The sequence below is a fragment of the Thermococcus celer Vu 13 = JCM 8558 genome (assembly GCF_002214365.1).
In the GTDB taxonomy this organism is placed as follows: domain Archaea; phylum Methanobacteriota_B; class Thermococci; order Thermococcales; family Thermococcaceae; genus Thermococcus; species Thermococcus celer.
Window position 1 is genome coordinate 163,828 of sequence record NZ_CP014854.1, and the last position, 54,355, is coordinate 218,182.

The window sequence follows — 54,355 nt, forward strand, 5'->3', positions numbered from 1 at the left end:
TAAGCCTCCTGAGGGAGCTGGGGTTGATAGGGGAGTTCCTCGAGAGTCACTCACTCCACCTGTACCTACTCGTCGCACCCGACCTGTTCGGCTATCCCGACGCCATAAGGATGGCGAGCAGGCACGGCGAACTCGTGAGGGAGGGGCTGGCCATCAAGGCCTTCGGTAACAGACTGAGGGTCCTCGTGGGAGGAAGGGAGATACACGGCATAAACGTAAAACCCGGTGGCTTTGGGAGGTACCCGACCGTCGAAGAGCTCGAGAGGATTGAGAGGGAGAGCGAAGCCCTCCTCCGGCTGGCAAAGCGCTCCGTGAGACTCTTTGCCCGGCTCCAACCCTACGGCGCCCGGGCGGGCCACTTCGTTGCCACCGACGGCTACCTATGGGGTGAAAGGCTGATATCGGACGAAGGAGGGAAGTTCCACTACACAGAGAGGATAGAGGAGCGCTCCCCCGTCTACAGCTTTGCCAAGCAGAGCCACTACATGGGGGAAACCTTCCTTGTCGGGGCCCTGCCGAGGCTCCTACTCAAGTCGAGCATGCTGACACCCACCGCCAGGAGGCTCTTCGAGGAACACGGGGAGAAACTGGAGACCGGATACGTGAGTTACAACAACCTCGCCCAGGCTATAGAGCTCGTGTATTCCATTGAGAGGGCAAAAGAGATAGCGAGGAGGCTCCTCGATAGGGGCATCGAAGGGGAGAACGTCCCCGTTGAGCCGAGGGAGGGGGAAGGAATCGGCTACGTCGAGGCACCGAGGGGGGTTCTAATACACCACTACAGAATGGACGCCAGCGGCAACGTAACTTACTCGAACATAATAACCCCAACCGCGCTGAACCACGCAATGATCGAAGCGAGCCTGTTGACGGAGGCCCGGGGGCTTTACGGCGAGACGGACGAGGGGGAGATGGTAAAGAGGCTCGAGGAGACGGTGAGGGCCTTCGACCCGTGCATATCCTGCTCGGTGCACCTCGTGAACCTGTAGTCCACCTTTCTCAATTTTTGGCGCAAAAACGTTTATATCTTTTTAAGAATTAACTTTTAAAAGGTGAGGCCGATGGACTTGGATAACGTCGCCGAGATCATAGACTCAATTCTTCCCGGGGAGAGCGTTCTGCTGAAGTATCATACATCGTACATCCCGGAGTTCATCCTGAGGTTCTTCATTGACTACTCCAAAGAACGGGGGGTCTCCCTGCTCGTGGATGACAATTTCGATTCCCTCAACACCATAGCGATTCACGCCAAAACCCTGGGCCTTCCCCTCGACCTCGATGGGGTGTACGTCGTTAAAACAGGCGGAAAGTACGAGGTCGGAAACGTGGTGACCAGGGTGCCCTTCCATCCGGACCCAAGGGTCTACCTTGAGAACTACGAGGAAGCGAGTAGAAAGGCCTTCAACGACCTACAACCCCCTATGTTAAACCTCGTTCTTGGAATCGAGAACCTCTTCCTGCTGGTACAACGGCCATCGGACGTTTATCGCCTCCTCCTGGCGATCCAGCGGTTCGTGGGGAGAAAAGAGAGGAAGGCATTTTACCTCATCAACGAAGACGTTGTTCGTGGTCTCCCGTTCAACGTGATGCCCGAACTCGAGAGGATAGCGACGACGGTAATGGAGGTGTTCCCCTACCCGAGCGGTGCCACCGTGAGGGTCCTGAAGAGCATCAACCCCGAGATGATCGGAAGAGAGCTTAGAATCACCGTCGGGAGGTGGTCACGATGGAGACAGTAAAGGCGGTGATGAGTTCAGGGCGGGACTTGAACGCCCTGATGGATAAACTTCTGCCGGGTGGATTGACGGTGATTGAAAACAGGGCTTTCCTCGGCGGGGAGTTCGTACTGCATGCCCTGGTCAGTTACTCGAAAACGCGGAACATTCCCCTCATCGTGGAGGACATCTTCGACACCCTTCCGGTTTACATGAAACACCTTGAGATAATGGGAGTTTCCATCGACGAACGCGACGTTAACGTCATCAAGGTGGGAGGGACTCAGGAATTCGGGAACGTCCTGGGTCGGATAAATTTTGAGAACGACCCCGGCGTCTATCAGAGAAAACTCGAAAGAAAGCTTGAGGAGGTAAAACCCAACGGCAGATACATCCATCTGGTTCTCGGCCTGGAAAGGTTCCTAACGCTCCAAAACGACGTTTACAGCACGTACATTCTCATGAGCCTTATAAGACAAAAACTCGGGGATACGAACCTTTTAAGCCAGAAGCTCGGGAATTCGGAGGATATAAACGTGTACCTCATGGAACCGGCCGTCCTGGAGAACACGAATCCCAACCCCCTCCCTATGCTGGAGGACATAGCGACCTCAGTAATCGAACTGGAAAACGATGGGGAACTCATCAGGTTAACGCTCTACAAGTCGGTACTGGCCCTGCTGAGCAATAAACAACACATCATCGTCTCCCCACGGGAGGCACTGGGGTGGTGGAGCTGAGCATTCTACGCCGTCTCCTCGGAAAAAGGGATGACAACGAAATAGGGGTGGCCTCCAGAAACCCGGTGGGAAGGTTCAGGGTTGAAAGGTCACTTAAGGTTTCCTCGAGGCAGGTCCTGATCGGCGAGGTCATCGAAGGAATAATTTACACCGGCTACAAGGTGAAGGGAAGGGCAGTTAGTCCGATAATGAAAATTGAGAGGGACCACATGGAGATAGACTTCGCGATCGCGGGTGATAGGGTCGCCCTGATGCTGGAACACGAAATCCCGTGCGAAGAGGGGGAGGGGCTCGAGGTCTATCAATCCTGAGACGCTTATCGATGTTTACAGACCCGAGGAGGCTCATTAAAGAGGTGAGGGCGATGATAATCCTTGACGACCACTTCCACGTTGATCCCTTCCACGGGCTCTTCCTCGAGGCGGTTAAGCAGTTCCACAGAGCTGGGGGAACGCACCTCATGGTCGTGTACAAGAGCGCCCACGACTACGGCTTTCCCGGGCTCAAGGTGGAGGACTTCATGAAAGCCATGGACTTCCACATCGGGCTCGTCGAGAGGATAAACAAGGAAACTCCCGTGAAGGCCTACGCCGTCGTCGGCGTCCACCCGGCCGAGTTCGCCTACCTCGCGGAGAAGAGGGGGCTCAAGTACGCGAAGGACGAGGTGAGGAAAGCCCTCGAGTACGCCCAGAGGCTCTGCCTCGAGGGGAAGGCGGTAGCCATTGGCGAGATAGGCAGGCCGCATTACGAGGTTTCCCCGGATATCTGGGAGGCGAGCATCGAGCTGATGAAGTACGGGATGGCCTTAGCTAAGGAAGCCGACTGCGCGGTTCAGCTCCACACCGAAAGCTTCGACGAGGCCAGGTTCAGGGAGCTCGGGGAGTACGTTAGGGAGGTCGGGATAAAGCCGTATAAGGTCGTCAAGCACTTCTCACCGCCCCTCGTTAAGGTCGCGGAGGAGGTCGGGGTGTTCCCGAGCGTCATAGCGAGCAGGAAGAACATCAGGGAGGCGATATCGCAGGGCAACCGCTTCATGATGGAGACGGACTACATCGACGACAAGAGCAGGCCAGGTGCGGTTCTCGGCCCGAAAACGGTTCCGCGGAGGACGAAGGCCTTCCTCCAGAACGGGCTCTTCACGGAGGAGGACGTTTACAAAATCCACGTGGGGAACCCGCGGAAGGTCTACGGGATAGACCCCGAGGAATGATGGGAATTTCTCGAGTTTGATTTAACGCCTTCGCCGCGAAGCAAAAAACCTAAACCCCAGCCCTCCTCACCACCCTCACGACCCCCGGCTCTCCGACGTCACCCTCCACCTCGAAGGTTCTCCCCAGAAAGCGCTCCACGACCCAGACGTTGGTGGCGAGGTGGCTCGTTATCTCCGAAACCCCGATTTCCCCGCCCGCGAAGGCCAGGAACGGTATCAGCTGGTCGCCGAGGAACCTATCGACGGCTTTTCCGGGCGTCAGTGCCTCCACAAGCTCGTCCGCCGCTTCCCTCCCGACGACTTCAGCGGGTTTTCCCCGTTTTCCGAGGGCGTCGCCTCCGAGCCTCAGACCATCCGTCTCGGCCCACACGACTACGCCGCTCCCCGGCCCGAGCGAGCGCGAGACCTCCCTCTCGATCTCCACGGGAACGTTGTAGAGCTCCCCGAGCCTCTCCTCGGCCGCTTTTGCCTGCCTCTCGGCAACGTGGGAAGGTAGGTTTGTCGCGTGGCTTATACCGGAGAAGCGCTCTATCCTCCTCCACTCAAGGGCTATGAGCGGTCTCCTCTCCTCCCACGGCTCGACCCTACCAACTACAAGCCCGCCGCCCTTCGGGTAGTGACCGCGCCGCCTTACCTCGAGCTCAACCCTAAGGCCCATCCGTTCAAGGGCGTGGAGGGTTACGTTCTTCAGGTAGTCCACGGGTGGACTCCAGGGAACGTCGGTGCCGCCGGTTACCTCGAAGCTCCCGCCGGTGAATGCCATCGCCGGAAGCAGAGCCTGAAGGACGAGCGTTACACTGCCGGCGGTCTTTATCGGGACCCTGACGTGCTTCGGTCGGGCATCCCCGGGGACGAACTCCAGATAGGTGGAACCGACCTGAGCTCCTTTAACCCTCGCGTTGCTCAGCTCCTTCAGGGCCACGATTCCGTGGAGGTGCTGGGGCCTCAGACCCGGGTTGGAGCGGTTGGCCCGTATTCGGGTTATCCGAACCGGCCTTCCCGTGATGACCGAAAGGGCGACCGCCGTTCTCAGTATCTGCCCACCGCCCTCGCCGTAGGAACCGTCTATCTCAACCCACTCCATTCTCCCACCGATGATCAAATAGCGATCCAGCCTAAAAACCTGACGAAAGCCTTTTAGCGTGGTTGAACAACCCCCGCCGGTGGGAGAATGGACGAGCTCGAGTTCTGCGTGAAAAGCTTAAGCTATCCCCTCGGGATGATCCTGGAGAGGCTCGAGAGGAAGAACGGCGAGAAGGTTCGGGTTGGTCCGGGCTCCATAGAGCTTCCGGACGTTCCGTTCCCGGCGCTCTGCTACCTCACCGCCGTGGCCCTCTTCGATTCGCTCGACCTCGTGGACAGGAAACGCCTTCAGGACGACTACGATGCCATCGAACGGTTCCGTGAGAAGCTCCTAACTTCCAAACTCGGGGAGGGGCTCGGGAATTACCTCAAAAACCCCGGCCTCTACGTATCACCCGGTGGGAGGATTTCAATCGACTGGCTGGGGTTCGAGAAGCGGGCCGGGGAGGTAAGGAACTACCTGAAGAGGGTCCTGGAAGTCTGGAAAACCTGCGCCACCCGGGAGGGGTTCCTGGAGAAGACCGGCTTCATGTCGGAGTTAATTCCGGATGAGGGACTGCTCCTCGTCTACCTTGCGGAGGACGAAAAGCTGAGGGAGCTGATAAACGCCGCCCTCGGCAAGCACAACGGGGAATTCAAGGCAGCGGTGGTTCGCTACTTCAAAGCCCTCCGAGGTTGAGCCTCACGGCTATGGAGAGGGCCCCCTCCCCCGAAAAGCCCTTCTTCTCGATCAACGCCCTAACCAGTTTCGCCAGCGCCTTAACGTTCCTCAGGTTGAGCTTCTCGGGAGGATATTCCTTAAAATATTTCGGGTCAACTCTGAAGCCCAGCCTCCCCGACAGCTCGGCCGCGAACTCCTCAACGGTCAGGGGCGGGAGACGAACCGTGGCCGGAAAATCCAGGACCGAGTACCTCGCCGCGTTCCTGGTTTCCACAACTATGGGAAAATCGCGTTCCTCACCCATCAGCTCTATCAACTCCCTCAACTCCGGCTCCCGCAGGAGACGGGCTTTGGGCGGGAGCAGTTTTTCCAGGTCGACACCGCGGAGGTTCTCCACGAGGACGTCGACGCCGAGGGAGAGGACATCGAGGGGTTCAAACTCGAGTGTTTTTTCCGTTTTTTCAGCCCTCTCCGGTTCTTCCTCTCCACGGCGAGTCTCTTGAACTATCCTCCTGTAAAGGGACTCGCTGACGAGGGTGAACTGATAGAGGCTCTCGAGGCCGTCCAGATGGAGGATCCCGTTGGAGAGCAACTTAAGCCCCAGACGGGCGAGGGAGGAGCTCAGCTCCACCTCGCTCTTCGTGGTTATTGCCCTTCTGTCCCCAACGTCCTCGCTTCCCCTGCTGACGAGGCGGTAATCGGCCGGAAAGAGGCCCCTGGCGTTGAAGAACTCCTCAAGGGCTCTCTTTGCCGTTCCCTCGTCGACCGCGTAGACCTTGATGAACTCCACCCGCTCGGCCCCGTCAACCCCTATCAGCACCACCGCGTCCGTCCTTTCCCTCGGAATCAGTATATCGTCCATACCCATCGCCGGTTCGTTCGTTGATTTGAGAAAAATCGAAAGCACGAGGGCCGTTAAGGTCTCGATAAGCCCCCAGAGACGCTCGTTAGAGACGCTCGTTAGAGACTCATGGCCCCCAGGAGCTCCCCGGTGTCGAGGTTGATTATCCTCACCTCTCTCTTCCTCGTGTCGAGGAAGGCGACGCTCCTAACGCCGCTGACGTAGCCGCAGACCTCACCGGGGTTGACGAGTATCGTCCTTCCAGCTTCCCGTATCTCGTAGCGGTGCGTGTGCCCGACTATCACGACATCGTAGAGCCTGCTCTGGGCCAGCGCGCGGACGATGCGCTCGTCGGTGCCGTGGGTCACCGCTATCTTCATGCCGTCGGCCTCGAGCTCCAGTATCTCGTCGTAGATGCCGAGCGCCTCGTAGAGTCCCTTCCGCTCGCCGTCGTTGTTTCCGAAGACGCCCTTGAGCGGTGCCTTGAGTTTCTTAAGCTCCCTCGCGACGAAGGGCGCCACGAAGTCCCCCGCGTGGATGACCAGCTCTACGTTACTCCCGTTGAACAGCTCGACCGCCTTCCTAATGGCCGGAAGGTTGTCGTGGGTATCGCTCATTATTCCTATCAGCATGCTCCCACCCGGGCTATTTACGGCGTTGGGCTTATAGGGTTAACGTCGCTGATATCAAGATCGATCGGTGAACAGGTTTCACTTTTGTTCTGGTGCCCTTTGGGCGCCTTGTGAGAGTGAAACCTTCTAAAACATCCAATTTAAACCTAATCCCCACCAAAATAGCCCGTTCAAAACCGCACGCCAGTTTTCCGCCATCCGCCAGGATGTTCGAACGATAGTGAGAACAGAGCTTTGCGTTAGCAAAGGGCTGTAGAAAGGCGCTTTTTAAAAGCGCTGCAGGTAAAGTTAAAAGCACCTTGGCGTTGGTACATCGGAGAGGGTGGTGTTATGTTCACGGGTAGGGCGGTCATAGCTGTCAAGATCCTCCGGCCCCTGGGGGACTGGAACACCGGTGACGTGGTTCTAATCGAGGACTGGAAGGCTAAGGAGCTCTGGGAGGCCGGGGTGGTCGAGGTCGTGGACGAGGCGGACAAGGTTATAGGTGAGATAGACCGCGCGATAGCCGAAGAGAGGGAGAACGAGCCCCTGATGCCCATCCCGGCCGGGCTGTACGAGAGGGCCGAGTTCTACATGTATTACCTTGAGAACTACGTGAGGATGAACGCCGGCGAGGGAATAGAGACGATAAACGTCAAGCTTACCAAGCTCGCCAACCTGAAGAAGAAGCTGGAGCACCTGAAGACGATACGCTTCAACAAGATCCTGAAGGCGGTAATGCTGAGGCCCAACAGCCTGGAGCTCCTCTCGAGGCTCTCGCCCGAGGAGAGGAGGGTTTACCTCCAGCTCTCCAAGATCAGAAACGAGTGGCTCGGTGAGGGATGATGGACAGGGAAGAGATGATAGAGCGCTTCGCCCGCTTCCTGAGGGAGTACGTTGACGACGACGGGAACGAGGTCTACCTGAACAGGCTCAAGGACCTCCTCACGGTAATCCCCAAACGCTCGCTGGCGGTGGACTGGACGCACCTCAACTCCTTCGACCCTGAGCTGGCGGAGGAGCTCCTTGAAAACCCGGAGGAGAGCATAGCCGCGGCCGAGGACGCCATCCAGATCGTCCTCCGAGAGCCGCCCCTCCTCAAGGAGGAGGAGTTCCGGGTTCACGCGAGGTTCCACAACCTCCCCAGGACCCTCCTCGTCAAGGAACTCGGGAGCGAGCACATAAACAGGCTCATCCAGGTGGAGGGTATAATCACCCGCGTGAGCGAGGTCAAACCCTTCGTCCAGAAGGCGGTCTACGTCTGCAAGGACTGCGGCAACGAGATGGTTCGGCTCCAGAAACCCTACGGGAACCTCGTAAAGCCGGCCAAGTGCGACGCCTGCGGCTCGAGGAACATAGACCTGGACGTCGAGAAGAGCCGGTTCATAAACTTCCAGAGCTTCCGCCTTCAGGACAGGCCGGAGAGCTTAAAGGGCGGCCAGATGCCTCGCTTCGTCGATGCGATACTCCTCGATGACCTCGTCGACACGGCCCTGCCCGGCGACAGGGTTCTGGTCACGGGGATCCTGCGCGTCATACTCGAGGGGAAGGACAAGAGGCCGATATTCAAGAAGGTCCTCGAGGTGAACCACATAGAGCAACTCAGCAAGGAGATTGAAGAGCTTGAGATCTCGCCGGAGGACGAGCAGAGGATCAGGGAGCTGGCGAGGAGGAAGGACATCGTCGACGCGATAGTCGATTCGATAGCCCCCGCCATCTGGGGCCACAAAACGGTCAAGAAGGGCATCGCCTTGGCCCTCTTCGGGGGCGTCCAGAGAACCCTGCCCGATGGAACGAAGCTGAGGGGGGAAAGCCACGTCCTGCTCGTGGGAGATCCGGGCGTTGCCAAGAGCCAGCTCCTCCGCTACGTCTCCAACCTGGCACCGAGGGCCATCTACACGAGCGGAAAGAGCTCGAGCGCCGCGGGTTTAACAGCGGCGGCAGTTAGGGACGAGTTCACGGGCTCGTGGGTCCTCGAGGCGGGGGTTCTGGTCTTGGCCGACGGCGGATTCGCATGCATAGACGAGTTCGACAAGATGAGCGAGCGCGACAGGAGCGCGATACACGAGGCGCTCGAGCAGCAGACGATAAGCATATCCAAGGCCGGAATCACCGCAACCCTGAACGCGAGGACGACGGTGATAGCGGCCGCGAATCCGAAGTTCGGGCGCTTCAACCGCCACAAGTCCCTCCCGGAGCAGCTCGACCTCCCGCCGACGTTGCTCAGCCGTTTCGACCTCATCTTCCTGCTCCTCGACGAACCGGACGAGAAGGTGGACTCGAGCATAGCGGAGCACATCCTGAAGGTTAGGAGGGGGGAGGCCGAGGCCGTAACCCCCAAGATACCCTACGACCTCCTGAAGAAGTACATCGCCTACGCCAGGAAGAACGTTCACCCCGTTCTAAGCCGGGAGGCCATGGAGGAGATAAAGCGATACTACGTGAGGATGAGGAAGGGCTTCAAGAGACCCGGCGAGGACGAGGGCGTGCAGGCCATCCCGATAACGGCGAGACAGCTCGAGGCGCTGATAAGGCTCAGCGAGGCCCACGCGAGGATGCGGTTGAGCGAGACGGTGACGCGGGAGGACGCGAAGGCGGCGATGGCCATAATCGAGGACATGATAAGGAAGATCGCCGTCGACGAGGAGGGAACGCTGGACGTCTCGATACTCGAGGTGGGCAAGAGCTCCAGGAAGATAAACAAGATAGATAAGATGATCGACATCATAAAGAACCTTGAGAGCGAGGGCGAGTTCGGGGCACCGGAGGACGAGATAATCGAGGCGGCGAAGGGGGCCGGTCTTGGTTCGGAGGGCGAGATAAAGAAGCTCCTCAACGACCTCAAGCGCGACGCCAGGATATACGAGCCGCGCGCCGGTTTCTACCGCGTGCTCTGATACCTCCAATTTCCGGCATCACGCCAAAAGGTTATAAACGCCTCCCCGGAGATAGGATGGAGGTGAGGAAAGTGAGCGAGAAGAAGGTTGACTTTTACGATTTCGAGGGCCTGCTCGACAAGGCTTACGAGGAACTCCCCGAGAACGTCAAGCATCACGATTCCCGTTTCGAGGTTCCCGCCGCGAGGGTCACCATAGCGGGCAACAGGACCATAATCGAGAACTTCGTGGACATGGCCGAGGCCATGAACCGAGACCCGAACCACCTGCTCAAGTTCATCCTGCGCGAGGTCGGAACCGCGGGAACCATAGAGGGCAGACGCGTCATCCTCCAGGGACGCTTCACCCCCTACCTCATAGGCAACAAGATGAAGAAGTACATCAAGGACTACGTCATCTGTCCGGTCTGTGGAAGCCCCGATACAAAGATCATCAAGAAGGGACGCTTCCACTTCCTCAAATGCGAGGCCTGCGGTGCCGAAACGCCCATCCAGCATCTTTAAAGCCTCTTTTCTTTTCCGGATTTTCGAACTAATAAAAACTCTTTTAAACTTTACAAACTACAAGCAGGCGATGCTCTCAGGTATCAGGGGGAGTTCTCATGGGCATGGAAGAGAAGGTTAGCGAACTGTATGAGAGAAAGAGGAAGGTTCTCGAAATGGGCGGCGAAAAGGCCGTCGAGAAACAGCACGCAAAGGGCAAGCTCACCGCCCGCGAGAGGATCGAGAAGCTCCTCGACCCGGGAAGCTTCGTAGAGATAGGAGCCTTCGTCAGGCACCGCGCGACGGAGTTCGGCATGGATAAGAGGGAGCTACCCGCGGACGGCGTCATCACGGGCTACGGTACCATCGATGGGAGGCTCGTCTTTGTGTTCGCCCAGGATTTCACCGTCATGGGCGGCTCCCTCGGCGAGATGCACGCGGCTAAGATCAAGCGCATCATGGAGCTGGCGCTGGAAGCGGGGGCCCCCGTTATAGGCCTCAACGATTCCGGCGGGGCGAGGATACAGGAGGGCGTCGATTCCCTGAAGGGCTACGGCGAGATCTTCAAGATGAACACCCTCCTGAGCGGCGTCGTTCCCCAGATTACGGCCATCATGGGCCCCTGTGCCGGTGGGGCCGTTTACAGCCCGGCCATAGGCGACTTCATCCTGATGGTGGACAACCCCGCGAGCTTCATGTTCATCACCGGCCCGCAGGTCGTCAAGGCCGTAACGGGCGTCGAGGTTACTCCCATACAGCTCGGTGGAGCCATGGTTCACGCCCAGCGCTCGGGACAGGCCCACCTCATCGGGAAGAGCGACGAGGAGGTTCTTGCCCTCATAAGGAGGCTCGTTGGTTACCTACCGTCCAACAACATGGAGAAGCCGCCGAGGGTCAAGACGAACGATCCCCCCTTCAGGAAGACCGAGAACCTCTACTCAATCGTCCCGGACGACCCGAACAAGGGCTACGACGTGAGGGGGGTGATATACGAGATAGTCGACAGGGACGCGAACGGGAACCCCGACTTCCTCGAGATACTGCCCTACTTCGCCCCGAACGCGGTTGTCGGCTTCGGGAGGATGAACGGGCAGACGGTCGGTATAGTGGCCAACAACCCGATACACCTTGCGGGAGTCCTCGACATAGACAGCTCCGATAAGATAGCCCGCTTCGTGAGGACCTGCGACGCCTACAACATCCCGATAGTCACGCTCGTCGACGTTCCTGGCTACCTCCCCGGGACCCAGCAGGAGTACGGGGGAATCATAAGGCACGGCGCCAAGGTCCTCTACGCCTACTCCGAGGCGACGGTTCCGATGGTCACCGTCATCCTGAGGAAGGCCTACGGTGGGGCATACCTGGCGATGGGGAGCAAGCACCTCGGCGCGGACTTCGTCTTCGCCTGGCCAACCGCGGAGATAGCCGTCATGGGGCCGGAGGGAGCGGCGAACATCATATTCAGAAAGGAGATTGCCGCGGCCGAGAACCCCGAGGAGGTCCGCCAGCAGAAGATAGCAGAGTACCGCGAGCGCTTCGCCAACCCCTACGTCGCCGCCTCGCGCGGTTACATCGACGACGTCATCGACCCGGCCGAGACGAGGGGCAGGGTGATAATGGCCCTCGAGGCGATGGAGAGCAAGCGCGTCAAGCTCCCGCCGAAGAAGCACGGCAACATACCGCTGTGAGGTGTGGGACATGGTATCCATGCAGGCGTTCATAGAGGGGCTGGACATCACCGTCCTCGGAGTCACCGTGGTCTTCGCGGTCCTCGCCATTTTAGCACTCGTCCTTTACTTCGTTGGGTGGCTGGAGAGACGGCTCATCGAGAGGGAAACGGTGGCACCTGTTCCCGCTCCGGAGGAGAAGGCCAGGGAAGAGAAGGCAGAGGAGGAGAAACCGGTCGTACCCCCGAGGGACCTCGCGGTCATAACCGCCGCTATCTTGGCCTACACGGCCGAGAAGGCCGCACAGCTCAGGCCCTTACCATTCAGGAGGAAGGTTTCAGATGCATGGCGCCTCTACGGCGTCCAGTCGAGCATGGAGGAAGTGGAGAACTTTAACTACGAACTCGGGGAGTGGTGAATATGGCGAAGGTCAAGGTCATCGTCGATGGTGTTGAGTACGAGGTCGAGGTTGAGGAACTCGGGGCCGGAGGTTTCAAGGTCGCATTTGACGGGAAGGAGTACACGGTCGAGGCCAAGGGACTGGGGATAGACGTGGGCGCCCTGAGCTCGGTTCAGGCCCCCGCTTCCTCGGTTCCAGCGCAGGTTCCAGCCGCGGCTCCCGTTGCCCCTGTTTCAACCCCCGCCCCTGCGGCTCCAGCAACTCCTTCGGCGGCTCCGGGTGGTGAGGGTGTTGTTACGGCTCCGATGCCGGGGAAGATCCTCAGGATCCTCGTGAAGGAAGGAGATTCAGTGAAAACCGGACAGGGGTTGCTCGTGTTAGAGGCAATGAAGATGGAGAACGAGATTCCATCCCCAAAAGACGGCGTAATCAAAAAAATCCTCGTAAAAGAAGGCGACACCGTGGACACGGGACAGGCACTCATAGAACTCGGGTGATGGGAGATGGCAGGACTGGAACAGGCGATAATAGACTTCTTCAGAGGCATGGGACTGCTCAACCTGACCATCGGAAACGTAATCATGATAGTGGTCGGCCTGACGCTGGTGTACCTCGCCATAAGGTACGAGATGGAGCCCCTCCTGTTGCTCCCGATAGGCATCAGCGCGGTTCTCGTTAACCTGCCCCTGAGTCACCTCGTCAACTGGCCGGTTGCACCACAGCTCCCGGAAGGGATGGAGGACAACCTGTTCGCAACCCTGAGCTATCTGAACCAGCACTACGGCCCGCCCGGGCTCTTCGATATAATCTACTACACGCTGGTGAAGACGGAGATAGTGCCCCTGCTCATATTCTTCGGCCTCGGGGCGATGACGGACTTCGGGCCGATGATAGCCGACCCCAAGACTGCCCTCCTCGGCGCGGCGGCCCAGATAGGCGTCTTCATAGCCATGCTGACCGCGGTCCTCCTGGGCTTCACCCTGCCGCAGTCGGCCTCGATAGGCATCATAGGCGGCGCCGACGGACCGACGACCATCTACCTGACCACGAAGCTGGCACCCGAGATACTCGGGGCGACGGCGGTGGCGGCTTACTCCTACATGAGCCTCGTCCCGCTCATCCAGCCGCCCGTCATAAGGGCCCTGACCAGCAGGGAGGAGAGAAGGATACGCATGGAGCAGCTCAGGCCTGTTTCCAAGAGGGAGAAGATACTCTTCCCCATAGTCAGCATGATAGTCATAGCGCTCCTCGTCCCTACCGCGGCACCGCTCGTCGGAATGCTCATGATAGGAAACCTCTTCAGGGAGAGCGGCGTCGTCGAGCGCCTGAGCCAGGCCGCACAGAACGAGCTCATGAACATCGTCACCATCTTCCTCGGACTCGGCGTCGGCTCGACCATGAGGGCGGACAGCTTCCTCACCACCCAGACCCTCGAGATACTCGGGCTCGGGATAGTCGCCTTCGCCAGCGCCACCGCCGGTGGAGTGCTCCTCGGAAAGCTCATGATGAAGCTCTCCGGAGGAAAGATAAACCCGATGATAGGCGCCGCTGGAGTCTCGGCTGTTCCAATGTCCGCCAGGGTCGTCCAGAGGATGGCCAGCGAGGAGGATCCCGGGAACTTCATCCTGATGCACGCGATGGGCCCCAACGTCGCCGGCGTCATAGGAACGGCCGTGGCGGCTGGGGTACTCCTCTCGGTTCTGGGATAGACCTTCTTCACCTTTTTGTCCATTTTTGAATGAAAAGCTTAAAATAGGGGGAGAACGCTTTAGGTTAAAGCGGTGGTGAAGGAGATGCGCGTGAAGACTCTGATGACACCGGATCCAGTCGTGATAGAACTTCCGGCGACGAGGGAATACGCCCTCGAGCTGTTCAAGAGGTATAAGGTAAGGTCATTCCCTGTCATCCACAAAAAAACAAAGACCTTCGCCGGGATCATAAGTGTAAAACGCCTTCTGCTCCACCCGGACGAGGACCAGCTCGCCATGCTGATAAGGCGGGAGGTCCCAACGGTTAAGCCCGACGACGACCTCAAAAAGGCCGTCAGGGCCATGCTCGGCATGGACTACAGGCGCGTCGTGGTGGTTGACGATGAGGGGCACGTCCTTGGGATCCTGACGGTGGGCGACATTGTGAGGCGCTACCTGGCGAAGCACGAGAAGCTGAAGAACGTGACGATCGAGAAATACTACCAGAAAAACGTCGGCGTCGTCTGGCAGGGGACACCGATAAAAGCCGCCCTCAAGGCCCTTCTCCTCTGCAACGCCATGGCGATTCCGGTTATAGACGACGAGGGCAACCTCGTGGGGATGGTGGACGAGACGGACCTCCTCAAGGACAGCGAGGTGGTCAGGGTCATGAAGCAGACCGCCCTCACGGCGTCGAGCGAGGAGGACTGGATACTCGAGAGCAACCCCACCCTGCTCTTCGAGAAGGCCGAGCTCCAGCTCCCCAAGAAGCCCGTCTCGGAGATAATGAACCGCGAACTCATCGTGGCGACGCCCCACATGAGCGTCTACGACGTCGCCCAGAAGATGTCCCAGTACCACATCGAGCAGCTGCCAGTGATAATGGGTGAGGGGGACCTCGTCGGCATCGTCAGGGACATGGACATCATAAAGGTCATCCTCAACAGGTGATCCTTTCCTTTCTTCGGCCCTTCTTGAAGGTGATGTCCGTGAGGGAGGTAAAGCTCTCGCTCTTCGGTTTTGGAAACGTGGGGAGATCCGTCGCGAGGGTTCTTCTGGAAAAGGAAGCGTTCTTCAGGGAAAGATACGGGCTGAGGTTCAGGGTGGTGAGCGTAGCGGACACCACCGCCGTCGTGTGGCTCCCCGAGGGCGTCGATTTGAGGGAGGCCCTCATCGTCAAGGAGAGCTTTGGGAGGCTATCTGAGTGGACCAACGACTACGAGGTTTACAACCTCTCCCCAGTTGGGGCGGTGGGGGAGATCGACGCCGACATCGTGGTCGACGTCACCAACGATAAAAACGCCCACACCTGGCACCTGGCCGCCCTGAGGGACGGGAAGGCTGTGGTGACGAGCAACAAACCGCCCCTGGCGTTTCACTACGCCGAGCTAACGGAAGAGGCAGGGAGGAGGGGCTTACCTTACATGTTCGAGGCCACCGTGATGGCGGGAACGCCCGTTGTGGGCCTACTCCGCGATAACCTGCTCGGCGACTCCGTGGAGGAGATAGAGGCCGTCCTGAACGCCACCACCACGTTCATCCTTAGCCGGATGGAGGAGGGACTGGATTTTGAGGGGGCCCTTAAGCGGGCGCAGGAGATGGGAATAGCCGAGAGGGATCCGAGGGGAGACGTACTCGGAACGGACGCGGGCTACAAGGCGACCATCCTCCACTGTCTCGCGTTCCACCCCATAACCTACGGGGAGGCGAGGGTGCGGGGGATAGAGGGGATAACCCTGGAAGACGTCAGACGGGCGGTGGAACGTGGAAACACCGTGAGGCTCGTGGCCGAGGTCAGGGAGGGGAAGGTTACCGTGGAACCGAGGGAGATACCGGGAGAAAGCCCGCTGGCCGTTGAGAGTCACGAGAACGTCGCGGTCATAAGAACCGACCTGCTCGGAGAGATGGTGATCAAGGGCGCTGGAGCCGGCCTGAGGGAGACGGCCAGCGGGGTCGTTAGCGACATCGTGAAGGCCTCGCTGAGGCTTGGGGGATGAGGCATGGAGCACGTTATAGCCCTCCACCAGGTCTACGCGGAGCTGATATTCCGCGGACTGAAGACGGTGGAGCTGAGGAAGGCGAGGGCGTTCGATGAGGGGGACACGGTTTTCATCTACGTGGCGAGGGGAAACCCCTACGAGCTCAGGGACACGCTGAGGAGACTCGGCCTCCACCCGGAGCAGACCCTGACGGAGAGGGGCACGATAGCGGGCGGCTTCGAGGTGGGGGAGGTCATCGAGGCCGACCCGGATACGCTGTGGGAGATGGCCGGTGAGACGAGCGGCCTGGCCCTGGTCCACGGTGAGAACGGGAAGCGCTGGCTGAAGGAGTACGTGGGGAATCGCGGGTACGCTTTCACGGTGGAGCGGCCCTTCCTCTTCAGAGAGCCGGTGAGCAGGGAGGAGATGGGGGAGAAATACGGGGTTCGCGTCGAGGGGATAATCCACCTGTCGAGGAAAACGAGAAAAGGGTGGGTCAGAGAACTCATAGAGGACCTTCTCGCGAGGGAGGCGTTCTACCTTTAACCGGGGTTTTCCTCGTCCTCAGGATCAACGCGAAGGTAAGGGCCGAGGCTCAGGCTGTCTATCTCCTCCTGCGTTAGCAGGCGGCTCTTCACCTTCTCACCTATTAACGCGCTGTTGCCGAGGGGATCCATTATCCTGACGGTCAGGGGCTTTTTACCGGTCTTCACGTCCTCTATGTACTTAAGTATCTCCTCGGCTTTCTTAACCGCCTCCTCGTCCCCCTCCTGCTCCTTGAAGCGCTCCGTCATCAGGAGGGTCTCCCTGACGCGTTCCAGGATGCCCTCGACGTTGCTGACGAAGCCCTCCGCCGCGGGCCCGGGCTCTATCCTGACGCCTATCTCCTCCAGCTCGATGGTCCCGCTCTTGCTCCTGACCACCCTCGTGAATAGGTCTTTCTCCTCCTCGACCCTTACTGTGTAGAGCCTCGGCGGTCTGTCCTCGAGCGGGATGACGTCGGCGTTCCTGTAACCGCATCTCTCGCATATTATGGTGCTCTCCATGACCTTCCCGAAGTAGGGAATCTCGTGAACGTACTGGAGGGCCTTGAGGGTGTTCTTGCCCCCACAGATCGGGCAGTCCCCCAGCCTTATCTCCTGGATCTCGCCTTCGCGCTCGGTCATCTCTCACCACCGGAGAATAGGGGGCAAGACCCTTTATAAAATCGAGGGTAGAAAAGAAAGGCCTCACTTGGCTATCCTGATGTCCGATGGCACGAGGATCAGTTTTATCTCGTGCTTGCATATTTTAGCGGCCTGTCCGCCCAGGGCGCCTACCATGCCCTTTACCTGCTCGGCGACCTTCTCGAGAACCTCAGGCTTGGCCTCCAGAGGAGTCAGATCGACGAGAACCACGTTGCCGTTCTGGAGTTCCTCGGAGATCCTCTCGAGGTCGGCGTAGCTCGTAACGACGATCTTCTTGAGGTACCGTATCTGGGGTTTGACTATCTCCTTAGCAAGAACATCCTCCTCAAGAGGAACGACATCGATGTCACGCCTGGGAGCGACCTCCTTTTTAACCACCGCGGGCGGCTTCTTCCTGGCCCTTTCTTCCCTCTTTTTAATGCTGTCAAACAGTCCCATAACCTTCCCCCCGGTTAATCGTAAGGCTGGAATTGATTTGGGCATTGGTGTTTATATCTCTTTCTGAAATTAAATGAACCCGGAGTAAACCCGGGATTTACAAATAAAGAAAGGGAGTTCATTCGGCCTTAACCGCCTCGAGAACCTTCTCCCTTATCTCCGCAGCCTTTTTGGTGGCCAGGTCAACGGCGTACATGACCTCCTCGAGCTTGAAGCTTCCGCCCTCTCCCTTCTGAACTGACGATATCATTCCGTTCTCGTCCGTGGTGACGGTTATCCTGCCGTCCATGACGCGCTCCTCGTCGAGGTTTGGATCCACGAGAATGCTCTGGCCGATCTTGGCCATCGTGACCGGGATCGGAATCCTGCGGACGGGGAGGGGCTCGTACTCGTCGAGGGTCTGAAGCTCGCCCTTCTCCTCGTCGTAGACGACCTTGGGCATCCGGGTGCTCAGCAGGGCGGCTATGGCCCCTATGCCACTCGCGTCGAGGAGGTTACCGTCGTGGTCGAGGACGTGAACATCGATGAAGACGACCCTGACGAGCTTGCCCGGGGCGATTACGAGCTTATCGAGCTCCACAGCGGCGCTCTCCCTTATTCCCCTGTCCACAACGCGCGCCAGCTCGATGGCGTTCTCATCCGGCGGGCCGGGCTCAAAGCTCGGGGAGGCGAGGGGAACGAGCTCGACGTTGGTTGTTATGACGCCGCTCTCGGGAAGGTCCGGGAAAGGCTCGCCCACGTCGACCTTTATCCCGACGAGGACCTGGGTGTTGCCGAGTTTGACCCACGCCGAACCCTCGGCCTTCTCGATTACGTTGACCTTTATCTCGAGGTCGCGGTAGTCCTCGAGGCCCCGGCCGTCTATCCTCCTCCCCTCCTTGAGGAGGTTCAGGATGTGGTCGCGCATTATGCTGGCCATCACTTCCATGTCACTCACCTCCACCGACCTCCTCCGCTATTTTGAGGTACTTCGTCTTCAGGGCCTCCCTCTGCTTCTGGTAGACCGCCTTGGCACCCTTTATCGCGAGCTTTACCGCCTCCACGAACTCGTCCTTTGTGAGGTAGCCGTCCATCTGAAGGAGGGTTATGTCGTTCTTGAGGGGCATTATGGCCACGGGAACGTCCGATTCGCCGTAGTTGTCCTCCTCCTTGTTGAGGTCGAGGACTATCTCCCCGTCTATCTTTCCTGCGGCGCATGCCGCCACGAGGTCCCTCATGGGCACACCTGCATCGGCCAGGGCCAGAGAAGCAGCCGTTATTCCAGCAACCCTCGTTCCGGCGTCGGCCTGCAGAACCTCAATGAAGACGTCCACGGCCGTTCTCGGAAACATCTCGAGGATCAAAGCCGGTTCAAGGGCGCCCCTTATGACCTTGCTTATCTCGACGCTCCTCCGATCCGGCCCGGGCTTCTTCCTCTCCTCAACGCTGAAGGGGGCCATGTTGTATCTAACGCGTAGTATGGCCCTATCGGGCCTCTGAAGGTGCTTCGGGTGGATCTCCCTCGGGCCGTAGACCGCGGCGAGGATCTTGTTCTTGCCCCACTCCACGTAGGCGGAGCCGTCGGCGTTCTTAAGCACTCCAACCTCCATCTTTATGGGTCTGAGTTCGTACTTCTTTCTCCCGTCGATTCTCCTCCCGTTCTCATCTATGAGCTTTAAACCCTCTGGCTTGCCCATCATCCTTCTTCACCCTCTCCTGTTTCCTCAATCTGGGGCACCTCATCTATCACTCCTTCCTCTTTCAGCTCCCGAAGTCTGTCCATGAGGAGTTCCTTGACCCTGTCGGTCAGTCCCCGGGTGTGGCTCTCCCTGTCCACCTTGAGTACCGCCTCTATGGCCAGCCTCTCGAGCTCCTCGTTCCTGCCGCTGACCCATACCCAGCCGTTCTGGCCGACTATTATCCTCGTGCCCGTGAGCTTCTTGATGAGGTTTATCATGGAACCGCCCTTTCCTATGAGCCTCGGCACCTTGGAGGGCGTTATCTCGACTATCTGCCCTCCCCTGAGCGGTCCACCTTTGAAGGGCATGCCCTTCGTTGTGAGGTCTATCTGGTTTATCTCGTTGTACGCCTTTATTTTAGCGTAGATTATGTCGCCGATGTCGAATATCTTCCGCAGGTCCGTCTTCAGCACGTCTATGCGCTCCTCCGTCGCGTCCTGGACGCGCAGGTTGGCCTCGTAGGGTGCCCCTATGTCCACGCTCCAGTTGGAGAACCTGACGTCGATTATCTTGCCGAGAACGTTGTCCCCGACCTCTGGAATGTACGGGCCCTCAAGCGGGATCACCCTTACAGCGTCTCCCCTGATATCAACGAGTCCAACGACGGTTGAGTATATCCTGTTGCCTTCCCTGAAGGTCCCTCTTCCGCTCTTAAACGGCCCCTGGGCGAGCAGTGTCCCAGGGACAACGAGTTCCCTACTCTTTACAAAAATCCGTCTCATAGTCCCTTCCTCTCTATCAGTTTAGTTACGGCGTTGCCCTTCGTGAGGGCGTTAAGTTTCTCATAAAACTCCCCCTCGAGTCCCCCGGGGATCTCGATGAGGAACATCCACGAGCCGTCGCTGGCCCACTCCTCGCGCTTTATCTTCCCGAACTTCCTTACCTCCCCGTAAGCTTTGCCGACGTAGTCGCCCGGTACCTTGACGGCTATTACCTTCATCTCGAGCTTTATCGGGAGGAGCGGTCTTATGGCCTTGATGACACCCGGGATCTGAGCCTCAGCGTCCTTGAACAGGTCAATGTGAACTCCAGCCTCTTCCATCGCCCGGAGGATCCTGTCAACGGGGTGAGGATAACCGGTTCTCGGGTCAACGGCGTGCCTGTGTATCACAGTGGCTATGTAACGCCTCTTCTCCTCGAGCATCTCCCTCCTCTGCTCAGCCGTCAGCTGAACCTCACCCTTTTTGAGTATTACCTTGGCCACCTCGTAGGGGTCGCTGGTGCCGAAGATCTTCTCCATCTCGTGCTCGCTGGCCTTGTCACCCTTGTGGGCGTCCTTGAAAACGTAGGGGGTGGCGAGGAGCTCCTCCATGGGAACGTCCTTGCCCTCCTTGAAGTCCCTCGCGAGGTAGGGATCGACGAGTACCTCAAAGGTCTCGCCGTGCGTCTTCAGACGGGCGATGACGGCTTTATCAACGCTTATGGGCATCGCCCGCCACCTCAGTAGTTCCGATCGAGCTCGGAGTAGTCCTCGGCCTTCTCCTCAACTTCCTCCTCCTTGGCCTCCTCGAGGATCTCGTTGAGGTAATTGGCGATGCTTTCCTTCTCGAGCTTCTTCCAGCGCTTGTCGTCCATCGTTATGTAGGCCACCTCTATGGAGTCGGCGCTCGGCTCCTCGATGGTCTTCGCGAGGGCCATTATGGCCAGCTTTATCGCCCCTTCCATGTCGAGGTCGTCGCTGTAGTGCTCCTCGAAGATGGCCATGATGGTGTTCCTTCCGCTGCCTATCGCGACGGCCTTCCACTCGAAGTAGGCCCCGCTCGGGTCCGTCTCGTAGAGCTCGGGCTTATCGTTGACGCCCGCCATGAGCAGGGCGGCACCGAAGGGCCTCACACCGCCGTACTGGGTGTGGGCCTGTTTGAGGTCGCATATCTTCTTCACCAGAACGGTGAGCGGAACGGGTTCGCCGTAGGTGAGGCGGTAAACCTGGGCCTCCAACCTGGCCCTGTCAACGAGAACCCTCGCGTCGGCGATTATACCGCTCGGGGCGGCGGCTATGTGGTCGTCTATCTGGAATATCTTCTCGTAGCTGCTCGGCTCGATGAGCTTGCTGGTTATCCTCTTCTCGACCGCGAGGACAACACCCTCCTTCCACTTGACGCCAACGGCCGTCGCTCCCTTCTTAACAGCTTCCCGGGCGTAGTTCACCTGGAAAAGCCTTCCATCAGGGCTGAAAACGGTAATGGCCCTGTCGTAACCTGCCTGTGGTGGTACAAACGCCATCTTACATCACCTCTAACGTATTATCGCAATATCCCCTGCTCCCTGCCCATAGTTCTCGGGCGGTCTAATTAAGCTTTTCTATTCGCCACGTAGCGCGAGCATCGCCATCCTTCTTGCTATCCTCCGGGCGAACTCCAGGGGAATGAACGCGACTACGAAGATCACAATCGCCAGAACAAGGGACCCCTGCCGTCCGAAGGGTTTAACGAGCATCAGGGCGAAGGCGACCAGTAGAAGGCCCAGCCCAACCATCAGAACCCTCCTGTACGCTCGCTTCATTACCTCAAGCTCTTCGTTCACGGTTCCCACCGAGGCCTTTTTATTCCGAACGTGTTTTAAGCCTTTGGTGCTGCCGATGAAGTGTCCGTTCTGCAATCCAGAACCCGGAGTGGTTCTCCACGAGGACGGGCTGATAAGGGTACTGCTGGACTCGTATCCCGCAAGCAGAGGGCACCTGCTCGTAGTTCCAAGGAGACACGTCGAGAGCTGGTGGGAGCTGAGCGGGGAGGAGAAAAGCGCCCTGATGGCGGGAATGGAACTGGCGATGGAGAAGCTCAGGGAAACGCTGAGACCGGACGCCTTCAACGTGGGCATGAACCTCGGAAAGGCGGCGGGGCAGACGGTTCCCCATCTCCACCTCCACGTCATCCCGCGGTGGGAAGGGGACTGCAACCATCCCCGGGGTGGCGTCAGGAAGGCCGTGCTCGACGTCGCGGACGAGAACCTCGATCTAAGGGAGCGGTGGGTGAGGAACGGGCTTACGGAAAAAGAAGTGGAGCGGCTGAGAAGAGCTTTTAAGCCTTGAAGTGAGATAATCGGGCTCAGTAGGTGTGCGCATCCGTGTTCCTCAGGAGCTCGAGCAGTTTCAAGAACCTCTCGAGTTCCTCCTTCGAGAAGTGTTCCTCTGCCTCGTCCTCGGGATCGAGCCTGCTCAGACCCTCCCTCACCTTCATCAGGTCGTCCAGATCCTCCTGAAGCTCCAAGGCGCGCTGGGTGAATTCGTAGCTCGTGTAAGGGCTCTCAAAGGTTCTGTTCGAGTTGGCTATTATCGCTATCTTCAGGTTTGCTATCGTCTCGTCCACCAGTTCGATGAGTTCCCCGACCTTCATTTCCATCACGTTATGAGGTACGCGCCCGACTATTTAAGGCTTCTACGACGACGGGACGAAGCGGAGGTAACCCCCGCTCTGTAGGCGATGGCGTCACCGTTTTCGAAAATTTTTCATCAAACCCCCGAGGTTTCTGAGCATAGAGTTTTAACCCTCGAGGAGGATACCCTACGGTGGTCATCGTGGAAGCGGTTGGGGCTCATCCTTCTGATTCACCAAAGCTGAAATCTGGAAAGCGCGAGAAAAAGCTCCTCATGGGGAACGAGGCCATAGCCTACGGTGCCCTCGAGAGCGGCGTTGTTTTCGCAACCGGTTACCCGGGAACGCCCTCGACGGAGATCGTGGAGACCATAGCGAGGCTCAAACCGGAGGTCTTCGCCGAGTGGGCGCCCAACGAGAAGGTGGCCCTCGAGGAGGCGGCGGGGGTCGCCTACACCGGCCTTCGAGCCTTGGTAACCATGAAGTGCGTCGGCCTCAACGTCGCGGCGGATCCGCTGATGAGTCTGGCCTACTCGGGCGTCGAGGGCGGACTCGTCGTTCTCGTTGCCGACGACCCCGGGCCGCACACCAGCCAGACCGAGCAGGACGACCGCTACTACGGAAAGCTCTCGCTCCTGCCGGTTCTCGAACCGTCTGATCCCCAGGAGGCCCACGACCTGATCATCTACGCCTACGAGCTGAGCGAGAGGTACAAGGTTCCCGTCATCTTCAGGACAACCACGAGGGTGAACCACACGACCGCGGACGTTGAGGTGGGAGGGTTCGTCGAGCTCGACAGAAAGCCGGTCTTCAAGAAGGACATCGAGCGCTACGTGAGGGCCAGCATGGAGGGCAACAGGAAGAGGCATAGATGGCTCAACGAGACGCTGATGAAAATAGAGGAGGAGTTCAACTCGACCCCCTTCAACCGGATTGAGGGGGAGGGAAGGATCGGAATCATAGTCGAGGGGGCCCCCTACAACTACGTGAGGGAGATCCTGCCCAGGATCAACGGTGATTTCAGGGTTCTCAAGCTCTCGACGCCTCACCCGCTCCCGAGGAAGCTGATCACGGATTTTCTGAGGGAAGTTGATTCGGCGATTGTTATCGAGGAGGGGGCACCGTTCCTCGAGGAGGAGGTCAAGGTCGCGGCCTACGAGGCAGGCCTTAGCGTTCCGATACACGGCAAGAGGACCGGCCACCTCCCGCTCGAGGGGGAGCTGACGCCCTCGCTGGTCGAGAACGCGCTCTTGAAGCTTATCGGTGAGGAGAAGGAGGCCTACGAGAAGCCCGAGGAGGTCAAACTGGCGGAGAGCCTCGCCCCGAAGAGGCCGCCCGTGATGTGCCCCGGCTGTCCCCACAGGGGTAGTTACCGCGCCGCCCTCGACGCGCTCAGGGACCTAAAGCTCGGCCGCTACTCAGTCCCGATACACGGCGACATAGGCTGTTACGCCCTCTCCCTCCTCCCGCCGCTCGAGGCCATCTGGACGGAGTACGTCATGGGCGCGAGCATAAGCCTTGCCAACGGCCAGAGCATCGCCATGGGCAAGAAGATAATCGCGACCATCGGCGACTCCACCTTCTTCCACAACGGGATCCAGCCGCTGGTTGATGCGGTCTACAAGAACCTGAACGTCCTCGTCATGATACTCGACAACAGGACGACGGCGATGACGGGCCACCAGCCCCACCCCGGAACGGGCGGGAGCGAAACGGGCAGGAAGTTCAACGAGATAGACATCGAATCGCTGGTTAAGGCCCTCGGGGTGAGGTACGTCAGGACCGTTGACCCCTACGACCTAAAGGCCACGAGGGAGGCCATAAAAGAGGCCATGAAGGTCGAGGGGCCGGCGGTGATAATCGCCAAGAGGGAGTGCGTCATACCCGTGATAAGGCGCGGGGAGGTGGGTGAGAAGCCCGTCGTCGTCGAGGACAAGTGCACGGGCTGTAAAGCCTGCATCCTCCTCACCGGCTGTCCCGCCCTCGTCTACGACCCCGCCACAAAGAAGGTCAGGATAGACCCCCTGCTCTGCACGGGCTGCGGCGTCTGCAACCAAGTTTGTCCCTTCGACGCCATAGAGTTCCCGAGCGAGCTGGAGGAGAATCGGTGACGGCCTTGCGGCCGTCCTCTTTTCTTCGTCTTTACGCTGGCCTTAACTCCCCAGCAGGGGATTAAAAACCTCAGAGACATTATAAAACGCTGAAACCCTTCCATCACTCCCTCCAAGCCTCGAGGACCATGTAGCGCCTCACGAGGGGGTTGGGGTACAGCTCCCAGCCGATTCCGTCCGTTTCAGCCTCGACCTCTCCGAAGAGGCCGCCCTCCCTCGAGTCGAGGCTCTCGCCGCGGATCCTTCCGGGGCGAAGCTCCACCCGCATGTACCTCGGCAGGCCGACGATGACCTTCCCATGCTCCCTGGCGTAGTCGATGGCCCACTTCGCGGTGTAGATCCCGGAGTAGATCTCGGCTATCCTCACGGGAACGCTCGATTTCCCTATTGCTACGATATCTATCCCGGTCTCCTCCCAGAGCCTCCTGGCCAGGGGCCGAAGTTCCTTCGCCAGGTCCTTCCAGACCTCTTTACCCCTGTCGGTTATGGTCAGCGCCTCAATCGTCGGCTCGTCGAGCTTCCTGACCTCTACCCCCCCGATGGTGGAATCGAGGTGAATCACCTCGGGCTTTACCTCCCTCGCGAGCTCCACAGCCAGAAACGCCTCATCTTTAACGGCCTGCCTTCCGCTCATGTCGTAGTCGAAGGGATTAGCGTACCTAACGACGCTCAGCGTTGCGGTCCTGTAGGGCTTCTCCACGAGCACCGCGGCGGTGGCTATCAAACCGACCGGCTCGTAGTCCTCCGTCAGCAGTGCGCCCCCGGTGTCAGCGGCCACTATCCTCATCGCAACCACCGTTAAGGACCAATTACCAATATACGATTGAGTCGAAAGTTGGTTAGGGTGATAACGTTGAACGCTTCGGATAACGTGGTTTATGAAGCTTTGGGTTTTTACGTGGATAATCTCTGCGGTTCAATCTTCCTCGGAATGGCGAGGGGAGAGGCCGTTCTGTACAGGGATGGCACGCATCCACTGACCCCCGTGGGCAAACCCCCTCTCCTCAGCCTGTTCTACTCCAGGGGTAAACTGGAGGTAACAGGGATATGGAAGGAGGGGGGCGGGAGTGGGGCGTTCCTTCTGAGGATGGTTCCCTCGGAAGTCAAATCTGAATCCGGAGGGATCATACGAATGACCTTCCGCCCGCGAGATGGAGGGCTGGTCCTGGTTACCCTGTACGGAAACAGAGGGCTGGCAGGGACGCTTGAAAGGGCGGTGAGGGACTGCCTGAAGGAAGAACAAAAGGGAGAAAGGATACTGTCCTCGATGCATCCTGAAGGGGACTGATTCGGCACACACCAACGGAAATTCGGAGGGAATCAGCCCTACCGCCCGGTATCTGGGAGAGAATCAAGGAGTTTCTTCACCTCTATCCGTAGGGAGCCCAGGGTTTCTTCATCGGGAGTCGTAAGTCCCTCGTAACGCGAGATTAGACCGTACACATCGGGATGTCTGCTCCTGAGGATGCCTATAAGCTCCCCCGCGGGCATGAGGAGTCCGGTGTCGAGATAGACGAGGTAAGCCCCGATGGTGTAGAGGGCGTCCATGCAGGCTGTGTAGGCCATATCAAGCCGCTTTTCTTCCAGGTAGTGATCTGCACGACGTATGTAGGTCAGAACCTTCTCCATCAGCTCCTTCTCCATCTCTCCCACCGCGCATATTTTATAAGGAAAGGCCTAATAAATCCCTCGATGGGTCATGAAAGTCGAGGGTGCCGTCTGGGCCGCAACGGTTCTCCTGATAATCTACCTCGCGTGGAGAACGGTTGGCCCGCTGATAACTCCGATATTCTTCGCCCTGATACTGGCCTACGCGGCCTACCCGATACACAAACGGCTGAGCCCCAGGATCGGCGAGGTGGGCTCAGCGCTGGCCCTGACGGTGTTGATAGTCGGTCTCGGCGGTTTGATCACCTTCGAGCTCCTGATGGTGTCCGTTCAGGTCGCGGCCTCCCTCTACGGGAGCGTCGTTGAGTTCCTCGGCTGGCTCATGAACCAGCCCCTACCACCGAAGATCCTCGACTTCCTCGGGAGCTTCTCCAACCAGCTGATCCCGAAGCTTTCGGAGTACATATCAAAACGGGCCTTCTCCATTCCAACCTATCTCTTACAGCTCCTCGTCTTCCTCTTCACGTTCTACTACGCCCTGGCCTTCTCCCGCGAGATAACCGAGGAGATACGCCTGCTCATTCCGGAGAGAAACCGCCGCCTCGGAGAACAGATACTGGAGAGCCTCAATAAAACACTTGGCGCCCTGGTGAGGGCCTGGCTCGTCCTCAACGTCATGAAGGGCTTCCTGATGACGCTCGGGTTCATTATCTTCGGCGTCTCCGACCTCTACACGGCGATAGTGGCGGGTTTCCTGACCTTCGTCTTCTCCTTTGTCCCCCTCTTCGAGGGCTGGATGATATGGCTCATCGCCGGGGCGTACTTCGCCAAGGAGGGCATGTACCTGCACGCGGTTGGCATCTCGCTCTACGGCTTCCTCCTTGTCTCACCGATGCCCGACTACACGGTGAGGCCCATGATGGTGGCGAAAGACGCCAACCTCGACGAGACCCTCGTCTTCATAGGGATGGTCGGCGGAACCTGGGCCATGGGCGTGAAGGGACTGATAATAGGCCCGATAGTCCTTAACCTCCTCCTCGTGCTCCTGAAGGAGTGGAAGGGGGAGCTATCTAAAGAACCCTCACGCCCGCTTCCTCAAGCTCCCTCAAAGCCCGCTCCTCGTCCTCAGGCCTGATGCCCTTCACCGCATCCCGCAGAAGGTAGACCTCGAAGCCGAGTTTAACCGCGTCCAGGGCGGTTGCCCTCACGCAGTACTCGGTCGCAACACCGCAGATGTAAACCCTCTTAACACCGCGTTTTTTGAGGATTTCGGCCAGCCCCGTACCCTCGAAACCGGAGTATGCTTCCTTATCGGGCTCGGTGGCCTTCGAGACGATGACGGCGTCCGCCGGCAACTCCACCACGAACTCGGCCCCCTCCGTCCCCCGGACGCAGTGCTTCGGCCACGGGCCTCCCCTCTCTTTGAAGCTGATGTGGTTCTCAGGATGCCAGTCGCGGGTGGCCACTACCAGAGCCCCCCTCTCCATGAAGGCCTTGATGTATTCGTTGCACCGGGGGATTATCCTATCCCCCTCCGGAACCGGCAGAGCACCGCCGGGCATGAAATCGCGCTGCATGTCCACAACTATCAACGCCTCCTCGGGCATTTCCATCACCGAAGATAGATTCGCGTGAGGGGTTAAAACCGTTATCTAAAGGGGCCCCGTTACGAAGCTCCGGTCAGGTGAAGGGCATCAGAACTAAAGCTCGAGCCTCTCGCGGAAGCGGGACATGTCAACGCCCTTGTCCATGCCGAAGAGGTAAGCCAGAACCCTCTCGTCGAGGTCGCCGTAGCGTTCGCGCATCGCCCTTATCCCCTCGATGACGTCCTCCACCTCCCAGCCGAGGACGGAGGCGATGTAATCCACCATCTCGCCGAAAATGTCCTCGCTTCTCTTCTCCTCGCCCAGAAGGGCCTCGTTCACGACGAGCCTCCCGTTTCGCTCTTCGATAAGGCCCCCCTCTATGGACCTCGCTATGAGCTCCTTGGCCGACTTAACGTCCATTATGCGAAGGGTGAAGGCGAGTATCCCGACGAGCTCGCTTCGCGTGAACTCAGCCGAACCCTTATGCTCAACGGCCCTCTTGAGCGGGTGCAAGCTATCACCTGACCTTTTTAGGGTTCCGGAATAAATAAACCTTTCCCGTTAACGGTTTAAACCAGTATGATCTTTGGTTTGTATAATATTGTCAAAACTCTGGTTCCATCCCGAGGTGTTCTCCGGCGTGTTTTCTTTCGATCTACATCGCTCAGGTATCCTCTTTGGGTCACTCAACCTCCGGGCATTTCATCAGGCGCGCACCTGCTTTTTATCCTCTTTTTGTTCCATCTTTCTAAGGTCTTCGTATCCACCCTAATCCTCTCAGTCCTTGAGAGTTCATTAACTCCAAACTTCTCTTTAGCTCATGCCACACCAGGATACATGGATGCTCTTACAGGATTGTGGAGAGGATTAGAATGGCTTCATGCCGAAGTTGGAATCGCATTTGGAGTTGATAGACCAGGCAGAAGCCATATTGATGGAGTTAAATTATCAAATAAAGGGATACTGGTCCCCAGGATCTTTACGTGGTTGCAATATCGAATCTTAATGATAAATTTTGGATTATCATAGGCAAAGAAGATAAAAGTGTTATCACCACAGTCATCCCATGGTGGTGAAGGTGGAGCAGAGAACCCACAGGTTAGCGTCCGAAAGGCTCGTTGGGAAGCCCGTCAGGATAGAGAAAAACCACGCGGAAGTCCTGTTGAAGACCACGGAGGAGATGGCCGTCGACGATTACGGGCTGGTCCACGGCGGCTTCACCTTTGGACTGGCGGACTACGCGGCCATGCTCGCCGTTAACGAGCCGACCGTCGTCCTCGGAAAGGCAGAGGTGAGGTTCCTGAGGCCCGTGAAAGCTGGAGACGAACTGCTCGCGAGGGCGGAAGTTACGGAGGACCTCGGGAGGAAGAAGGTGGTGAAGGCCGAGGTCTTCAGGGACGAGGAGAAGGTCTTCGAGGGAACCTTCCACTGCTACGTGCTTGAGAGGCACGTCCTCGGATGACCAAAATTTTTTAAGCCCTAATATCGTGTTTCGATATCGGTGTTCGATATGAAGTACCGGGATTTCCTGACCCTGCACGTCCTCCACCACGCGAACGAGGGGCCCGTGACGGGTTCCTTCATGATGGAAGAACTGAGAAGACACGGCTACCGTGTAAGCCCCGGTACCATCTACCCCCTCCTCCACTCCCTTGAGGGGAAAGGCCTCCTGAAGGGCCACCGGGAGGTCAGGAATGGGAGGCGGGTTCGGATCTATGAGATAACGGAAAGGGGAAAAAAAGTATTGGAAGAAGGCAGGAAAAAGCTTAGGGAACTGTGTAAGGAACTCCTGGAGGAATGAGAGATGGGGAATGAAGAAAAGAGGATCTTCGGCGTCAGCTGGACCGTCTTCATGCTCGGAATAGTCAGCTTCCTCAACGACATGAGCAGCGAGATGATAATACCCATTATGCCGAGCTACCTGACCGAGGTACTCGACGCTGGCAAACTCCTCAGCGGCTCGGTCATGGGCGCTATAGAGAGCATGAGCTCGCTCTTCAAGGTCGCCTTCGGCTACGTGAGCGACCGCTTCAGAAAGCGGAAGGTTTTTGTCTTTACGGGCTACGCCCTCTCCACCCTCGCCAAGGGAGCCCTCGCGTTCACCCGCTACTGGTGGGACTTCCTCATAATGAGGACCCTGGACAGGGTGGGCAAGGGAATACGAACCGCCCCGAGGGACGCGTTGATAGCCGAGTCGAGCGAGAAGGGAAAGACCGGGAGATCCTTCGGCTTCCACAGGATGATGGACACCCTCGGCGCCGTCGCAGGCCCACTGGTGGCGATAGGCTTAATCGAGCTCCTCAAAGGGCTTCCCGCCGAAAGGGCCTACCGCTACATCTTCCTGCTCTCGGCCGTACCCGGGATAATATCGCTTCTCGTGATAGCCCTCTTCGTAAGGGACAGGGGCGGTGAGGTCAAGAAGAAGATAAAGGGCATATCAACGCTAAAAGATAGGAACCTGCAGCTCTTCCTGACAGTCGTCGCGATCGGTGCCCTCGGGAGGTACAGCTACGCGTTCACGATGTGGAAGGCGCAGGAACTCGGCTACTCAATCGTCCAGAGCATAGCCTTCTACGCCCTCTTCAACCTCGTCTACGCCCTCTCGGCATACCCAATCGGAACTTACTCGGACGGCTTTGGCAAAAAGAGGATGATAACCCTCGGCTTCGGGGTCGCGGCCCTCGCCGCCCTCGCCTTCGCCTACGCCCGGGACCTCTACACCCTCCTCCTCGCCTTCGCGGTCTACGGCGTCTACATCGCCATCGAGGACACGGTTCCGAGGGCCTACATGGCTGACCTCGCGAGGGAGTACGAGAAGGGGACGGTGATAGGGGCCTACCACACCGTCTTCGGCGTCTTCGTCTTCCCCGCCTCGGTCATAGCGGGCTTTCTGTGGCAGAGTTATTCACTGACGAGCGCGTTCACCTTTTCAGCCCTGATGAACGTCGTTGCGATGGTTCTGATGGCGTTCGTTAGGGAGGGCTGAGCCTTTCCTCTATTTTTGGATTGACTCCCTTTACTCCCTTAGAACCGACAAAAAGGGCAGGAACAAAGGGAAAAATCAGGCGCCGAGCTTTTCAAGCTCCTCCTTTCCTATCAACAGCGGCCTGGCAGACTCGATGACGTAGCTCAGCTCCCACTTAACCTCACCGCGGCTCATGAGCTCGGCGTAGCGCTTCGCCATCTTTTCCGCTTCCTCGAGTGAGGGAGCCTCCACGATCCTCCTCACGTACCACTTCATGTCGCCGAAGCGAAGCTTGAACTCCGCCATGTACATGGGCACCACCGGAGGGAGTTGGAGGGGAAGTATAAAAACCTAAGGCTCCATCGCCCTGTAGACTTCGCCATCCCGAACCGCTTCGAAGACCTTTCCGCCCCCTTTGGTTCTCAATTCGACGATTACCCTCTCGGGCTCTCTTTCGACCTCTTCCTCGACCTTCCTCCCGCTCAGCACCTGGATGAAGGCATCGCCGAGCCGCTCGAACTCGAACACGAGGGCATCGTCCTCCCAGCGGTGGCCGCGGTAAGAAACGCCGCCCATCCTGAAGGTAACCTCAAGAACGATTCTCATCAACATTCCTCCAAACGTTTACATCACCACATCGGGGTTGAGGGTTAAAAAGGTTGTCTAAGGGGAGGAGCGCAGGGACCAGCGTTCAACATGGCGAGCTTTCAAAAGAGACGGGATGGTCCATTTTCCTTAATCGAAGTGGGAGATGATAGCGCCCCACAAAATTAGGCTAAGAACGGATTAAAACCGGAAATCAGAACCATGTGCAAACAGTTAATATTTAACCTAAAGATACGAAATAAAAGTTCCGAACTAATCTATTCCAAAAAATTTATAGAGTGGCAAAGTAAACATGGGTTGGGGACGTGATAGTCGGGTACAGGATAAACGGGATCGAGCTCTCACCGAGTTACGAGTTCGAGAACCTGGCGAGGCTTTACGTTGTCAGCGTCCCCGCGCCATCCAGCACGTCAACCGGCACGCATGTTCATTCAGCGTCCCCCGAGGGCACACCGTCAACCTGTAATGGGAGGTCCAGCCCTTACTGGATCCTCCCCGTTGCGATTATTCTAACGCTCGTACTGGCGCTGGCGTACTACAGAAAGACGAAGAGGGGAGAGAAGGAAAAGGACAAAGGTCCGTGAGCGGAATAGAGTTTCAGGCTCCGGGGCAGATGAAGGGGATAGAGGGTCCCGGATCTCAAAGGCTCATCCAGAGGCCGACTTCCTCAGCCTGACCACCTGCTTTGCAAACTCCTCCAGGACCTCCTTCCTCATGCCCTCGAAGAACTTTATGGAGCCGGCGTAGCTGTGGCCGCCTCCCTCCACCCCGGCACTCGGCAGGGCCTCCTGCAACCTCGGGATTATCTCGTTGAGGTCGAAGTTGTAAGCCGCCATCCCGTCGGCGGCCCTGACGACGGCGAAGTCCGGGCCGTAGGCGAGCGTCAGTATCGGCGCGTCCTCGCCGTACTTCTCCTTGAAGTGGTCGTGTATCAGGCCGGAGAGCTTGCCCGGGCTCGGGTAGGAGAACTTCGGGGCGAAGAGCTCTATGTCTATCGTGTTGAACCTTATCCCGTTGGGGAGGACGACGCTCTTGACGTGGGGCAGGGAAGCCTTCAGGGCCTTCTCCTGCTTCTCCCTGACCTCGGGATAGACGGCGTCGATTAGCTCGCGGTGCCTCTGGAGGTTGCCCGTCAGGAGGAGTATCTCGTCTATCACCCCGTGTCCGTCCATGAACTTCCAGAAGTAGGCCTCGTGGTCGATCACCTCGGCTATCTTCTTGAGGTCCTCCTCCGTTAGGCCCTTCGCCTTCCTCGCTATCTCGAGGTACTGGTAGAACTCGGGGGCCTTGCTCCTGTCTCCGGTTCCCGCTATGGCCGGCAGGTGCTTTATCCTGTCCTCAACTTCGGGGTTTATGAAGCGGGCCACCTCCGTCGCCAGCATTCCGGCGGTGAGCTCGTAGTAGCCGCGCTTCACATGGTGGGGGTTGACGTGGACATCCACGTAGTCATCAACCTTCGCCTTATCCTCGCTCACCCACTCGCGCGGGTCGTGGTGGTCTATGACGACTATCGGAACGCCGTAGGCCCTTATGCGCCTGTACGCCGGAATGTCCTCGCTCGTTCCCCCGTTGTCCACTATGACGAGGAGAGGTAGCGGGTCGCCGAACTTCTCGTGGTCCTCTATCATGAAGATTATGTCCTTGAGCACGTCCTCCAGCTCGTAGAAGGGCGCCCTGCTCGGCCTCCTCTTGAAGAGCTTCCATCTCGCACCGGAATCTGGTGAGACCTCCTCTATGAGAGGGACTATCGCGTACTCGAGGGCCAGACCGGAGGTGTAGCCGTCGGTGTCCGCGTGGTGCCTCAGCAGGATGGGCCTGCCCTCGTATATCGCCCTGCGTATCATGAACGCCGCCTTCATTATCCTGGGCTTGAGCTTCTCGAGGACCTCGCTCTGAACGAGGAAACCGACGTCCTCCGGCTGCGCGCGCCTGTCGAGTTCCTCCTCTATGCGCTTCTTGACCTCCGCCGCCTCCGGCCCCCAGAGCCTCGTAATGTCACTGGTCTCTATCTGTATCTCGCCCGAGTGGAAGGCCACCTTCCCGATGACCTCGACGACGTCGCCGACGTTTATCTTCGGGTAGGCCCTCACCCCCGGGGCCTCGAAGGCGGCCGCCCAGGTTATTCCCGTCCCGTCGGTTATCGTGAAGACTGTCGGCCCGCCAGTGACCTGTATCTGGGTGACCTTGCCGCGGAGTTTGACGGTTTCTCCCGCCATGTCCTTGCTCAGATCCTGGATGAGCGTTACCGGGAGCTCCTTCCTGACGGTTACCTCCTTGTAGTTCCTGAGGGCCGACTCGATGAGGTCAACCTCACCCCTATCGGGCTTCACATCGAGAACCTGGACGAGTATCTCCTCACCGGGCTTGTACTTCCTGCCGCCGAGGAGGTCCTTCTTCCGTATCAGGCCCCTAACGTGCGGGTTCAGTTTAACGAAGACGCCGAAGCGCTCCACCCTGTCGATGGTTCCTTTGTAGACGTTGCCCACCTCTATGTCCTCGACGTCGCAGGTCTTGTCGAGAACGTAAACCACCTTGTACTTCCTCATGCAGTCCGGGCAGACCCACGTGGTCTCCATGCCCGGCTCCCAGGGCCCCTTAACCTTGCCGCAGATGTCGCAGGCCAGAACTCTCCCGGTTCCACCGCAAGTCGGGCATGTGTCGTAAACGGGAACGGTTCCCTTGCCGTGGCACTCGGGACAGGGTATCTCGTCAACCTCGTCCTCAACGCCGAAGTAATCGAGGTTCCGGTAACCCTTGAGCTTCTCGCCGACTTTGAAATCAGCGGGAACGTAACCCCAGCCCCCGCACACAGGGCATTCCTTCTCGCCCGCCTTGACCTTCCCGGTTCCACCGCACTCGGGACACTCTTTAACCACCATGAACATCACACCCCAGAAAGGTTTCTCACCGCGGAACCTTAGACGGTCAGAGACTTATAACCTTTCTCCCTTCACCGAAGTTATAAAAGATACGGCCGAGGGCGGATGCGACGGTATAAACCCCGTTCCCAAAACAAACGAGTGCACTGTGTCCATGATCTCCTATGCAACCCGTTAAACCACCCGGGCACCGGGTTGTGTTACATCCTGATGGTTTTCAGGTTTATGGGCGCGATTCCAGAACCGAAAAATTTATTAAAAAATTGGTAATTATCCAAATGTTCAAATCGAAGGTACGTTCGATGGATAAAATTAAGGGCGTAGAATCGGAAGGGAGATAAAATAAGTAGAGGGTTTTCTTTTCACATTCCTCTCATGAACTCCTCCACTGCGATGGCGGTCTCTTCGTGGGTCTTCCCCGCGAGGATAATGACCTTATACCTGGAGTTGTGCGGATTGTTGAGCTCCTTTACCACGTAGCCCTTCTTCATAACTTCGTCCTTAATGGAGTTGATGGTCTCATTCCCGTAGACCTGCTCCAGAAGGGCCCAGGCCTTGTTGCTGACCCAGCCGCCGACTATTATGACGTTCTTATCCGAGGGAAGGCTCGTGAGCTCGGTGTCGTTGATTATGAACTTATAGACGTCATCCGTGGCCTCTATCTTGGGTGCGACTACGGACACGGTCTTTTTAACGGACGTAACGCGGACGAAGCGATAGCCCTCAACGCCCGTTACCTCGCCCTTATCGTTCTTCGTGAAGAGGGGTCTTAACTCAAGTCCCCAGTCCGTGGGCAGTTTTACCGACGAACCTTCACCGGCGAAGACCCGCTTGAACCCGGCACTCTCGTTAACGTGGAGGTAGAGCACGTACAGGTTGTTGGCGGGGTCGATGTCCCAGACCCACTGCCCGCTGTAAACGTCGCCGTCCCCGTACTGCTTGACCTTCTCGTAGTACTGGTAGTCGTAGATAACGCTCTTGGTGCCCCCGATGCCGACGAAAAAGCCAGTCGGGGTGAAGACGAACAGGTTCCTGACGCCGCTTTCGAGGAGTTCGTTTATCCTGCTCTCCGGGTACGTACTGAAGGGTTCGAAGTCCTCGTTGCCGTTGGCATCGACGTACATGATATAATAGGAATTCTTCTCCATGGTCTTCTGCTTCAGAAGGCCGCTCGGGTAGGTCAGGTCAACGAGCATCTCCTCCTGGTTAACGTTTATGTCAACGAACTTTATGCTCCAGGCGCCAACGCTGAGGGTATCACCGAGGGAACTCGAGACCCCGCTCACGTTCAGGGCCGAGTAGAAGTACATCGTGTCCTTGCCGTTAACCGTGGTGGAGACAACCTTGTAGTTACCCCCGATGTCCAGGGGAGTTGTGTTCTCGTTGAATACTATCTCCACGCTCCTATCCTTGAACTCGGCGGCCTTTTTGGTGGAGTTAAAATCTACGCGCGAGAAGTTGACCTGGATGACTATACCCTTTCCAACCGGCTCCTCACTGACGTTGAGGCCGACGTCGGGCATGTCACGGGAATTGAGCTTGTAGGTCTGGTTTTCATCGGCTATAAGAACGCTGTGGTATTCCACGGGTACGAAGACGGTTTTCGTGTACGTTCCCTGGGAAATACCGCGGAGAACGAGGAAGGCACCGAGCCTCGAACCGCTTATGGCGTCTTCGCCGATGTGAAGAGGAACCCCGTTCACTATCTTGGTGGTGGGTAGCACGATCACCGTGTTGGAGGAGTTGATTCCCGTAACGGCGGCGTTGATCGGCGCAAGGAGCAGGCCCAGAACCACCAGGCCCACGAAGGAAACTAAAGCCTTTCTCATCGTTTATCACCGATTTAAAGTGCATCTCAACCTTTATAACCTTTCCCCGGAAGTTATTTCCGCGATGATGAGTGAATCCAATGCTGACCGGATGATGAACCCCGAACCTGAGCACCGGATTGAAGACGAAGGGCGAACCAAAATGGAGGAGCAACTCAAAGAAATCTATTCAAGCATTGAGGAGCTGAGAAGGGAGACGGAGGAAAGGAAGACCCCGGACAGGCTCGGATGGGACGATATAGCCCAGGAAGCAATAGGGGCGGTTACCTTTGCCTTACCCTTCGTGTTTACGTCGGAACTATGGGAGATAGCCAAGGACACATCGGTTGAGCGCTCCATCCTCATACTCCTGATGACCCTCGGTATAGCCTACCTGTTCATCGTCAAATCGAGGATAGGAAACCTGAAGAAAGAGGAATTGTTCCACATCCCTAAGAGGCTCCTTACGGTTATCGTCATAGCCTACATGATATCGGCGGGGTTGATATACCTGTACGGGATAAACGGACTGGCGGATTTCACGGTGGGTCAGTATTTCAACGCCACCGTACTCATAAGCACCTTCGCCGTGATAGGCGCGATAACGGTTGACATGGTGAGGTGAATGAGGATAGTAACGGGCGATAGATTCGAGGCCTTTGTTGATGAGAAGACCTTCCTCTTCCCGGAATATCGAAAAAACCGCGACGAGCTTGTGGCTTTCGTGGACTCCCTAAGGGGGGACGAGACCGTCGTCACCTCGAGCCTCGAGCTCATAGATTTGATCGCCCGGAGGTTCTGGAGGGGCGAGGAGAACGTTCTAATATACTCTGACACGGGAAAGGGCCTCACCCTCAGGGAGGCCTACGAACTCAGGAAGTACCTCGACTTCGACGTCCGCGGCGGCTTCTCGGGTGAGGAGGCGAAGACGGGCGTTCTATTCGTCGAGGGTAAAACCGACGCCAAGTTCTTCAAGGCGGTCTTTAAGAAGCTCTTCGAGTTCAGGGAGAGCAGGGAAGCGCCGTTTAACCTGAGGTTCATCGAGAGGGTCTTCGAGCGCGACAACTTCGACCTGCTGAGGAGAGATGACGGTTACCACCTCGCCGTGATCCCGAGCGAGGGCAACTCCGGGGTGATAAGGAACCTCGGGAACTTCCTCAGGGCGATGGAGGTCTTTGACTTCGCCGTCGATAGAATCGGGGCCGCGGTGGACATCGACGAGGACAGGGAGAGCGCGCTCTCCTCGATAACCGGAAAGCTCTCGGGCTTTAAAACAAAGAAGACGCCCCACGGCTACCTCGTTGGGAGAACCGAGGTGGTTCCGCTGGTGATAGGCCTGCCCTTCAGGGATGAGATCATAGACTGGAAGAAGCCCACCGTCGAGGACCTGATGCTCCACCTCATAGCTAAGGAGGGGCTCCTTGAGAGGGTAAGGCCCGGGCTGGAGGCGCTCAACGGGAGCCTCGGGAGGAAGCTGAAGCCCAAGGAGGTCATGTACCTCGCGCTCTCTGCCTACGGTCACTGGGGGAACCTGGAGGGCTTCTACGAGCTCTTCGTTATGCGCTCCCGCTTCAGGAACCTGAAGGCCGTCCTGAGGGAGGCGGGTCTCATGGAGGGCCTGATGTACCTCGCGGGTTGGGAGAAAAGGAGGTGAGTTCTATTTTCCAGATTTATCCTTGAGAAGGGGGTGGTGGAGTGAGGCTCGTCTCGTTCGACGTCTGGAACACACTCCTCGACATCAACGCCATGCTCGACGCCATGGCCGTGGAGCTGAGCAAACTGATGGGGGCCTGTATAGTGGACGTCGTTGAGGGGATGCTGTTGACCCGCGAGAGGATAAAACGCATGAGGGCCAGAACTCAGGGGGATCCGGAGAGGGTCCTCGAGGAGAGCCAGGGAATGCTGGCGGAACTTCTGGGAATCGACGTTGAGCTCGTCAGGCGGGCCGCCGCGAGGGCAGTCCTGGGGGTTGACGAGGAGATGGTCCTTCCCGGGGCGAGAGAAGCCCTCGAGGGCGTCAGAAAGAAAGGTATGAAGGTCACTGTCACGGGCAACGTGATGTTCTGGCCCGGATCCTACACGCGGCTCCTCCTCGAGAGGCTCGGCCTGATGGATTACATCGACAGAACGTTCTTCGCCGACGAGGTCGGGGCCTTTAAACCGATGCCCGAGATGTTCGGGAAACCGATGGAGACCTTCAGGGTCGAACCGGACGAGGCCATCCATATCGGGGACACCTACGCGGAGGACTTCGAGGGGGCGCTGAAGGCGGGAATGTGGGCCGTCTGGATAAACCCCGGGGCCGAGAAGGTAAGGAGGATCCACGAGCGCGGCTTCGAGGTCCCATCCGTGGAGGGGATTTTGGAGGTGCTGGAGAGGGTGGAGGGAAGCATTTAACTCTATGAGCCCAAAATAAAACCGGTGAGGGACACTCTTCCAATGATAAGGCGTGATGAGAGTCTCAATGAGCATCTCATTCCAGTACTCTTGCTAAAGCTTGCCTTTCGCCTTCGCCTACTTCCTAACGGAGGCGATCTTCAAGTTCCCGGACGTTTTTCTTAGGGGAATCACCAGCGGGGACGTAGGTGTCCCGATATTCCTCCCCATCGTCCTCCTCTGGTACCTGCCAACCCCCATGGGCTTAGCGATAGCCGCAAAAGTCATCCAGAGAGGAGAAAATGATCCTTCACCCCTTCCCCGCGTTGAGCCACGCACCCAGGCCCACCTGCCTCGTCTTCTGGTATTTCAGGTCCTCCTTGCGGTAGCCGAAGGCCTTCAGGATCCTCTCGACGGCTGGCAGAACCTGGTTCTCGATGTAGTAGTCGGCGTCGTACCTGTGCTTAGTCGGGTCGAACTCGTCGAAGGGAATCGCCCTGTCCCCTATCCTTCCGGAGCCCTTGAGGACGATGTAGCTTATCACCGTCCCGGGGCGTATCCTTACCCCCCTCCCGGCCAGGCGCTTCGCCACCGCCACGTGCGGTCCCGTGGCTTTGTAGTCCCTCAAATCCCTCGTTATCTGCTCGTGGATCACCAGTTTCTCCGGCGGAACCTCGTACTTGCTCAGCTTTTCGGTTACCTCCCTGACGATTCTAACGGCCTCCTCGACGTCACCGTGCCTCAGTATCGCCTCCAGGACCCTCGCCTGCGTCTCCTTGGCCACCTCGCTCCAGTCCCGCCTGACTATCTCGAGGCCGCGCGTGGTTATCTTGCCCTCCTCGTCTATGACCGCGTACTTCTTCTTCGTCACGAAGAAACCCCTCAGGTAGAACCCCTCGTACTCGAGCTCCAGGAGGCCGGGGAGCTTGGGGTTGATGTATCTCAGGAACCCCCTCGCCCTCTCCTTGACGGTCCCGGCGTCCGCCCCGGGGATCGTGGCGTGCAGTCCGTCCGTGTCCGCGTAGAGCACCTTGAAGCCGAACTTCTCCTCGAGCTCCCTGATGACCCTATCGATGTACTCCCTGCCCCAGGCGGTAACGCTCTCCGCGCACTCCCTGCAGTACCACCTCGCCCTCGCGTAGCCGTAGTATCCGTAGAAGCTGTTGGCCAGTATCTTGATGGCCCTCTGCCTGTAATCGAGGAGCTTCCGCTCAACGGGATCCACAGAGGCCTTCATCCTCCGCTTTATCTTCTGCCTCTCCTCAAGCAGGCCTCCGAGCAGGCTCGGGATGAAGCCCGGAAAATCTTTGCAGAACTTATGCCCCACCTGGGGGGCGACGTCGTAGTTCTCACAGCCCTCCCTGTTTAGGGTATCGGGCGAGACGTTGTGGGTTATGATGATGGAGGGGTAAAGAGAGCGAAAGTCGAGGTACACGATGTTCTCCCATAAACCCCTCTCCGGCTCCTTAACGTAACCACCGGCGTAGCCACGCCTCCTGATCTCCACTTCCCGGCCGCTCGGCTTGTTCGGGGCCAGTTCGTTCCTCTCGTAGGCCTTCCTCAGGAGGAACCACTCGACCAGGTTGCCGGTGCTCGAGCGGGAGACGTCCCAGAGACCCTGGCCGATGAGCCTCGAGAGCTGGGCCTCCATCGGGAAGAACTCCCTCCCGAGCTCGAAGGTAACCTTTGCGTCCTCCATGGAGTAGCGGGCAACCCTCTCAAGACCCTCGCCGGTTTCCCAGGCCTCCACTATCTCCCCGGCGTAGACCTTCTCCTTTGGCCTCCCGAAGATGGCCTCGTAGACCGCCTCGAGCGTGTAGGTCGGCAGGTTCACGGTGCGCCTTATCACCGGGTAGAGGTCGAAGTGTATCCTCCCCTTCACCTCGACGGCGAAGCGGTCGCCCATGCGCTGGATCTTGGGCTCGCTCCCGTCCCTCCCGAGGATGAACTTCAATCCAAGCTCCTCGGAGCGTCTCTTCAGGTAGGCGAAGTCGAAGTTGTCGCCGTTGTAAGTTACGAGCACGTCCGGGTCCTTCTCCTTCACCACCTGGAGGAAGCGCTTTATCATCTCCTTCTCGGTCGAGACGACGTCGACGTAGGGGAGGTCGATCTTCTTCCAGGTTATGACCCTCGCCCCGTCCCCGTCGGCGTAGCTTATCATCAGGATCGGCCCCTCCCCGAACTCGTCTCCCTCGTGGTAGAGGGTCTCGATGTCGAAGGCCATCAGTTTGAGCTCCTCCTCCCCCTCCATCGGGACGAGCCCCTTATCGATGAGGTAGCGCTTGGCGAAGGGGATGTCGTACTCGTAGATATCAACGACGGCCGGATGCTTCCTTATCTCGTCCCTTATCGCCGGAACGTCCTGCGGGTGATTGAAGTAGAGCTTCCAGACCTCTATCGGCCTGTTGAGGAACTTCTTTTCGACCTTCTCCACCCGCTTAACCCTGACGGCCTTCCCGTGGCGCTCAACGGTTATCCTCTTCACCTCCTCGATGGCCGAATCGTCCTTCAGGAGGGCGTAGATGTAGGGCTCGAAGTCCCTGTCGTAGTCGATTCTGAACTCGCCCTTCTCCTTCCTGAATATCCTCACGACGGGCTTCCCATCTTCGGTGATGTAGTCAGCGTCCAGGATCATGTTACCACCGTTGGATTATCGAGCTTGAGACTAATAAACTTCGCCGTTGGGTTCAGGAAAGGAAAGAGAAAAAGAGCAACGATCAGGACTTCGTAATCTTCCCGCGACCTCCTCATGTCAGCGGTGTTCGTGGGTCTCCAGTGATTTCACTTATCTTTCCATTTTATATTCGGGGCTAAAATTGCGTCCTGAATGGTGGAGATTGGGCTTAGGCGGTACCTGAAGTTGCAGGAAACTTTGTATTCCAAGAAAAGCCTCTTGCTGTCCCGCGCGGGGAGTAGAGTAAATCCAAATGTGTTGTTACCCTGAGTAACATGTTTCTTAAGGCATGAGGGAGATACCGTGGAGTTCATCGGGTTTACACAGACCTCGCAGGTCCCGTCGAGCTTTGAAACCACGTTGAACTCAAGGCTGTTTCTGGAATGGGTTAGATAAGCCGTACCGTGGATGGATGGACGGCACCATGACGGCAAAGGGAAGTGGGACAAGGGAAATGACGGAAAACAGCACAACCACCAAGGGTTTTCTCGCACGCCTTAGAAGGAACCCAAGGTAATATACCGGAATCGCGGCGAGGAGTAGCGTTCCGAACAGGGAGAACTCCTTATGGACCCAGTACAGGGAGTCCAGCAGGGCAAGCAGGGGAAGGAACACCGCAAGGATCAGGATCCCGAGGTACAGTTTCCACCGGCCGGGGGACTTGAAGTAGTACCCCGCCAATCCGATTCCAAGCAGGACCGCCAGCAATCCTTTCCACTTCATGACGTTCATCTCCTTAGATTGAACAAAAGAGAACATGAAAGTTACACTCTCACCCAGCTTAACATCCACCGATAATCATCACATTTTTAAGCTCTCCTGCAGAGCCCCTCTCATGGAGCTGTTTTACAGGGTGAGCCTTCAGGAGATAGTCGCCGACGCGCTGAGCCTCGTTGAGGAGCGCGAGCTGTCGTCGAAGCACGCCCTCGAGCGGGTTTTTAGAAAGGTGGCCGGGAATGACAGGGAAAAGGCTCGAGGGCTGGCCCATGCATACGTCTTCGAGATAGAGAAGTGGAGGGGAAAAATAGACTTCATAATAAACTCCATCCTCAGGGGCTCCACCGTTGAGGACCTCGACCCCTACCTGGCGAACCTCCTCAGGATAGGAACCTTCGAGATCCACTTCAGAAAGGTGCCCCCCGCGGTGGCCACGGACTCGATAATACGCGTCGTGAAGGAGCGCTTCGACCTCTCCCGGGCCCGCTTCGTCAACGCCCTCATGCGTTCTATCGAGGGATTCGACGTTGAAAGGGCCCTCAAGAAACTCAAGGAGAGGGACAGGATCGGGTGGTTGAGCGTCCGCTTCTCTCACCCGAGGTGGTACGTTGAGTACGCTATCGACCTGCTCGGCTACGACGAGGCGGTAAAGCTCCTCCTGAGCAACAACAGGCCCCAGCGTTATTACGTGAGGGCGAACACCCTCAAGACCGACGTCGACTCGCTGAGGGACTACCTCGAGGAGAACGGCGTGAGGACAGCCCTAACTCCTGTTCCCGATGTCCTCAAGGTCCTCGAGTACAGAAAACCGGTGACGAGGCTCGAATGGTACAGAGAGGGAAAGTTCGTCATCCAGGACCTGGCGAGCGCCTACGTTGCCCACGTTTTGAATCCCGAGCCGGGCGAGAGGGTTCTGGACTTAGCCGCGGCCCCGGGGAGCAAGACGTTCCACGCGGCGGCGCTGATGGAGAACAGGGGAGAGATAGTGGCGGTCGATTACTCCTACGACAGGTTGATGCGCATGAGGGAGAAGATGAAGCTCCTGGGTATCGAAAACGTTAAACTCGTCCACGCAGACGGGCAGAGCTTCAGGGACGGAGAGGGGTTCGATAGAGTAATCCTCGACGCGCCGTGCTCGAGCTCCGGAACCTACCGCCAGTTCCCTGAGGTGAAGTGGCGCTTCAACGAGGATAAGATCCGGAAGATAATAAGCGTTCAGCGCAACATGCTCCGCAACGCGTACGAGAACCTCCGGGATGGCGGGGAGATGACCTACTCGACGTGCTCCATCAGGATAGACGAGGACGAGGAGAACGTCCTCTTCGCGCTTGAGAAGGTCGGGTTAGAACTGGTAAAGCACGACTTCGGGTGGGGCGACAGGGGTTTCCTGGAGATCGGTGATTGGGTCTTCAGGACGTGGACGCACAGGCACGACTGCAACGGCTTTTTCATTGCGAAACTTAGGAAGGCTTAAAAAAGGCTAAACAATGGGTTTTCTCCTCACGGGCCCCCAGGGTTTCTCCTCCTCGAAGACCTCCGCGGCGAAACGGTAAACCCTCGTGTCCTCGTCGAGCCAGCAGTCCGGGGGAAGCCCGGCCTTCCAGCAGGTCTGGGCCAGGAACTCCTCCTCGTCCCAGCCCCACTCCACGGGCACCTGGGGAAGGAGCAGGCCGGAGTATATGCCCTTCTCGACTATGAGACCGTCCCTCCCGACCTTTATCTTCCCCGGCCTCTCCGCCGGCGGCCCCTCTATCAATTCGGGGGGAGTCAGAACGCTCACCTCGACGACGAGGTCGTCCAGTTCGCTCTCCCTGACGGGGGGAAAGCGCGGGTCGTCGACGGCCGCGTAGATGGCCGCCTTTATGGTTGCCTCGACCAGAGGGTATATCGGCAGGGGAAAGCCTATGCATCCCCTGAGCGCGGCCTGAGGGGGAGCGTGCCGTCTGTTGAGGGTCACGAAAACGCCCATCTTTTCCCATAGCTCCGGAGGGGTGTCCCCGGGCGGTTTTATGGTCCTTCCGTTCCTCACGTACTCCTCCACGGCCCTCCTCGCGAGCCTCACCAGGAATTCACCCCACTCGTCCCGGATTCTGTACATTATCCTCACCCCCAATCCCTATGTTGGAGCACCGTTATTTACCTTTCCCGTAAGGCTTAAAAGATTGCCGAAAAAAGTTAAGTCGGGTGTCGAAGATGGTGATAGTGGAGTTCATCATCGTCCCCCTCGGCGAGAGGAGCATCAGCCGGTACGTTGCCGAGGTAGTAAAGCTTTTAGATAAAAAAGGTGTTAAATACCAACTGACGCCGATGTCAACCGTGATGGAGGTTCCAACTGTTGGGGACGCGTTCGCCATCATAGAGGAGGCACACGAGCTGATGTTCAAACTCGGTGCAGAGAGGGTCTCGACGACGGTTAGAATCGACGACAGGCGCGATAGGGAGAGGAAGATGGAAGACAAGGTAAAATCCGTGATGGAGAAGGTCCGGGGTGGTTGAGATTAAGGCCCTGATCTTAGCGATAGACCGTGATGACGACTTCGGGAAGAAGGCGGGCGTTGAGGGTCCCGTCGTCGGAAGGGAGGCGTGCATAGACGCGGCCCTGAAGCTCAGCCTGGCCGATCCGGAGGACAGCGACGCCAACGTGGTCTACGCGGCCGTTAAACTCCACGACGAGCTGAAGGAGAGAGGGGAGTTCGATGAGGTCGAGGTGGCCCTCATAACGGGTCACCCCAAGGTGGGCGTCAAGAGCGATGTGGAGCTGGCGCGACAGCTGGACGAGGTTCTGAAGGGGTTCCCGGCCGATGGGGTGATACCCGTCACGGACGGGGCGGAGGACGAGCAGATATTCCCGATAATCACCTCGAAGGTCCCGATTATAAGCTCCCACCGCGTCGTCGTCAAGCAGAGCGAGGGCATAGAGACGACCTACTACATCCTCTACCGCTACACAAGGGAGATACTAAGCGATCCCGAGGTGGCAAAGGTGGTCCTCGGGATCCCGGGGATGATACTCCTGCTCTACGGGATAGCGAGGCTCATAGGCGTCTGGTACCCTAACAGCGTTAAGATAGTCTCGGCCACGATAACCGGGACGATACTCCTCCTGACGGGTGGCTATTTCTTCACTAAGGGCTTCCGGTTCAACTTCAGGGAGACCCTCACGAAGCAGTTCGTGTTCGTGATCTCGGTGGCCGCCGGGATTTTGATAATCGTGGGCGGTTCCATAAACGCCTACTTCCGGCTTGAGGAGTACTCAAGGCAGTTAATCGGCGGCTATCCGGGAACACAGTTGCTGGCGATCCTTATTTACCTGAACGCCATAGGGGCACCGCTTATAACAGGAATATCCACTATGATAGCCGGAAAGATCATACAGTCCTACCTACGGAAGGATCACCACATATGGTACCAGGTTTCGGCCTTACTCCTTATGCCGGCTCTCTGGATAACGATAGACCTGACGACGAGGTACGCTATGGCCATACTAACGATATCCAACATAGACGTCTTCGCGAAACTCATCGCCGCCATTATCGATGTGGCCGTGGCGATTCTCGTTGGAGTGTACATGAGGGGAAAGGTAAGGGGATGGATGAGCGTTGAGGCTGGAACGAGCACTCGAGGAGTATGAGAAGAGGCGAAAGAAGGCCGAGAAAGAGGTCGAGAAGGCAAGGAAGCGTTACAACAAACGCCTGGAGAAGAAGATAAAGCAGATTCTGAAGAGTATAGAGGAGCTGGAGAGAAAGGAGATCCCCAAGAAGGTCGACGAGAACCTCCGAAAGATGGTCGCGGCCGAGAGGAAGAACTACGTCACCGCACTGAGGAACGCGCTGAGGGGCATAGGGGACATGGACGACCTCGGAAAGCGCCTCCCCGATCTGGCCAAGCTCCACGTGGGACACGGGAGGTACCTGCTCATACTCTTCGAGAAGGATGTCTACGCAATTAACCGCCTGCTCAAGGAGCTGAACGAGGAGTACTTGGAGTACTACAATGAGCTGAGCAAAAAGGGACTGCCGGACCTTCGTCTGAGGGAGCTCATCGAGGAGGAGAGGGAAACCCGAAAGAGCATCTTCAGGCTCGAGGAAGAAAAGAGGAAGCTTCTGAAGGAGATGCGGAGTAAAGAGGAGAAACTCAAAGAGTTCTACGCCAGAAACAAACTCAGGGAGCTCGAGGAGGAGATAAAAAGCCTTTCCTCATCGATAAGGAGTGCCGAGATGGAGGTTCGCTCGAAGGCCTCAAAACTCCAGAAACCGATAAAGAGGATGCGCCTCCACGAACCCATCGCACGGGAGCTGATAGAGGACAGCGGAGTTGCCCTCAGAAAGCCAGACGAGTTCCTCACCCTCCTCCAGAAGGTACATCCAAGACTGGAGGGCAAGTACAGAAAAACCGCCAGATGGCTGATGGAAAACCTCAAAGAGAGATCCGAGGCCATCGCCCGGGAGAAGGAAGGGCTTTTAGAGCTCGAGAGAAAAAGGGACGAGATTCTGGCCGGCGGGGAGGAGAAAAAGAAGGAGGTATGGGAGCTCGAGCGCCTCATCGAGGAAAAGGAAGCGGAGATACAAAAGCTAAGGAACAGGCTGGAGCACCTCGAGAGGGAACTAAACGAGAGCCTGAGGAAACTCGAGGAGATACTCGGGGAGAGGATCGAGCGATAGGTTTATGAGTTAGGTTTCCCTAATTCTTTCGGTGGTCAGGATGTTCAAGATCGATAGACTCCGCTTCGGAACCGCCGGCATACCCCTCTCGACACCGAGGCGCTCAACGATAGACGGCATACTGCAGGTTAGAAAGCTGGGGTTAGATGCCATGGAGCTCGAGTTCGTCAGGGGCGTCAACATGAAGCCGGAACTCGCGAAGAAGGTGAAGTACGTCGCCAAAAAGAACGACGTCGTGCTAACGGCCCACGCCCCCTACTACATCAACCTCAACGCGGCCGAGAAGGCCAAGGTCGAGGCGAGCAAAAGGCGGATAATCCAGAGCGCCGAGCGGCTTTATCAAGCCGGCGGCTGGAGCGTCGTCTTTCACGCGGGTTACTACCTGAAGCAGAACCCGGCGAAGGTCTACGGGAGGATAAAAAACGAGCTCAAGGAAGTCATCAAGACCCTTCAGGACAGGGGCATCGAGATATGGGTGAGGCCCGAGATAACCGGGAAGCCGACCCAGTTCGGGGACCTGAAGGAGCTCGTCAACCTCAGCGAGGAGCTCGAGATGGTGCTGCCGACGATAGACTTCGCCCACTGCCACGCAAGGAACGCCGGGAAGTTCAACACCGTTGAGGAGTGGCGTGAGATGCTGGGCTTCATGGAGGACCGCCTCGGCCGGGAGGCCCTCGACAACATGCACATCCACATGAGCGGCATAAACTACACCGCCAAGGGCGAGAGGAACCACCTGCCCCTCAGGGAGAGCGACATGAACTGGGAGGACCTGATGAGGGTCCTCAAGGAGTTCAGGGTCAGGGGGGTACTGATAAGCGAGAGCCCCAACATCGAGGAGGACGCGCTCAGGATGAAGAGAAAATACGAGGAGGTAAAGGTCTGATCAAGCTTTGCTCAGCCGCCCGTAACGCCCAAGGATCTCGAGGGTCTCCTCGACGGGGAGGGCGTACCTCACCCTGCCGTTTCTTCCCCTCGTCGTCTTCGCCTGCAGGAGGGAGTTTACTATCGCTTCCTCCGTGGAATCCACCGCGGCTATGAATAGCCTGTTGAGGGCGTCATCGGGCAGAAAACCGATGGCCTGGACTTCCTTACCTGTTGGAACCGTCTGGGCCGTCGAGAAGGCCAGGATTATGTCCCCGCTCCCGTTGTGGCCGTAGGAACCCGTTCTGGCGAGACCGAGGACGGCCCTCCTGGCGAGCCTCGTTAGTTGTCTCGAGGTCAGCGGAGCATCCGTGGCCACAACGATGGATACGCTCCCCCTAACTCCCATCGCCAGCCCCCTTCCGGGGTAGTCCCTCAGCTCCCACCCCACAGGGACACCGGCTACGATTAAATCCTCCCGCTTACCGAAGTTGCTGAGGACGAGGGAGGCAACCGTGTACTCCTCACCGCCTATCTCCACGACCCTCGAGGACGAGCCGATCCCGCCCTTGAACTCGAAGGCACTCATTCCGGTGCCCGCTCCCACGGAACCTTCCTCGAAGTCGAGTGAGGCATTTTTAAAGGCTTCGAAGACGTGTTCTTCCCCCACGGCCCGTTTTTTGTTGTCGTTTAGGTAGCCGTCGTTGCACTCCATCACCACAGGATTAACCGAGATGGCTTCGGGGTTCGCCCCGGCCCAGAGGCTCACCAGTGCATCCGCCACGCGGTAGCCGTTGAGGGTGCTCGTCAAAGCTATGGGTGTCTCTAAGTAGCCGAGTTCCTCAATTTGGACGAAGCCTATCGGTTTGGAGAAGCCGTTGAAGGTGTAGACCCCCGCGAAGAGTCTCTCCTCGTAGGGGTTCCTGACCGGCGGCAGGAGGAGCGTAACGCCCGTCCTGATGTCCTCTCCCTCGATTATGGTTGAGTGGCCGACTTTAACGCCCAGATCTGCTATGGAGTTCCTCTTCCCGTGCCCGTAACGACCCATCCTTATCCCGAGATCGGGGGCCTTCATGGTACCACCGGTGAAGGTTCGCGGCCGGGGTTTAAGGACCTTGCCAATCAACCCTTATAAAGGGCAAAAACCGAGTTATCACCATGGGCTCGAGGCTCCCGAAACTCCTCCTGCTGATCCCGCTGGCGTTCCTGGTGGTCTTCTTCTACGTTCCCTTAGTCAGCATTCTTAAAACCGGGCTCTGGGAGAACGGCTTCACGCTCGGGCACGTCACTTCCGTCCTCTCGAACGACTACCACCGGCGGGTGATCCTCTTCACGATAGGCCAAGCCATAGCCTCGACTCTCCTAACGCTGGCCCTCGGCCTTCCCGGGGCTTACATATTCGCGAAGTACAACTTCCCGGGGAAGGACACGGTGAAGGCCATCCTGACGGTTCCCTTCGTCGTGCCCAGCGTGATGGTGGCCCTGGGTTTCATACTCCTCTTCGGGAAGAGCGGGCTCGTAACGGGGCTTCTCGGAAGGGACCCCGGGATCCTGTACTCCTGGAAGGGCATACTCCTCGCCCACGCCTTCTACAACTTCCCGATAGTCGTACGCATGGTCTCGGCTCTCTGGGAGAGGATAAACCCGCACTACGAGGAGGCCGCCATGGCGCTGGGGGCGAGGGGGTGGAGGCTATTCTGGAGGGTTACCCTGCCGATGATCTCTCCCGCTATCTTCGCCTCGGCGATGCTCACCTTCGTCTTCTGCTTCCTCAGCTTCTCGATCCCGCTCATAATCGGCGGCTACCGCTACGCCACGATGGAGGTGGACATCTTCACCTCGATAATGGTTCTGCTGGACTTCAGAACGGGTGCCGCCATGGCCATCATTCAGATAGCCCTGAGCATGGCCTTCATGTACCTCTACCTTAAGGCCCTCGATGCCTACGCCAGGCGCGAGGAGCAGAGGATACTCAGGAAGCCGGTTCGCTTCACGAGGGGTGACTGGTTGAGCCTCAAAGGGCTTTTCGTCGCGGTTTACACCCTCATCGTCTTCGTCTTCATAGTGTCGCCGCTTTTGGCCGTCCTCTACGATTCCCTGCGCTTCAACGATTCATGGAGCCTTGAGAACTACAGGCGGCTGTTCTCCTCGGGCTATAACCCGATGTTCGGGGCTACAACGCTCGACGTTATCAGAAACTCCCTGACCTTCGGGCTGGCGACCGTTTTCCTCTCGGTTCTCGTGGCGCTCCCGGTAGCCTACGCGCTCCATCGCTGGAACTTCCGCGGGAGGAGGCTCTTCGACGTCCTCGTCATGCTCCCCCTGGCGAGCTCGCCCGTGACCCTCGGCCTCGGCTACATAAGGGTCTTCCACACCACGCGCCTCTACTACACTGTCTGGATAGTGATCGCGGCGCACACCGTCATAGCCTACCCCTTCGTCCTGAGGGCCGTTTCGACGTCCCTGAAGAAGATAAGGCCCAACCTCTGGGAGGCCGCCCTAAGTTTGGGGGCGAGGGAGTGGAGGGCGTTCCTCAGGGTCGAGCTCCCGCTGGCGGTCGGCGGGGTCATCGTCGGGGCCATCTTCGCCTTCGCCATCAGCATAGCCGAGCTCGGGGCCACATATATGCTGGCCAGACCCGAGTACACCACCATGACCGTCGCGGTTTACAAGTTCCTTGGGGCGAGGCAGTTCGGTCCCGCATCGGCCCTGGCGGTTCTCCTGATGGTGCTCTCAACCCTCTCCTTCCTGATAATCGAGAAGGCCGGTGAGGAAGTATGGTGAACGTGGAACTGAGGGGCATCGTGAAGGGATGGGATGAATTTCGGCTCAGGATAGATGAGCTGAGGGTGAAGGACGGCGAGTTTCTCACGCTCCTCGGGCCGAGTGGATGTGGAAAGACGACAACGCTGAGGATAATCGCGGGATTCGAGAAACCGGACGGGGGGGAGGTGCTCTTCGATGGGAGGCCCGTAAACGACCTGGCCCCCTACGAGCGCGGAATCGGCATAGTCTTCCAGGACTACGCGCTGTTCCCCCACATGACGGTGTTCAGGAACGTCGCCTTCGGCCTCGAGATGAAGGGGCTTCCGAAGGAAGAAATCAAGCGGAAGGTGGGACGGGCGCTCAAGCTCGTCGGGCTGGAGGGCCTCGAGAACCGCTATCCGGAACAGCTGAGCGGCGGCCAGCAGCAGCGCGTGGCCCTCGCGAGGGCCCTCGTGGTCGAGCCCGACCTCCTCCTCCTCGACGAGCCACTGAGCAACCTGGATGCAAAGATACGGGAACGGCTCAGGGGGGAGATAAGGAGGATACAGCGCGAGCTCGGGATAACGACTATATACGTCACCCACGACCAGGAGGAGGCCATGGCCATAAGCGACAGGATAGCCGTGATGAACGTCGGCAGGGTGGAGCAAGTCGGGAAGCCGCTGGAACTCTACTACCATCCGAGGACGGAGTTCGTGGCGCGCTTCCTGGGTTTAAGCAACATACTGGAGCTCAAGGCGGAGAACGGGAGGGCCCGCATCGGGAAACTGTGCTTCGACGTCGGGAGGGAGGGGAAGGTCAGGGTCTTCTTCCGACCGGAGAGCGTCCACGTAAAACCGGGCGATAGCGCGGAGGTTCTCGATTATGAACTCCTGCCCGGCAGGATTAGGTTGAAACTCGGAATAGATGGGGAGGTTATCTTAGCGGAGCGCTTTCTCAACGAGCTACCCTTCGACGTCGAGAACCTCCCGGGGAGGGTGGACGTTGAGGTGAGGGGCTTCTCTGTGCTGGAGTGACGGTTTTCCTCCTTCCGGGCCCGCGTTATGCCCGATGCCCGTTTTCCAGGTCGTTAAATCCATTCGATGGATTTAGTTTTTTCAATCCACCCTGTGCCCTCAGAGGACCCAATCAACCCGATTTGATTCAACTCTGTTTTAACATTTTTCCATCAAAAAAACCTTTAAAAAACCAAGTTATTAGCAAAAATCAGTTAATCAAAGGGGTGAGGCTCATGGGATGGTTCGAGGACTACTTCGAGTTTGAGAGGTACGGCACGGATATGAGGACCGAGGTGCTCGCGGGGGTAACGACCTTCATGACGATGGCCTACATCCTCTTCGTGAACCCCGCGATACTCAGCGATGCCATGGGGAAGGAGGCCTTCAACTCGCTCGTTGCCGTCACGGCCCTGGCCGCGGGCTTCGCGACTCTCCTCATGGGGCTCTACGCCAAGAAGCCCTTCGCCCTCGCCCCAGGGATGGGGCTGAACGCCTACTTCGCCTACAACGTGGTACTCGGCATGGGCTACGACTGGCGCGTGGCCCTCGCGGCGGTCTTCGTTGAGGGCCTGATCTTCATCGTCCTGAGCGTTACGAAGGTGAGGAGCGCGATAATACACGCGATACCGCTAAGTCAGAAGTACGCGGTGGGCGCGGGGATAGGCCTCTTCCTGACCTTCATAGGGCTCAACGACGTCGGCCTGTTAACGGCCAAGGTCACGGAAACGGGGGTTCTCCAGTTCACGGGCCTCAACGGCACCGCGCTGGCGAGCAAGGAGATAATCCTTTTCTTCTTCGGGCTGTTCCTGGCGGCAGTCTTGATATCCCTCCGCATCAAGGGGGCCCTGCTTGTATCCATCCTTACCACCGCCGTGCTCGGCTGGATAACCGGCGCCGCCCCGTGGCCGGAGCACCTGCTCTCGACACCGAATTTGAGCTACACCTTCATGAAGATGGACCTGAAGGGACTCCTCAACGTAGGGGCGATAGGGGTTGTCTTCGCCTTCTTCATGGTGGACTTCTTCGACACCCTCGGAACGGTCACCGGGCTGAGCGCAAAGGCCGGCTTTCTGACGAGGGACGGGAAGGTTCCGGATGCCGAGAAGGTGCTCCTAACCGACGCTATAGGCACGACCGTCGGCGCGATCCTCGGAACCTCGACCGTTACGACCTACATAGAGAGCGCCGCAGGCATAGAGGAGGGCGGAAGAACCGGGATGACTGCGCTCGTCACTGGCCTGCTCTTCCTCGGCGTGGGCCTCTTTATAGCGCCTCTCGCCCAGGCGATACCGGCCTTCGCCACCGCCCCGGCCCTCGTGGTAGTGGGTTACTACATGCTGAGCGCGGTCAGGGAGATCGACTTCAGCGACCACACCGAGGCCATTCCAGCCTTCCTCGTGCTCGTGACGATACCCTACACCTACTCGATAGCGGATGGCATCGGCGCGGGCTTCATCAGCTACACCCTGCTCAAGCTCTTCAGCGGCCGTGGAAAAGAGGTTCACCCGCTGATGTACGTCCTCGCGGCCATATTCGTGGCCTACTTCGCCTACCTCAGCGGGCTCTTTTGAGCCCGATTTTTAAATTCTTTGAGGGCTCCTTTGACGGCTGGTAAAAAGATGTAACAGGCGGAGGAATCACTCAGGTTCTTCTTTCTCGACCAGCTTCTCCTTGAGGAACTGCTTGAGCACGTAGGGGCACTCCTCCTGGATGAACTGCGCGAACTCCCTTATCCTTTTGACGGTTATCCCGCTGACGTAGTGCTCGAACTGGCAGGCGTCCCTCTCAGCCGTCTCCCGCGGAATACCGAGTATGTCCGTGAAGAACTGAGTGAGGAGAAGGTGCTTTGAGTAGGTGTCCTCGGCTATACGCCGGCCCTCGTTCGTGAGAAGGATCCTGTCGTACTTCTCGTACTCGATGAGCCCCTTCTCGCTGAGCTTTTTCAGTGCGTCCACAACGCTCGGGGGTTTTACCCTCATCATCCTGGCAATGTCCTTAACTCGGATAACCCCCTTGTTCTTGTGGAGGATGTACATGGCCTCGAGGTACTCCTCTTCCCTCTTGCTTACATTCAACGGTCTCACCTTATTAGGCTACCCAAAAATGTTTAAGTAGTTTTCGCAACCCGCGGTTAGGGATTAGGGTAAAGCTTATAAAATCCCTCCGGAATCCCCATGTGACATGGGCCGGTAGCTCAGCCTGGTTAGAGCGCGGGGCTTTTAACCCCGTGGCCGCGGGTTCGAATCCCGTCCGGCCCGCCATAACGAAAGACAAGGGGGCTCCGCCCCCACACCCCCGGAACAGGTTCTTGTTTCGTAAAGCGCCCTTCTCATCCTTGTTCGAACATCCTTCAGCCCTTTGCTCCGCAAAGCGCTGGCGGAAATAGGCGTGGCTCCTTTTAGGATGGTTGTGATGTGTTTGCATTGTAAAGAAGTTTTTGAGTTTGGAATTCGCCGTTAACGTGTTACTGGTGGCGGGTTTGCTTTTGGATGGCGCTCCTTCGGAGCGCGGGAGAATCCTAAACCCCTTGAATTTGCCCTTTTAATCTCGAATTCGGAGTTCAATGGCCGTTTGAGGGTGCAAACACTCACGGGAGGGCAGTTAAAAGGAATCACGATTTTTTTCGCCAGCCTTCAGCCCTTGCTTCGCAAGCGCTGGCGGAAGTTCAGGTGCTTCTCAGAGACGCCAGCTATCAAGTTGGATTGCTTTTAATCGGCCCGTTTTGTATGGTTTCACTCCCACAAGGCGTTCGGAGAACGCCAGAATAAAAAGTGAAACCTGTTCAGGGATTGGTCTTAATGCTAATCCCTCTTTGATTCTCCAACTTTTAGAGTGCACGCTCTCATCCCAGCCTTTTATGAGAAAGGGCTTTTTTCGCCAGTCTTTTCGTAAAAGGCTGATTACAACCCTTTTGAAAAGCGTTGACGGAAAAATTTGCGTGCGGTTTTAAAGTTCGATGTTTTAGCGTGGATCAACGTTTAGTTTGTTATTGCATTTCCCAAAAGCCCCGCGGGGAAAGATTTATAAATGGCCCGTCCAATGCCCACCAGTGATTAAAAACCACCTTTCTCGGAGGTGTTCGCAGTGGAACCCAAGTTCGAGGTACCC

General features: G+C 57.8%; 61 protein-coding genes and 1 tRNA gene (2 of these 62 running past the window's edge). 37 read left to right on the plus strand and 25 right to left on the minus strand.

Translation table 11 applies throughout. The features are described from left to right. The 5 genes from shyA to A3L02_RS00995 all read left to right on the plus strand — a co-directional run. On the plus strand, positions 1–989 hold the 3' portion of the coding sequence (gene shyA, locus A3L02_RS00975; RefSeq protein ID WP_088862208.1) for an NAD(P)-dependent hydrogenase/sulfhydrogenase 2 subunit alpha. The gene continues 259 nt to the left of window position 1, outside the view; 989 of the gene's 1,248 nt are visible here — the last part of the coding sequence; the start codon falls outside the window, past its left edge; its stop codon occupies positions 987–989. Positions 990–1,061: 72 nt separating this feature from the next. Next, positions 1,062–1,739, plus strand: coding sequence for a DUF257 family protein (locus A3L02_RS00980; protein WP_088862209.1), 678 nt, complete (start codon positions 1,062–1,064; stop codon positions 1,737–1,739). Beyond that, positions 1,727–2,455: a DUF257 family protein gene (locus A3L02_RS00985; protein ID WP_088862210.1), complete on the plus strand. Its 729-nt coding sequence runs from the start codon at positions 1,727–1,729 to the stop codon at positions 2,453–2,455. Before A3L02_RS00980 ends, A3L02_RS00985 begins: the two co-directional genes overlap by 13 nt. Beyond that, on the plus strand, positions 2,446–2,766 hold the full coding sequence (gene pbp11, locus A3L02_RS00990; protein WP_335755126.1) for a tRNA-binding protein Pbp11: 321 nt from the start codon (positions 2,446–2,448) through the stop codon (positions 2,764–2,766). The genes A3L02_RS00985 and pbp11 overlap by 10 nt, the downstream gene beginning before the upstream one ends. Positions 2,767–2,819: 53 nt before the next feature. Beyond that, positions 2,820–3,665, plus strand: coding sequence for a TatD family hydrolase (locus tag A3L02_RS00995; RefSeq protein ID WP_088863794.1), 846 nt, complete (start codon positions 2,820–2,822; stop codon positions 3,663–3,665). 49 nt (positions 3,666–3,714) lie between these two features. Here the strand turns inward: A3L02_RS00995 and rtcA are convergent, their stop codons facing one another. Next, positions 3,715–4,749, minus strand: a complete 1,035-nt coding sequence (gene rtcA / locus A3L02_RS01000) for an RNA 3'-terminal phosphate cyclase (protein ID WP_088862211.1) — start codon at positions 4,747–4,749, stop codon at positions 3,715–3,717. An 87-nt stretch (positions 4,750–4,836) separates the two neighbouring features. Here rtcA and A3L02_RS01005 point away from each other — a divergent pair, with 87 nt between their 5' ends. Further along, the gene (locus tag A3L02_RS01005) at positions 4,837–5,427 is read left to right on the plus strand and encodes a hypothetical protein (protein ID WP_088862212.1); all 591 of its coding nucleotides are present in this window, start codon (positions 4,837–4,839) and stop codon (positions 5,425–5,427) included. On the opposite strand, the gene A3L02_RS01010 is transcribed toward A3L02_RS01005, so the two are convergent. Both A3L02_RS01010 and A3L02_RS01015 read right to left on the minus strand, forming a co-directional pair. Beyond that, complete coding sequence (locus tag A3L02_RS01010) at positions 5,408–6,277, minus strand: hypothetical protein (RefSeq protein WP_335755127.1); 870 nt, start codon at positions 6,275–6,277, stop codon at positions 5,408–5,410. The two genes, A3L02_RS01005 and A3L02_RS01010, sit on opposite strands and share 20 nt — an antisense overlap. A 92-nt stretch (positions 6,278–6,369) precedes the next feature. Continuing rightward, positions 6,370–6,882 carry a metallophosphoesterase gene (locus A3L02_RS01015; protein ID WP_088862214.1) on the minus strand — a complete coding sequence of 171 codons (513 nt, stop codon included), beginning with the start codon at positions 6,880–6,882 and terminating at the stop codon, positions 6,370–6,372. Positions 6,883–7,212: 330 nt separating this feature from the next. Here A3L02_RS01015 and A3L02_RS01020 point away from each other — a divergent pair, with 330 nt between their 5' ends. From A3L02_RS01020 to A3L02_RS01065, 10 genes are all read left to right on the plus strand, one after another. After that, positions 7,213–7,707, plus strand: coding sequence for a hypothetical protein (locus A3L02_RS01020; protein ID WP_088862215.1), 495 nt, complete (start codon positions 7,213–7,215; stop codon positions 7,705–7,707). Continuing rightward, a complete protein-coding gene (locus tag A3L02_RS01025) occupies positions 7,707–9,758 on the plus strand; it encodes a minichromosome maintenance protein MCM (RefSeq protein WP_088862216.1) in 2,052 nt (683 codons plus the stop codon). Before A3L02_RS01020 ends, A3L02_RS01025 begins: the two co-directional genes overlap by 1 nt. Positions 9,759–9,814: 56 nt before the next feature. Next, positions 9,815–10,261: a translation initiation factor IF-2 subunit beta gene (locus tag A3L02_RS01030; protein WP_088862217.1), complete on the plus strand. Its 447-nt coding sequence runs from the start codon at positions 9,815–9,817 to the stop codon at positions 10,259–10,261. Positions 10,262–10,359: 98 nt separating this feature from the next. Continuing rightward, on the plus strand, positions 10,360–11,928 hold the full coding sequence (locus A3L02_RS01035) for a carboxyl transferase domain-containing protein (protein WP_088862218.1): 1,569 nt from the start codon (positions 10,360–10,362) through the stop codon (positions 11,926–11,928). 19 nt (positions 11,929–11,947) lie between these two features. After that, positions 11,948–12,325, plus strand: coding sequence for an OadG family protein (locus A3L02_RS01040; protein ID WP_088863795.1), 378 nt, complete (start codon positions 11,948–11,950; stop codon positions 12,323–12,325). Positions 12,326–12,327: 2 nt separating this feature from the next. Further along, complete coding sequence (locus A3L02_RS01045; RefSeq protein ID WP_088862219.1) at positions 12,328–12,804, plus strand: acetyl-CoA carboxylase biotin carboxyl carrier protein subunit; 477 nt, start codon at positions 12,328–12,330, stop codon at positions 12,802–12,804. 6 nt (positions 12,805–12,810) lie between these two features. Further along, the gene (locus A3L02_RS01050) at positions 12,811–14,016 is read left to right on the plus strand and encodes a sodium ion-translocating decarboxylase subunit beta (RefSeq protein ID WP_088862220.1); all 1,206 of its coding nucleotides are present in this window, start codon (positions 12,811–12,813) and stop codon (positions 14,014–14,016) included. An 84-nt stretch (positions 14,017–14,100) separates the two neighbouring features. Then, positions 14,101–14,946, plus strand: a complete 846-nt coding sequence (locus A3L02_RS01055) for a CBS domain-containing protein (RefSeq protein ID WP_088862221.1) — start codon at positions 14,101–14,103, stop codon at positions 14,944–14,946. 32 nt (positions 14,947–14,978) lie between these two features. Further along, a complete protein-coding gene (locus tag A3L02_RS01060; RefSeq protein WP_394335148.1) occupies positions 14,979–15,992 on the plus strand; it encodes a homoserine dehydrogenase in 1,014 nt (337 codons plus the stop codon). A gap of 3 nt (positions 15,993–15,995) precedes the next feature. Then, positions 15,996–16,520, plus strand: coding sequence for an ASCH domain-containing protein (locus tag A3L02_RS01065; protein ID WP_088862223.1), 525 nt, complete (start codon positions 15,996–15,998; stop codon positions 16,518–16,520). Here A3L02_RS01065 and A3L02_RS01070 read toward each other — a convergent pair. The 8 genes from A3L02_RS01070 to A3L02_RS01105 form a co-directional block, all read right to left on the minus strand. Next, positions 16,517–17,140 (minus strand): ZPR1 zinc finger domain-containing protein, encoded by a 624-nt coding sequence (locus A3L02_RS01070; protein WP_088862224.1) that lies wholly within the window; start codon positions 17,138–17,140, stop codon positions 16,517–16,519. The genes A3L02_RS01065 and A3L02_RS01070 overlap by 4 nt on opposite strands. Before the next feature lie 63 nt (positions 17,141–17,203). Next, entirely contained in the window at positions 17,204–17,599 is a 396-nt protein-coding gene (locus tag A3L02_RS01075) for a cell division protein SepF (protein WP_088862225.1), read from the minus strand. A 118-nt stretch (positions 17,600–17,717) separates the two neighbouring features. After that, a complete protein-coding gene (rrp42, locus tag A3L02_RS01080) occupies positions 17,718–18,527 on the minus strand; it encodes an exosome complex protein Rrp42 (RefSeq protein ID WP_088862226.1) in 810 nt (269 codons plus the stop codon). 1 nt (position 18,528) lies between these two features. Beyond that, positions 18,529–19,278 carry an exosome complex exonuclease Rrp41 gene (gene rrp41 / locus A3L02_RS01085; protein ID WP_088862227.1) on the minus strand — a complete coding sequence of 250 codons (750 nt, stop codon included), beginning with the start codon at positions 19,276–19,278 and terminating at the stop codon, positions 18,529–18,531. Continuing rightward, the gene (rrp4, locus tag A3L02_RS01090; protein WP_088862228.1) at positions 19,275–20,039 is read right to left on the minus strand and encodes an exosome complex RNA-binding protein Rrp4; all 765 of its coding nucleotides are present in this window, start codon (positions 20,037–20,039) and stop codon (positions 19,275–19,277) included. The genes rrp41 and rrp4 overlap by 4 nt, the downstream gene beginning before the upstream one ends. Further along, positions 20,036–20,746, minus strand: a complete 711-nt coding sequence (locus A3L02_RS01095; protein WP_088862229.1) for a ribosome assembly factor SBDS — start codon at positions 20,744–20,746, stop codon at positions 20,036–20,038. Before A3L02_RS01095 ends, rrp4 begins: the two co-directional genes overlap by 4 nt. An 11-nt stretch (positions 20,747–20,757) precedes the next feature. Further along, positions 20,758–21,540 carry an archaeal proteasome endopeptidase complex subunit alpha gene (gene psmA, locus A3L02_RS01100; protein ID WP_088862230.1) on the minus strand — a complete coding sequence of 261 codons (783 nt, stop codon included), beginning with the start codon at positions 21,538–21,540 and terminating at the stop codon, positions 20,758–20,760. A gap of 78 nt (positions 21,541–21,618) precedes the next feature. Further along, a complete protein-coding gene (locus A3L02_RS01105; RefSeq protein ID WP_335755128.1) occupies positions 21,619–21,849 on the minus strand; it encodes a hypothetical protein in 231 nt (76 codons plus the stop codon). A 46-nt stretch (positions 21,850–21,895) separates the two neighbouring features. On the opposite strand from A3L02_RS01105, the gene A3L02_RS01110 reads away from it, so the two are divergent. Beyond that, entirely contained in the window at positions 21,896–22,345 is a 450-nt protein-coding gene (locus A3L02_RS01110; RefSeq protein ID WP_088862232.1) for an HIT family protein, read from the plus strand. 16 nt (positions 22,346–22,361) lie between these two features. Here the strand turns inward: A3L02_RS01110 and A3L02_RS01115 are convergent, their stop codons facing one another. Further along, entirely contained in the window at positions 22,362–22,655 is a 294-nt protein-coding gene (locus A3L02_RS01115) for a hypothetical protein (protein WP_394335157.1), read from the minus strand. Positions 22,656–22,903: 248 nt separating this feature from the next. Here A3L02_RS01115 and iorA point away from each other — a divergent pair, with 248 nt between their 5' ends. Then, a complete protein-coding gene (gene iorA / locus A3L02_RS01120) occupies positions 22,904–24,739 on the plus strand; it encodes an indolepyruvate ferredoxin oxidoreductase subunit alpha (protein ID WP_394335158.1) in 1,836 nt (611 codons plus the stop codon). A 103-nt stretch (positions 24,740–24,842) separates the two neighbouring features. On the opposite strand, the gene A3L02_RS01125 is transcribed toward iorA, so the two are convergent. Further along, positions 24,843–25,526, minus strand: coding sequence for a DUF4152 family protein (locus A3L02_RS01125; protein ID WP_088862234.1), 684 nt, complete (start codon positions 25,524–25,526; stop codon positions 24,843–24,845). A gap of 66 nt (positions 25,527–25,592) precedes the next feature. Here A3L02_RS01125 and A3L02_RS01130 point away from each other — a divergent pair, with 66 nt between their 5' ends. Beyond that, positions 25,593–26,027, plus strand: a complete 435-nt coding sequence (locus tag A3L02_RS01130; protein ID WP_088862235.1) for a hypothetical protein — start codon at positions 25,593–25,595, stop codon at positions 26,025–26,027. A gap of 38 nt (positions 26,028–26,065) precedes the next feature. On the opposite strand, the gene A3L02_RS01135 is transcribed toward A3L02_RS01130, so the two are convergent. Continuing rightward, positions 26,066–26,383 (minus strand): hypothetical protein, encoded by a 318-nt coding sequence (locus A3L02_RS01135; RefSeq protein ID WP_088862236.1) that lies wholly within the window; start codon positions 26,381–26,383, stop codon positions 26,066–26,068. A 55-nt stretch (positions 26,384–26,438) separates the two neighbouring features. Between A3L02_RS01135 and A3L02_RS01140 the strand changes: the two genes are divergently transcribed. Then, positions 26,439–27,482 carry an AI-2E family transporter gene (locus tag A3L02_RS01140; protein ID WP_088862237.1) on the plus strand — a complete coding sequence of 348 codons (1,044 nt, stop codon included), beginning with the start codon at positions 26,439–26,441 and terminating at the stop codon, positions 27,480–27,482. On the opposite strand, the gene A3L02_RS01145 is transcribed toward A3L02_RS01140, so the two are convergent. Together A3L02_RS01145 and A3L02_RS01150 are read right to left on the minus strand one after the other, a co-directional pair. Continuing rightward, positions 27,418–27,954: a nicotinamidase gene (locus A3L02_RS01145; protein ID WP_088862238.1), complete on the minus strand. Its 537-nt coding sequence runs from the start codon at positions 27,952–27,954 to the stop codon at positions 27,418–27,420. The genes A3L02_RS01140 and A3L02_RS01145 overlap by 65 nt on opposite strands. Before the next feature lie 93 nt (positions 27,955–28,047). Continuing rightward, positions 28,048–28,446: a DUF2240 family protein gene (locus A3L02_RS01150; RefSeq protein ID WP_088862239.1), complete on the minus strand. Its 399-nt coding sequence runs from the start codon at positions 28,444–28,446 to the stop codon at positions 28,048–28,050. Positions 28,447–29,011: 565 nt separating this feature from the next. Here A3L02_RS01150 and A3L02_RS01155 point away from each other — a divergent pair. From A3L02_RS01155 to A3L02_RS01165, 3 genes are read left to right on the plus strand one after another with little or no spacing between them, the layout of a single operon-like run. After that, positions 29,012–29,395: a PaaI family thioesterase gene (locus A3L02_RS01155; protein WP_088862240.1), complete on the plus strand. Its 384-nt coding sequence runs from the start codon at positions 29,012–29,014 to the stop codon at positions 29,393–29,395. Positions 29,396–29,443: 48 nt separating this feature from the next. Beyond that, positions 29,444–29,734: a PadR family transcriptional regulator gene (locus A3L02_RS01160; RefSeq protein WP_088862241.1), complete on the plus strand. Its 291-nt coding sequence runs from the start codon at positions 29,444–29,446 to the stop codon at positions 29,732–29,734. Between the two features lie 3 nt (positions 29,735–29,737). Beyond that, positions 29,738–30,919, plus strand: coding sequence for an MFS transporter (locus tag A3L02_RS01165; RefSeq protein WP_088862242.1), 1,182 nt, complete (start codon positions 29,738–29,740; stop codon positions 30,917–30,919). A gap of 75 nt (positions 30,920–30,994) precedes the next feature. Here A3L02_RS01165 and A3L02_RS01170 read toward each other — a convergent pair whose 3' ends face one another. Continuing rightward, a complete protein-coding gene (locus tag A3L02_RS01170; RefSeq protein WP_054833773.1) occupies positions 30,995–31,210 on the minus strand; it encodes a hypothetical protein in 216 nt (71 codons plus the stop codon). A 39-nt stretch (positions 31,211–31,249) separates the two neighbouring features. Beyond that, entirely contained in the window at positions 31,250–31,504 is a 255-nt protein-coding gene (locus tag A3L02_RS01175; RefSeq protein WP_088862243.1) for a hypothetical protein, read from the minus strand. A gap of 305 nt (positions 31,505–31,809) precedes the next feature. Here A3L02_RS01175 and A3L02_RS01180 point away from each other — a divergent pair, with 305 nt between their 5' ends. Then, entirely contained in the window at positions 31,810–32,088 is a 279-nt protein-coding gene (locus A3L02_RS01180) for a hypothetical protein (protein WP_088862244.1), read from the plus strand. A 63-nt stretch (positions 32,089–32,151) separates the two neighbouring features. Here A3L02_RS01180 and A3L02_RS01185 read toward each other — a convergent pair whose 3' ends face one another. Together A3L02_RS01185 and A3L02_RS01190 are read right to left on the minus strand one after the other, a co-directional pair. Next, positions 32,152–34,383 (minus strand): DHH family phosphoesterase, encoded by a 2,232-nt coding sequence (locus A3L02_RS01185; protein WP_088863796.1) that lies wholly within the window; start codon positions 34,381–34,383, stop codon positions 32,152–32,154. Positions 34,384–34,745: 362 nt separating this feature from the next. Further along, positions 34,746–36,212: an S-layer protein gene (locus A3L02_RS01190; protein ID WP_088862245.1), complete on the minus strand. Its 1,467-nt coding sequence runs from the start codon at positions 36,210–36,212 to the stop codon at positions 34,746–34,748. 64 nt (positions 36,213–36,276) lie between these two features. Between A3L02_RS01190 and A3L02_RS01195 the strand changes: the two genes are divergently transcribed. The 3 genes from A3L02_RS01195 to A3L02_RS01205 are packed head-to-tail and all read left to right on the plus strand — an operon-like array spanning position 36,277 to position 38,588. Then, positions 36,277–36,816, plus strand: a complete 540-nt coding sequence (locus A3L02_RS01195) for a DUF2391 family protein (protein ID WP_204247203.1) — start codon at positions 36,277–36,279, stop codon at positions 36,814–36,816. Beyond that, a complete protein-coding gene (locus tag A3L02_RS01200; RefSeq protein ID WP_088862247.1) occupies positions 36,817–37,845 on the plus strand; it encodes a DUF3226 domain-containing protein in 1,029 nt (342 codons plus the stop codon). A gap of 41 nt (positions 37,846–37,886) precedes the next feature. Then, positions 37,887–38,588, plus strand: a complete 702-nt coding sequence (locus tag A3L02_RS01205; RefSeq protein ID WP_088862248.1) for an HAD family hydrolase — start codon at positions 37,887–37,889, stop codon at positions 38,586–38,588. Between the two features lie 289 nt (positions 38,589–38,877). Here the strand turns inward: A3L02_RS01205 and A3L02_RS01210 are convergent, their stop codons facing one another. Together A3L02_RS01210 and A3L02_RS01215 are read right to left on the minus strand one after the other, a co-directional pair. Beyond that, on the minus strand, positions 38,878–41,202 hold the full coding sequence (locus A3L02_RS01210) for a DNA polymerase (protein WP_088862249.1): 2,325 nt from the start codon (positions 41,200–41,202) through the stop codon (positions 38,878–38,880). Between the two features lie 405 nt (positions 41,203–41,607). After that, positions 41,608–41,973, minus strand: a complete 366-nt coding sequence (locus A3L02_RS01215) for a hypothetical protein (RefSeq protein ID WP_157895709.1) — start codon at positions 41,971–41,973, stop codon at positions 41,608–41,610. A 103-nt stretch (positions 41,974–42,076) separates the two neighbouring features. On the opposite strand from A3L02_RS01215, the gene A3L02_RS01220 reads away from it, so the two are divergent. Continuing rightward, positions 42,077–43,432: an RsmB/NOP family class I SAM-dependent RNA methyltransferase gene (locus tag A3L02_RS01220; RefSeq protein WP_088862251.1), complete on the plus strand. Its 1,356-nt coding sequence runs from the start codon at positions 42,077–42,079 to the stop codon at positions 43,430–43,432. Positions 43,433–43,438: 6 nt separating this feature from the next. Here A3L02_RS01220 and A3L02_RS01225 read toward each other — a convergent pair whose 3' ends face one another. Next, on the minus strand, positions 43,439–44,056 hold the full coding sequence (locus A3L02_RS01225) for a TIGR00296 family protein (RefSeq protein ID WP_088862252.1): 618 nt from the start codon (positions 44,054–44,056) through the stop codon (positions 43,439–43,441). Between the two features lie 95 nt (positions 44,057–44,151). Between A3L02_RS01225 and A3L02_RS01230 the strand changes: the two genes are divergently transcribed. The 4 genes from A3L02_RS01230 to A3L02_RS01245 are packed head-to-tail and all read left to right on the plus strand — an operon-like array spanning position 44,152 to position 47,505. Then, positions 44,152–44,454 (plus strand): MTH1187 family thiamine-binding protein, encoded by a 303-nt coding sequence (locus A3L02_RS01230; RefSeq protein WP_088862253.1) that lies wholly within the window; start codon positions 44,152–44,154, stop codon positions 44,452–44,454. Beyond that, complete coding sequence (locus A3L02_RS01235) at positions 44,447–45,589, plus strand: DUF373 family protein (RefSeq protein WP_088862254.1); 1,143 nt, start codon at positions 44,447–44,449, stop codon at positions 45,587–45,589. The genes A3L02_RS01230 and A3L02_RS01235 overlap by 8 nt, the downstream gene beginning before the upstream one ends. After that, the gene (locus A3L02_RS01240; protein ID WP_088862255.1) at positions 45,558–46,619 is read left to right on the plus strand and encodes a coiled-coil domain-containing protein; all 1,062 of its coding nucleotides are present in this window, start codon (positions 45,558–45,560) and stop codon (positions 46,617–46,619) included. The genes A3L02_RS01235 and A3L02_RS01240 overlap by 32 nt, the downstream gene beginning before the upstream one ends. 40 nt (positions 46,620–46,659) lie before the next feature. Then, positions 46,660–47,505 (plus strand): TIM barrel protein, encoded by an 846-nt coding sequence (locus A3L02_RS01245; protein ID WP_088862256.1) that lies wholly within the window; start codon positions 46,660–46,662, stop codon positions 47,503–47,505. Here the strand turns inward: A3L02_RS01245 and A3L02_RS01250 are convergent, their stop codons facing one another. Continuing rightward, the gene (locus A3L02_RS01250; protein WP_088862257.1) at positions 47,506–48,558 is read right to left on the minus strand and encodes a DmpA family aminopeptidase; all 1,053 of its coding nucleotides are present in this window, start codon (positions 48,556–48,558) and stop codon (positions 47,506–47,508) included. An 83-nt stretch (positions 48,559–48,641) separates the two neighbouring features. Between A3L02_RS01250 and A3L02_RS01255 the strand changes: the two genes are divergently transcribed. The 3 genes from A3L02_RS01255 (at position 48,642) to A3L02_RS01265 (ending at position 52,818) form a co-directional block, all read left to right on the plus strand. Further along, entirely contained in the window at positions 48,642–50,267 is a 1,626-nt protein-coding gene (locus tag A3L02_RS01255; protein WP_088862258.1) for an ABC transporter permease, read from the plus strand. Then, positions 50,261–51,265, plus strand: coding sequence for an ABC transporter ATP-binding protein (locus tag A3L02_RS01260; protein WP_088862259.1), 1,005 nt, complete (start codon positions 50,261–50,263; stop codon positions 51,263–51,265). The genes A3L02_RS01255 and A3L02_RS01260 overlap by 7 nt, the downstream gene beginning before the upstream one ends. 215 nt (positions 51,266–51,480) lie before the next feature. After that, the gene (locus A3L02_RS01265; RefSeq protein WP_088862260.1) at positions 51,481–52,818 is read left to right on the plus strand and encodes an NCS2 family permease; all 1,338 of its coding nucleotides are present in this window, start codon (positions 51,481–51,483) and stop codon (positions 52,816–52,818) included. Positions 52,819–52,884: 66 nt separating this feature from the next. Here the strand turns inward: A3L02_RS01265 and A3L02_RS01270 are convergent, their stop codons facing one another. Continuing rightward, a complete protein-coding gene (locus tag A3L02_RS01270) occupies positions 52,885–53,322 on the minus strand; it encodes a metal-dependent transcriptional regulator (RefSeq protein ID WP_088862261.1) in 438 nt (145 codons plus the stop codon). Between the two features lie 108 nt (positions 53,323–53,430). Here A3L02_RS01270 and A3L02_RS01275 point away from each other — a divergent pair. Both A3L02_RS01275 and A3L02_RS01280 read left to right on the plus strand, forming a co-directional pair. Beyond that, positions 53,431–53,508, plus strand: a tRNA-Lys gene (locus tag A3L02_RS01275). Positions 53,509–54,331: 823 nt separating this feature from the next. Continuing rightward, positions 54,332–54,355, plus strand: the 5' end (the start) of a protein-coding gene (locus A3L02_RS01280) for a zinc finger domain-containing protein (RefSeq protein WP_088862262.1). The gene runs 156 nt beyond the window's last position; the window shows 24 of its 180 coding nt (coding positions 1–24); it begins with the start codon at positions 54,332–54,334; its stop codon lies off the right edge, out of view.

Excerpts from the sequence above, each read along its gene's own strand:
- A3L02_RS00980 (WP_088862209.1), top strand. The coding sequence starts at position 1,062 with ATGGACTTGGATAACGTCGCCGAGATCATAGACTCAATTCTTCCCGGG.
- A3L02_RS00985 (WP_088862210.1), top strand. The coding sequence starts at position 1,727 with ATGGAGACAGTAAAGGCGGTGATGAGTTCAGGGCGGGACTTGAACGCC.
- A3L02_RS00995 (WP_088863794.1), top strand. The coding sequence starts at position 2,820 with ATGATAATCCTTGACGACCACTTCCACGTTGATCCCTTCCACGGGCTC.
- rtcA (WP_088862211.1), bottom strand. The coding sequence starts at position 4,749 with ATGGAGTGGGTTGAGATAGACGGTTCCTACGGCGAGGGCGGTGGGCAG.
- A3L02_RS01005 (WP_088862212.1), top strand. The coding sequence starts at position 4,837 with ATGGACGAGCTCGAGTTCTGCGTGAAAAGCTTAAGCTATCCCCTCGGG.
- A3L02_RS01010 (WP_335755127.1), bottom strand. The coding sequence starts at position 6,277 with ATGGGTATGGACGATATACTGATTCCGAGGGAAAGGACGGACGCGGTG.
- A3L02_RS01015 (WP_088862214.1), bottom strand. The coding sequence starts at position 6,882 with ATGCTGATAGGAATAATGAGCGATACCCACGACAACCTTCCGGCCATT.
- A3L02_RS01020 (WP_088862215.1), top strand. The coding sequence starts at position 7,213 with ATGTTCACGGGTAGGGCGGTCATAGCTGTCAAGATCCTCCGGCCCCTG.
- A3L02_RS01025 (WP_088862216.1), top strand. The coding sequence starts at position 7,707 with ATGGACAGGGAAGAGATGATAGAGCGCTTCGCCCGCTTCCTGAGGGAG.
- A3L02_RS01030 (WP_088862217.1), top strand. The coding sequence starts at position 9,815 with ATGGAGGTGAGGAAAGTGAGCGAGAAGAAGGTTGACTTTTACGATTTC.
- A3L02_RS01035 (WP_088862218.1), top strand. The coding sequence starts at position 10,360 with ATGGGCATGGAAGAGAAGGTTAGCGAACTGTATGAGAGAAAGAGGAAG.
- A3L02_RS01040 (WP_088863795.1), top strand. The coding sequence starts at position 11,948 with ATGCAGGCGTTCATAGAGGGGCTGGACATCACCGTCCTCGGAGTCACC.
- A3L02_RS01045 (WP_088862219.1), top strand. The coding sequence starts at position 12,328 with ATGGCGAAGGTCAAGGTCATCGTCGATGGTGTTGAGTACGAGGTCGAG.
- A3L02_RS01050 (WP_088862220.1), top strand. The coding sequence starts at position 12,811 with ATGGCAGGACTGGAACAGGCGATAATAGACTTCTTCAGAGGCATGGGA.
- A3L02_RS01055 (WP_088862221.1), top strand. The coding sequence starts at position 14,101 with ATGCGCGTGAAGACTCTGATGACACCGGATCCAGTCGTGATAGAACTT.
- A3L02_RS01060 (WP_394335148.1), top strand. The coding sequence starts at position 14,979 with ATGTCCGTGAGGGAGGTAAAGCTCTCGCTCTTCGGTTTTGGAAACGTG.
- A3L02_RS01065 (WP_088862223.1), top strand. The coding sequence starts at position 15,996 with ATGGAGCACGTTATAGCCCTCCACCAGGTCTACGCGGAGCTGATATTC.
- A3L02_RS01070 (WP_088862224.1), bottom strand. The coding sequence starts at position 17,140 with ATGACCGAGCGCGAAGGCGAGATCCAGGAGATAAGGCTGGGGGACTGC.
- A3L02_RS01075 (WP_088862225.1), bottom strand. The coding sequence starts at position 17,599 with ATGGGACTGTTTGACAGCATTAAAAAGAGGGAAGAAAGGGCCAGGAAG.
- rrp42 (WP_088862226.1), bottom strand. The coding sequence starts at position 18,527 with ATGGAAGTGATGGCCAGCATAATGCGCGACCACATCCTGAACCTCCTC.
- rrp41 (WP_088862227.1), bottom strand. The coding sequence starts at position 19,278 with ATGATGGGCAAGCCAGAGGGTTTAAAGCTCATAGATGAGAACGGGAGG.
- rrp4 (WP_088862228.1), bottom strand. The coding sequence starts at position 20,039 with ATGAGACGGATTTTTGTAAAGAGTAGGGAACTCGTTGTCCCTGGGACA.
- A3L02_RS01095 (WP_088862229.1), bottom strand. The coding sequence starts at position 20,746 with ATGCCCATAAGCGTTGATAAAGCCGTCATCGCCCGTCTGAAGACGCAC.
- psmA (WP_088862230.1), bottom strand. The coding sequence starts at position 21,540 with ATGGCGTTTGTACCACCACAGGCAGGTTACGACAGGGCCATTACCGTT.
- A3L02_RS01110 (WP_088862232.1), top strand. The coding sequence starts at position 21,896 with ATGAAGTGTCCGTTCTGCAATCCAGAACCCGGAGTGGTTCTCCACGAG.
- A3L02_RS01115 (WP_394335157.1), bottom strand. The coding sequence starts at position 22,655 with ATGGAAATGAAGGTCGGGGAACTCATCGAACTGGTGGACGAGACGATA.
- iorA (WP_394335158.1), top strand. The coding sequence starts at position 22,904 with ATGGGGAACGAGGCCATAGCCTACGGTGCCCTCGAGAGCGGCGTTGTT.
- A3L02_RS01125 (WP_088862234.1), bottom strand. The coding sequence starts at position 25,526 with ATGAGGATAGTGGCCGCTGACACCGGGGGCGCACTGCTGACGGAGGAC.
- A3L02_RS01135 (WP_088862236.1), bottom strand. The coding sequence starts at position 26,383 with ATGGAGAAGGAGCTGATGGAGAAGGTTCTGACCTACATACGTCGTGCA.
- A3L02_RS01140 (WP_088862237.1), top strand. The coding sequence starts at position 26,439 with ATGAAAGTCGAGGGTGCCGTCTGGGCCGCAACGGTTCTCCTGATAATC.
- A3L02_RS01145 (WP_088862238.1), bottom strand. The coding sequence starts at position 27,954 with ATGCCCGAGGAGGCGTTGATAGTTGTGGACATGCAGCGCGATTTCATG.
- A3L02_RS01160 (WP_088862241.1), top strand. The coding sequence starts at position 29,444 with ATGAAGTACCGGGATTTCCTGACCCTGCACGTCCTCCACCACGCGAAC.
- A3L02_RS01165 (WP_088862242.1), top strand. The coding sequence starts at position 29,738 with ATGGGGAATGAAGAAAAGAGGATCTTCGGCGTCAGCTGGACCGTCTTC.
- A3L02_RS01170 (WP_054833773.1), bottom strand. The coding sequence starts at position 31,210 with ATGTACATGGCGGAGTTCAAGCTTCGCTTCGGCGACATGAAGTGGTAC.
- A3L02_RS01175 (WP_088862243.1), bottom strand. The coding sequence starts at position 31,504 with ATGAGAATCGTTCTTGAGGTTACCTTCAGGATGGGCGGCGTTTCTTAC.
- A3L02_RS01185 (WP_088863796.1), bottom strand. The coding sequence starts at position 34,383 with ATGGTGGTTAAAGAGTGTCCCGAGTGCGGTGGAACCGGGAAGGTCAAG.
- A3L02_RS01190 (WP_088862245.1), bottom strand. The coding sequence starts at position 36,212 with ATGAGAAAGGCTTTAGTTTCCTTCGTGGGCCTGGTGGTTCTGGGCCTG.
- A3L02_RS01195 (WP_204247203.1), top strand. The coding sequence starts at position 36,277 with ATGATGAGTGAATCCAATGCTGACCGGATGATGAACCCCGAACCTGAG.
- A3L02_RS01200 (WP_088862247.1), top strand. The coding sequence starts at position 36,817 with ATGAGGATAGTAACGGGCGATAGATTCGAGGCCTTTGTTGATGAGAAG.
- A3L02_RS01210 (WP_088862249.1), bottom strand. The coding sequence starts at position 41,202 with ATGATCCTGGACGCTGACTACATCACCGAAGATGGGAAGCCCGTCGTG.
- A3L02_RS01215 (WP_157895709.1), bottom strand. The coding sequence starts at position 41,973 with ATGAACGTCATGAAGTGGAAAGGATTGCTGGCGGTCCTGCTTGGAATC.
- A3L02_RS01220 (WP_088862251.1), top strand. The coding sequence starts at position 42,077 with ATGGAGCTGTTTTACAGGGTGAGCCTTCAGGAGATAGTCGCCGACGCG.
- A3L02_RS01225 (WP_088862252.1), bottom strand. The coding sequence starts at position 44,056 with ATGTACAGAATCCGGGACGAGTGGGGTGAATTCCTGGTGAGGCTCGCG.
- A3L02_RS01230 (WP_088862253.1), top strand. The coding sequence starts at position 44,152 with ATGGTGATAGTGGAGTTCATCATCGTCCCCCTCGGCGAGAGGAGCATC.
- A3L02_RS01245 (WP_088862256.1), top strand. The coding sequence starts at position 46,660 with ATGTTCAAGATCGATAGACTCCGCTTCGGAACCGCCGGCATACCCCTC.
- A3L02_RS01250 (WP_088862257.1), bottom strand. The coding sequence starts at position 48,558 with ATGAAGGCCCCCGATCTCGGGATAAGGATGGGTCGTTACGGGCACGGG.
- A3L02_RS01255 (WP_088862258.1), top strand. The coding sequence starts at position 48,642 with ATGGGCTCGAGGCTCCCGAAACTCCTCCTGCTGATCCCGCTGGCGTTC.
- A3L02_RS01260 (WP_088862259.1), top strand. The coding sequence starts at position 50,261 with ATGGTGAACGTGGAACTGAGGGGCATCGTGAAGGGATGGGATGAATTT.
- A3L02_RS01265 (WP_088862260.1), top strand. The coding sequence starts at position 51,481 with ATGGGATGGTTCGAGGACTACTTCGAGTTTGAGAGGTACGGCACGGAT.